General features: G+C 64.3%; 64 protein-coding genes and 1 other RNA gene (2 of these 65 running past the window's edge). 8 read left to right on the top strand and 57 right to left on the bottom strand.

The window, feature by feature from the left end; genetic code table 11:
* Nucleotides 1-195: the 3' end of a hypothetical protein gene (locus tag ACV4UZ_RS07750; RefSeq protein WP_491600325.1), read on the top strand. Its footprint begins 480 nt before the window's first position; 195 of the gene's 675 nt are visible here — the last part of the coding sequence; the start codon falls outside the window, past its left edge; the stop codon is at nucleotides 193-195.
* Nucleotides 196-334: 139 nt separating this feature from the next.
* Nucleotides 335-673, top strand: coding sequence for a DUF6626 family protein (locus tag ACV4UZ_RS07745; protein WP_491600324.1), 339 nt, complete (start codon nucleotides 335-337; stop codon nucleotides 671-673).
* Here the strand turns inward: ACV4UZ_RS07745 and ACV4UZ_RS07740 are convergent.
* Entirely contained in the window at nucleotides 652-1197 is a 546-nt protein-coding gene (locus ACV4UZ_RS07740) for a recombinase family protein (protein WP_043744884.1), read from the bottom strand. The two genes, ACV4UZ_RS07745 and ACV4UZ_RS07740, sit on opposite strands and share 22 nt — an antisense overlap.
* A gap of 313 nt (nucleotides 1198-1510) precedes the next feature.
* Between ACV4UZ_RS07740 and ACV4UZ_RS07735 the strand changes: the two genes are divergently transcribed.
* A complete protein-coding gene (locus ACV4UZ_RS07735; protein ID WP_491600323.1) occupies nucleotides 1511-2101 on the top strand; it encodes a hypothetical protein in 591 nt (196 codons plus the stop codon).
* 163 nt (nucleotides 2102-2264) lie between these two features.
* The gene (locus tag ACV4UZ_RS07730) at nucleotides 2265-2771 is read left to right on the top strand and encodes a hypothetical protein (RefSeq protein ID WP_491600322.1); all 507 of its coding nucleotides are present in this window, start codon (nucleotides 2265-2267) and stop codon (nucleotides 2769-2771) included.
* 145 nt (nucleotides 2772-2916) lie between these two features.
* Here the strand turns inward: ACV4UZ_RS07730 and ACV4UZ_RS07725 are convergent, their stop codons facing one another.
* From ACV4UZ_RS07725 to ACV4UZ_RS07680, 10 genes are all read right to left on the bottom strand, one after another.
* Complete coding sequence (locus ACV4UZ_RS07725; protein WP_491600321.1) at nucleotides 2917-3219, bottom strand: hypothetical protein; 303 nt, start codon at nucleotides 3217-3219, stop codon at nucleotides 2917-2919.
* Nucleotides 3220-3245: 26 nt separating this feature from the next.
* Complete coding sequence (locus ACV4UZ_RS07720) at nucleotides 3246-5351, bottom strand: site-2 protease family protein (RefSeq protein WP_491600320.1); 2106 nt, start codon at nucleotides 5349-5351, stop codon at nucleotides 3246-3248.
* A 2-nt stretch (nucleotides 5352-5353) separates the two neighbouring features.
* Nucleotides 5354-6664, bottom strand: coding sequence for an efflux RND transporter periplasmic adaptor subunit (locus ACV4UZ_RS07715; RefSeq protein ID WP_491600319.1), 1311 nt, complete (start codon nucleotides 6662-6664; stop codon nucleotides 5354-5356).
* 13 nt (nucleotides 6665-6677) lie between these two features.
* Complete coding sequence (locus ACV4UZ_RS07710; RefSeq protein WP_491600318.1) at nucleotides 6678-7466, bottom strand: efflux RND transporter periplasmic adaptor subunit; 789 nt, start codon at nucleotides 7464-7466, stop codon at nucleotides 6678-6680.
* Nucleotides 7467-7468: 2 nt separating this feature from the next.
* Nucleotides 7469-7624 (bottom strand): hypothetical protein, encoded by a 156-nt coding sequence (locus ACV4UZ_RS07705; RefSeq protein ID WP_491600317.1) that lies wholly within the window; start codon nucleotides 7622-7624, stop codon nucleotides 7469-7471.
* The gene (locus tag ACV4UZ_RS07700; RefSeq protein ID WP_491600316.1) at nucleotides 7621-7890 is read right to left on the bottom strand and encodes a hypothetical protein; all 270 of its coding nucleotides are present in this window, start codon (nucleotides 7888-7890) and stop codon (nucleotides 7621-7623) included. The genes ACV4UZ_RS07705 and ACV4UZ_RS07700 overlap by 4 nt, the downstream gene beginning before the upstream one ends.
* 19 nt (nucleotides 7891-7909) lie before the next feature.
* Complete coding sequence (locus tag ACV4UZ_RS07695; RefSeq protein WP_491600315.1) at nucleotides 7910-9703, bottom strand: TolC family protein; 1794 nt, start codon at nucleotides 9701-9703, stop codon at nucleotides 7910-7912.
* Nucleotides 9704-9722: 19 nt separating this feature from the next.
* Nucleotides 9723-13877, bottom strand: a complete 4155-nt coding sequence (locus tag ACV4UZ_RS07690; protein WP_491600314.1) for a DUF4347 domain-containing protein — start codon at nucleotides 13875-13877, stop codon at nucleotides 9723-9725.
* Nucleotides 13878-13881: 4 nt separating this feature from the next.
* Nucleotides 13882-14514: a helix-turn-helix transcriptional regulator gene (locus ACV4UZ_RS07685; protein ID WP_491600313.1), complete on the bottom strand. Its 633-nt coding sequence runs from the start codon at nucleotides 14512-14514 to the stop codon at nucleotides 13882-13884.
* Between the two features lie 184 nt (nucleotides 14515-14698).
* The gene (locus ACV4UZ_RS07680) at nucleotides 14699-15664 is read right to left on the bottom strand and encodes a helix-turn-helix transcriptional regulator (RefSeq protein WP_491600312.1); all 966 of its coding nucleotides are present in this window, start codon (nucleotides 15662-15664) and stop codon (nucleotides 14699-14701) included.
* A gap of 298 nt (nucleotides 15665-15962) precedes the next feature.
* Here ACV4UZ_RS07680 and ACV4UZ_RS07675 point away from each other — a divergent pair, with 298 nt between their 5' ends.
* Nucleotides 15963-16970 (top strand): helix-turn-helix transcriptional regulator, encoded by a 1008-nt coding sequence (locus ACV4UZ_RS07675; protein WP_491600311.1) that lies wholly within the window; start codon nucleotides 15963-15965, stop codon nucleotides 16968-16970.
* Between the two features lie 141 nt (nucleotides 16971-17111).
* Nucleotides 17112-17726, top strand: a complete 615-nt coding sequence (locus ACV4UZ_RS07670) for a hypothetical protein (RefSeq protein WP_491600310.1) — start codon at nucleotides 17112-17114, stop codon at nucleotides 17724-17726.
* Nucleotides 17727-18206: 480 nt separating this feature from the next.
* On the opposite strand, the gene ACV4UZ_RS07665 is transcribed toward ACV4UZ_RS07670, so the two are convergent.
* Nucleotides 18207-19499, bottom strand: a complete 1293-nt coding sequence (locus tag ACV4UZ_RS07665; RefSeq protein ID WP_491600309.1) for a site-specific integrase — start codon at nucleotides 19497-19499, stop codon at nucleotides 18207-18209.
* Between the two features lie 467 nt (nucleotides 19500-19966).
* Here ACV4UZ_RS07665 and ACV4UZ_RS07660 point away from each other — a divergent pair, with 467 nt between their 5' ends.
* Nucleotides 19967-20398, top strand: coding sequence for a hypothetical protein (locus ACV4UZ_RS07660; RefSeq protein WP_491600308.1), 432 nt, complete (start codon nucleotides 19967-19969; stop codon nucleotides 20396-20398).
* Here the strand turns inward: ACV4UZ_RS07660 and ACV4UZ_RS07655 are convergent.
* The 35 genes from ACV4UZ_RS07655 to ACV4UZ_RS07485 all read right to left on the bottom strand — a co-directional run bounded on the left by ACV4UZ_RS07655 (nucleotide 20395) and on the right by ACV4UZ_RS07485 (nucleotide 47321).
* The gene (locus ACV4UZ_RS07655; protein ID WP_491600307.1) at nucleotides 20395-21084 is read right to left on the bottom strand and encodes a Mom family adenine methylcarbamoylation protein; all 690 of its coding nucleotides are present in this window, start codon (nucleotides 21082-21084) and stop codon (nucleotides 20395-20397) included. The genes ACV4UZ_RS07660 and ACV4UZ_RS07655 overlap by 4 nt on opposite strands.
* A complete protein-coding gene (locus tag ACV4UZ_RS07650; protein ID WP_491600306.1) occupies nucleotides 21059-21283 on the bottom strand; it encodes a Com family DNA-binding transcriptional regulator in 225 nt (74 codons plus the stop codon). Before ACV4UZ_RS07650 ends, ACV4UZ_RS07655 begins: the two co-directional genes overlap by 26 nt.
* Before the next feature lie 152 nt (nucleotides 21284-21435).
* Nucleotides 21436-22104, bottom strand: coding sequence for a DUF4376 domain-containing protein (locus ACV4UZ_RS07645; protein WP_491600305.1), 669 nt, complete (start codon nucleotides 22102-22104; stop codon nucleotides 21436-21438).
* A gap of 1 nt (nucleotide 22105) precedes the next feature.
* Nucleotides 22106-23308: a hypothetical protein gene (locus ACV4UZ_RS07640; protein WP_491600304.1), complete on the bottom strand. Its 1203-nt coding sequence runs from the start codon at nucleotides 23306-23308 to the stop codon at nucleotides 22106-22108.
* Nucleotide 23309: 1 nt separating this feature from the next.
* Nucleotides 23310-24017 (bottom strand): hypothetical protein, encoded by a 708-nt coding sequence (locus tag ACV4UZ_RS07635; protein ID WP_491600303.1) that lies wholly within the window; start codon nucleotides 24015-24017, stop codon nucleotides 23310-23312.
* 9 nt (nucleotides 24018-24026) lie between these two features.
* Complete coding sequence (locus tag ACV4UZ_RS07630) at nucleotides 24027-24608, bottom strand: YmfQ family protein (protein ID WP_491600302.1); 582 nt, start codon at nucleotides 24606-24608, stop codon at nucleotides 24027-24029.
* 5 nt (nucleotides 24609-24613) lie between these two features.
* Complete coding sequence (locus ACV4UZ_RS07625; RefSeq protein ID WP_491600301.1) at nucleotides 24614-25669, bottom strand: baseplate J/gp47 family protein; 1056 nt, start codon at nucleotides 25667-25669, stop codon at nucleotides 24614-24616.
* On the bottom strand, nucleotides 25669-26160 hold the full coding sequence (locus tag ACV4UZ_RS07620; RefSeq protein WP_491600300.1) for a phage GP46 family protein: 492 nt from the start codon (nucleotides 26158-26160) through the stop codon (nucleotides 25669-25671). The genes ACV4UZ_RS07625 and ACV4UZ_RS07620 overlap by 1 nt, the downstream gene beginning before the upstream one ends.
* Nucleotides 26161-26763 (bottom strand): phage baseplate assembly protein domain-containing protein, encoded by a 603-nt coding sequence (locus tag ACV4UZ_RS07615; protein ID WP_491600299.1) that lies wholly within the window; start codon nucleotides 26761-26763, stop codon nucleotides 26161-26163.
* On the bottom strand, nucleotides 26760-27800 hold the full coding sequence (locus ACV4UZ_RS07610) for a phage baseplate assembly protein (RefSeq protein ID WP_491600298.1): 1041 nt from the start codon (nucleotides 27798-27800) through the stop codon (nucleotides 26760-26762). Before ACV4UZ_RS07610 ends, ACV4UZ_RS07615 begins: the two co-directional genes overlap by 4 nt.
* The gene (locus tag ACV4UZ_RS07605) at nucleotides 27793-29019 is read right to left on the bottom strand and encodes a DNA circularization protein (protein WP_491600297.1); all 1227 of its coding nucleotides are present in this window, start codon (nucleotides 29017-29019) and stop codon (nucleotides 27793-27795) included. The genes ACV4UZ_RS07610 and ACV4UZ_RS07605 overlap by 8 nt, the downstream gene beginning before the upstream one ends.
* Entirely contained in the window at nucleotides 29019-31007 is a 1989-nt protein-coding gene (locus ACV4UZ_RS07600; protein ID WP_491600296.1) for a phage tail tape measure protein, read from the bottom strand. The genes ACV4UZ_RS07605 and ACV4UZ_RS07600 overlap by 1 nt, the downstream gene beginning before the upstream one ends.
* Nucleotides 31008-31126: 119 nt before the next feature.
* Nucleotides 31127-31408 carry a phage tail assembly protein gene (locus tag ACV4UZ_RS07595; protein WP_491600295.1) on the bottom strand — a complete coding sequence of 94 codons (282 nt, stop codon included), beginning with the start codon at nucleotides 31406-31408 and terminating at the stop codon, nucleotides 31127-31129.
* 12 nt (nucleotides 31409-31420) lie between these two features.
* Nucleotides 31421-31780 carry a phage tail tube protein gene (locus ACV4UZ_RS07590; protein WP_491600294.1) on the bottom strand — a complete coding sequence of 120 codons (360 nt, stop codon included), beginning with the start codon at nucleotides 31778-31780 and terminating at the stop codon, nucleotides 31421-31423.
* 11 nt (nucleotides 31781-31791) lie between these two features.
* Nucleotides 31792-33267, bottom strand: a complete 1476-nt coding sequence (locus ACV4UZ_RS07585) for a phage tail sheath subtilisin-like domain-containing protein (RefSeq protein WP_491600293.1) — start codon at nucleotides 33265-33267, stop codon at nucleotides 31792-31794.
* A 6-nt stretch (nucleotides 33268-33273) separates the two neighbouring features.
* Nucleotides 33274-33537, bottom strand: a complete 264-nt coding sequence (locus ACV4UZ_RS07580) for a DUF2635 domain-containing protein (protein WP_491600292.1) — start codon at nucleotides 33535-33537, stop codon at nucleotides 33274-33276.
* Nucleotides 33538-33541: 4 nt separating this feature from the next.
* A complete protein-coding gene (locus tag ACV4UZ_RS07575; protein ID WP_491600291.1) occupies nucleotides 33542-34174 on the bottom strand; it encodes a phage protein Gp37 in 633 nt (210 codons plus the stop codon).
* Complete coding sequence (locus tag ACV4UZ_RS07570) at nucleotides 34171-34698, bottom strand: phage virion morphogenesis protein (RefSeq protein ID WP_491600290.1); 528 nt, start codon at nucleotides 34696-34698, stop codon at nucleotides 34171-34173. Before ACV4UZ_RS07570 ends, ACV4UZ_RS07575 begins: the two co-directional genes overlap by 4 nt.
* Nucleotides 34695-35114: a gp436 family protein gene (locus ACV4UZ_RS07565; protein ID WP_491600289.1), complete on the bottom strand. Its 420-nt coding sequence runs from the start codon at nucleotides 35112-35114 to the stop codon at nucleotides 34695-34697. The genes ACV4UZ_RS07570 and ACV4UZ_RS07565 overlap by 4 nt, the downstream gene beginning before the upstream one ends.
* Before the next feature lie 55 nt (nucleotides 35115-35169).
* Nucleotides 35170-35655: a hypothetical protein gene (locus tag ACV4UZ_RS07560; protein WP_491600288.1), complete on the bottom strand. Its 486-nt coding sequence runs from the start codon at nucleotides 35653-35655 to the stop codon at nucleotides 35170-35172.
* Nucleotides 35656-35666: 11 nt separating this feature from the next.
* On the bottom strand, nucleotides 35667-36614 hold the full coding sequence (locus ACV4UZ_RS07555; RefSeq protein ID WP_491600287.1) for a phage capsid protein: 948 nt from the start codon (nucleotides 36612-36614) through the stop codon (nucleotides 35667-35669).
* A gap of 12 nt (nucleotides 36615-36626) precedes the next feature.
* A complete protein-coding gene (locus ACV4UZ_RS07550; protein WP_491600286.1) occupies nucleotides 36627-37001 on the bottom strand; it encodes a capsid cement protein in 375 nt (124 codons plus the stop codon).
* The gene (locus ACV4UZ_RS07545; protein WP_491600285.1) at nucleotides 36998-38107 is read right to left on the bottom strand and encodes a hypothetical protein; all 1110 of its coding nucleotides are present in this window, start codon (nucleotides 38105-38107) and stop codon (nucleotides 36998-37000) included. Before ACV4UZ_RS07545 ends, ACV4UZ_RS07550 begins: the two co-directional genes overlap by 4 nt.
* A gap of 508 nt (nucleotides 38108-38615) precedes the next feature.
* The gene (locus tag ACV4UZ_RS07540) at nucleotides 38616-39761 is read right to left on the bottom strand and encodes a PBECR2 nuclease fold domain-containing protein (protein ID WP_491600284.1); all 1146 of its coding nucleotides are present in this window, start codon (nucleotides 39759-39761) and stop codon (nucleotides 38616-38618) included.
* A 55-nt stretch (nucleotides 39762-39816) separates the two neighbouring features.
* Entirely contained in the window at nucleotides 39817-41310 is a 1494-nt protein-coding gene (locus ACV4UZ_RS07535; protein WP_491600283.1) for a DUF935 domain-containing protein, read from the bottom strand.
* Nucleotides 41310-42896 carry a hypothetical protein gene (locus ACV4UZ_RS07530; protein ID WP_491600282.1) on the bottom strand — a complete coding sequence of 529 codons (1587 nt, stop codon included), beginning with the start codon at nucleotides 42894-42896 and terminating at the stop codon, nucleotides 41310-41312. Before ACV4UZ_RS07530 ends, ACV4UZ_RS07535 begins: the two co-directional genes overlap by 1 nt.
* Nucleotides 42896-43528, bottom strand: coding sequence for a hypothetical protein (locus ACV4UZ_RS07525; RefSeq protein WP_491600281.1), 633 nt, complete (start codon nucleotides 43526-43528; stop codon nucleotides 42896-42898). Before ACV4UZ_RS07525 ends, ACV4UZ_RS07530 begins: the two co-directional genes overlap by 1 nt.
* A complete protein-coding gene (locus ACV4UZ_RS07520; protein ID WP_491600280.1) occupies nucleotides 43525-44085 on the bottom strand; it encodes a phage protein Gp27 family protein in 561 nt (186 codons plus the stop codon). Before ACV4UZ_RS07520 ends, ACV4UZ_RS07525 begins: the two co-directional genes overlap by 4 nt.
* Nucleotides 44086-44088: 3 nt before the next feature.
* On the bottom strand, nucleotides 44089-44385 hold the full coding sequence (locus tag ACV4UZ_RS07515; protein ID WP_491600279.1) for a VpaChn25_0724 family phage protein: 297 nt from the start codon (nucleotides 44383-44385) through the stop codon (nucleotides 44089-44091).
* Complete coding sequence (locus tag ACV4UZ_RS07510; RefSeq protein ID WP_491600278.1) at nucleotides 44382-44783, bottom strand: hypothetical protein; 402 nt, start codon at nucleotides 44781-44783, stop codon at nucleotides 44382-44384. The genes ACV4UZ_RS07515 and ACV4UZ_RS07510 overlap by 4 nt, the downstream gene beginning before the upstream one ends.
* Before the next feature lie 2 nt (nucleotides 44784-44785).
* A complete protein-coding gene (locus ACV4UZ_RS07505) occupies nucleotides 44786-44998 on the bottom strand; it encodes a TraR/DksA C4-type zinc finger protein (protein ID WP_491600277.1) in 213 nt (70 codons plus the stop codon).
* Nucleotides 44991-45572 (bottom strand): 3TM-type holin, encoded by a 582-nt coding sequence (locus ACV4UZ_RS07500; RefSeq protein WP_491600276.1) that lies wholly within the window; start codon nucleotides 45570-45572, stop codon nucleotides 44991-44993. Before ACV4UZ_RS07500 ends, ACV4UZ_RS07505 begins: the two co-directional genes overlap by 8 nt.
* 10 nt (nucleotides 45573-45582) lie before the next feature.
* Nucleotides 45583-46158, bottom strand: coding sequence for a glycoside hydrolase family 108 protein (locus tag ACV4UZ_RS07495; RefSeq protein ID WP_491600275.1), 576 nt, complete (start codon nucleotides 46156-46158; stop codon nucleotides 45583-45585).
* Between the two features lie 142 nt (nucleotides 46159-46300).
* The gene (locus ACV4UZ_RS07490; RefSeq protein WP_491600274.1) at nucleotides 46301-46696 is read right to left on the bottom strand and encodes a hypothetical protein; all 396 of its coding nucleotides are present in this window, start codon (nucleotides 46694-46696) and stop codon (nucleotides 46301-46303) included.
* Nucleotides 46683-47321 carry a regulatory protein GemA gene (locus ACV4UZ_RS07485; protein WP_491600273.1) on the bottom strand — a complete coding sequence of 213 codons (639 nt, stop codon included), beginning with the start codon at nucleotides 47319-47321 and terminating at the stop codon, nucleotides 46683-46685. Before ACV4UZ_RS07485 ends, ACV4UZ_RS07490 begins: the two co-directional genes overlap by 14 nt.
* Before the next feature lie 78 nt (nucleotides 47322-47399).
* On the opposite strand from ACV4UZ_RS07485, the gene ACV4UZ_RS07480 reads away from it, so the two are divergent.
* Nucleotides 47400-48113, top strand: a complete 714-nt coding sequence (locus ACV4UZ_RS07480; protein ID WP_491600272.1) for a hypothetical protein — start codon at nucleotides 47400-47402, stop codon at nucleotides 48111-48113.
* On the opposite strand, the gene ACV4UZ_RS07475 is transcribed toward ACV4UZ_RS07480, so the two are convergent.
* The 10 genes from ACV4UZ_RS07475 to ACV4UZ_RS07430 form a co-directional block, all read right to left on the bottom strand.
* Nucleotides 48082-48369, bottom strand: a complete 288-nt coding sequence (locus tag ACV4UZ_RS07475; protein WP_491600271.1) for a hypothetical protein — start codon at nucleotides 48367-48369, stop codon at nucleotides 48082-48084. The two genes, ACV4UZ_RS07480 and ACV4UZ_RS07475, sit on opposite strands and share 32 nt — an antisense overlap.
* Nucleotides 48370-48379: 10 nt before the next feature.
* Nucleotides 48380-48462, bottom strand: an RNA gene (locus tag ACV4UZ_RS07470) — hammerhead ribozyme type II.
* A 1-nt stretch (nucleotide 48463) separates the two neighbouring features.
* The gene (locus ACV4UZ_RS07465; RefSeq protein WP_491600270.1) at nucleotides 48464-48721 is read right to left on the bottom strand and encodes a hypothetical protein; all 258 of its coding nucleotides are present in this window, start codon (nucleotides 48719-48721) and stop codon (nucleotides 48464-48466) included.
* Nucleotides 48722-48734: 13 nt separating this feature from the next.
* The gene (locus ACV4UZ_RS07460; RefSeq protein ID WP_491600269.1) at nucleotides 48735-49598 is read right to left on the bottom strand and encodes a DUF3164 family protein; all 864 of its coding nucleotides are present in this window, start codon (nucleotides 49596-49598) and stop codon (nucleotides 48735-48737) included.
* A gap of 102 nt (nucleotides 49599-49700) precedes the next feature.
* Nucleotides 49701-50006: a hypothetical protein gene (locus ACV4UZ_RS07455; protein WP_491600268.1), complete on the bottom strand. Its 306-nt coding sequence runs from the start codon at nucleotides 50004-50006 to the stop codon at nucleotides 49701-49703.
* On the bottom strand, nucleotides 49996-50352 hold the full coding sequence (locus ACV4UZ_RS07450) for a hypothetical protein (RefSeq protein ID WP_491600267.1): 357 nt from the start codon (nucleotides 50350-50352) through the stop codon (nucleotides 49996-49998). The genes ACV4UZ_RS07455 and ACV4UZ_RS07450 overlap by 11 nt, the downstream gene beginning before the upstream one ends.
* Entirely contained in the window at nucleotides 50349-50660 is a 312-nt protein-coding gene (locus ACV4UZ_RS07445) for a hypothetical protein (protein WP_491600266.1), read from the bottom strand. Before ACV4UZ_RS07445 ends, ACV4UZ_RS07450 begins: the two co-directional genes overlap by 4 nt.
* Nucleotides 50653-51054, bottom strand: a complete 402-nt coding sequence (locus ACV4UZ_RS07440; protein WP_491600265.1) for a helix-turn-helix domain-containing protein — start codon at nucleotides 51052-51054, stop codon at nucleotides 50653-50655. The genes ACV4UZ_RS07445 and ACV4UZ_RS07440 overlap by 8 nt, the downstream gene beginning before the upstream one ends.
* Entirely contained in the window at nucleotides 51051-51644 is a 594-nt protein-coding gene (locus ACV4UZ_RS07435) for a hypothetical protein (RefSeq protein WP_491600264.1), read from the bottom strand. The genes ACV4UZ_RS07440 and ACV4UZ_RS07435 overlap by 4 nt, the downstream gene beginning before the upstream one ends.
* A gap of 2 nt (nucleotides 51645-51646) precedes the next feature.
* On the bottom strand, nucleotides 51647-52053 hold the 3' portion of the coding sequence (locus ACV4UZ_RS07430) for an AAA family ATPase (protein WP_491600263.1). It continues 355 nt past the right edge of the window; only the last 407 of its 762 coding nucleotides appear in the window; its start codon lies beyond the right edge, outside the window; it ends in the stop codon at nucleotides 51647-51649.

Below are 52053 nucleotides of genomic sequence, written 5' to 3'. Positions count from 1 at the left end.
ACTGACGAGGCAGTCCGCAATATATATGGCTACATTAGAAAACAAATATGCCGATATTCAGAAGGTGGCGTAGGAGATCTTCCTGTCCGCTTTGGGAATGAATGGGAACCTGTTTGGTTAAAAAAGATTGGTAGACTATATAAATGTATGTCACTTGAGTTTAGATCATCTGACAGATGGTTATATAATATATAACTACAATCCGATGAATGCATGATGTCGCCTAATATAAATACACAAACATGTCGTATATGTTGAATTGCTAATAGATAAATATTCTGCATCTTGATGCCTGCATAAATATGACTGCAATAACATACGCAGGAGGCATCTAATGCTAAGTCTTAAAGATATTTACGATGAACTTCACTCTCTCGGGGTGGTTGGGTCGGGTCGCAGCTTTGGTGATTTTGCAAATCGCAGCCAAAGTTATTTGAGTTCATCCCTGTCCCGTTGCCGCCGCCCATCTGCCGAGGTTCTTCTGGCCCTGATACAGAACATCAACGATTGCCTCGACGCCACTATCGAGGCTGCGGCACTGTGCAAAAGCGATGAAGATCTAGGCGAATACGAGCATGGAATCAATGGGTTAAAGGTTTTAGAAGCCCGAGTATGGGGAGAAATATGGCGCCGGGCCGGTAGCCGAAATGGCTATTCGGCCAGCAACCGGTAAACGCTGGCCCGCCCGACCCCCAGCTTGCGGGCGATGGCAGCCGCCCCAAGCCCCTCGTCCTTCAGGGCACGGATTTCCTCGGGCTTTATCGTCGGGCGGCGGCCCTTGTATTTGCCTTCGGCCTTGGCCTTGGCGATACCCTCCCGCTGGCGCTCCAACATGATTTCTCGTTCCCACGCACCGATCCCGCCAAGCAAGGTAAGCATAAGCCGTCCCGTCGGCGTGCTTGTGTCCATCGCCATGTTGAGAACCCGCAGGGCCACCTTCTTCTGTTCCAGATATTCGGTGATCTGGAGGAGATGAGGGACGGATCGGGCCAGCCGATCCAATTTGCTCACCATCAGGACATCGCCCTCTCGGACAAACTCCAAAGCGGCAGCAAGCTGGTCGCGAGCAGCAACATCCACGGACGAAACTTGCTCCGTGAAGATTTTTTCGCAACCGGCAGCTTCCAGGTCTCGGTACTGGGCATCAAGGCCGGCCCGCTGATCAAGAGTGGATGTTCTCGCATATCCGATCAGCATAGCGGCCTCATGTCTTGTTTGTATTTAAGAAGCATATGAGAATATGTCTCAAATGTCAAATTGGCACATATACGAGACACTTATTTGGGCGGATTTCGGTGCCTTGCTGAACCTTGGTCATGCGAGACGCGGGGTTCATGTCCCTGGCACAGGCGCAGCAGCGCCTTTGCCGTCTGAGCTCCGGGGGCTTGGTCGAATTGATCAGGCTGCCGCAGAGGCATCGGTGGCGGGCAACCCGCTATAAGCCTGAAAAAACCAAAGCATTCACTCAATGGGCGTCGGTATGCCCATTGCGAACAGGAGAAATGTAATCATGACAACCCATAAATCATTCGCAACTATAACTGCCAACCTAATCCCGACCATATACTCCCAAGCCCACATGGTAGCGACATGTGAGATTGATGATATGTTCGAGACATGTGTTTGTGAATTGAATGACATCAAGGACACTTTTAAAAAACACCACATACACGCCATAATGTGTATCTTCAAAAGCAATGAAATATACCTGGGGGAGACACCAACTCCAGATGGTTTCAATCGTTACTATGAGCTTCCTGTTATATACCACTGCGTTGTATTCAAAAAAAGAAGCGATGCAGTTAAGTTTAGAATGATTTGCGATGATGAGACGTGGGCCTTGAATAAAATATATGTTATTAAACGCGGCGACACATACCTTTCGGTAAAGAATAGGATGAGCACTATCGTCGATGATGGAGAAGACAGCGATATAGACGATGACTTCCCAGCTCCCGTTCCGGTTTGTGTTGAATGGGTGCGGGATATAAACAAAGCATATCGTTCATACACTACAAATAGTATTCTTCCGAGACTTGTTGGTGCAGAATATGTAGCATTTAACTGCACCAATGGCGATCTCCACACCCCAGTGGGCTGATGCCGAAACGCCTCCCCGCTTTTGCAATTCGGGGACTTCCACGACCTGCTAAACGCTATCCAGGCAGCTCTCACGCTGATCTGAAACCCCAGAACGCAAGCTAAATCACCCATTATCACGCGCCGGGCGAATCATCCCCGGCGCGAACAGGAGAGATTTGATCATGAAAATCCAAAAAAGCATCGCTAATATTTCATCAACATTAATACCAACATTATACTCACAGGGATATGTGTTGGCTACTGAGCTTTATGAAGATGAGTGTGAATATGAAAACATTATAGAGGCATTAACAAAACAAAATATACATGCAACAGTTTGTCATTTGACGAGCCATGAGATTGGTTCATGGCAAATGGGGTTTGCTCGGTATTTATATGATTATTATTGCATTGTGTTCAAAAGCAAGAGTGATGCCGTTCGCTTTAAAATGGCTTATAGTGGAAACTGCTATCCGCTTGATATGGTTTATGTGATCAGGCGAGGAAGATGCTATCTAAAGGTCTTAGATGCAGATTTTAATACAGGTCGCGTCACCGTCGGATGGACACGTGATGTCAACAGGGCGCATAGATCATATTCAAATAATAGCGATATTATAGATATATTCGATGCCGAGTATGTAGCGTTCCCATGCACTAATGGTGATCTTTACTATCGTCAAGGATAAGGGGTGCCCATCTACGCTTAATCAGGCTGTAAGGGGGCGAATTGACTCATACTGGCCCGGCGTGCCGGGCCGGTGTGGTCCTATCTGTCAGGTGATATCCTTCTCAGCACACACAAGCTTTGATCGGCTCAGGGGGAGTGATGCGTCATTGACCTCCGGCGGCAATTTTCAATCGGGTGATCGCCATTTCAAGTTCGGTAGCGATCTTGCGACGCTGATCGGAAGCCTTGGCCTCCCTCAACCGCCGCAAAGAGCCCTCAGCCTCGTTCAATTCCTGCACGGCCACTGTGGCAGACTGGGTTGCTAAACGCAGCTTGACCGACGAGATCTCCGCAGCCTTGCCATCTTCATAAGCCTTGTCGATGGGGCCGCTCTGGGCCAGGGCTATTGATGCAGGGGTCAGCATGGCCGCCACCATCATCACCATCAGGGTTTGCTTGATCTTCATGTCGATCTCCTTCACTGGGTTGATGATTATGCGCCCCACTCTCGGACCAGCACCACCAGGGCCGAGCGGGCGGCGCGGCCAATCAGGCTTTGGCCCTGGCCGCTGATCTGGACATGGCCGATCAGCTTGAGGTTGGGGGCCGTGCCATCCAGACGGATGGTAACGCGGAAGAAGCTTCCCTGGGGCACCAGAATCTGGCCCGATACCCGCACGGGGATGTCGCCGCCATGGAGCGAGGCCAGGGCCGAATCGGTCAGAACCTTGATCGGATTGCGGTCGATGGCCAGCACCGTGCCGGTCATACCGACATGGTCGAGGCCGTGAGGAATGAAACGGGCCTCGTCGCCCGGCTTGATCCGGTCAAGATCATCCTCGGCCACATAGGCGGTGGCGATGGTGGCGCCATCAGCACGGATCAGGCCCAATTGCTGCTTGGGGGACAGCCAAGCGCCGGGCTTCAGATCCGGCAGTGGATCAAGGAAGATCCCGGCATGGGGCGAGGTAATGGTCAGACGTTCGGCCTCGGCATCCAGGGCCGCCTTCTCAGACCCAAGCCGCGACAACTCCTCGGTCAGGGCCGACAGCCGTTCGCGGCCGAAGGGGTCGAGCTTAACTGCCTCCAACTCAGCGGATTTTCCCGCCAGCTTGGCGGCGGTGATGGCACGCCTTGAATCTATATCGGGGGCGGTGAAGGCCAGCAACTTTGTTCCCGCCGCTACATGCTGGCCGCGCTCGACCAGCACCGCTTCCAACCGGGCCGGAGCGGGCAGGAATAGCGGCGCCATAATCTCGGCGGCGACCGAGGCCGGAGCCTCAATCCGGGTCCGCCATGGGATCACCGCGACCACCAAGGCAAGGCCGATTCCCAGCAACGGTCGCTTCCAGCGGGTGTTCTTGAAAATGCCGTCGCGACGCTTGGCCCATTCCTTGACCTCGTTCCAGATGGGCAGGAACACGAACCAGCCGATCTCGACGGCAAACAGCAGCACGCCAACCGCCTTGATGAAGAAGTGATAGACCAAAGCGGCGATGCCGAGGAACAGCATCAGGCGGTAGATCCAAACGGCAAAAGCAAAGGCGACCATGGCCCTCTGGCGGCCTGGGTTCATGGCTTCCGGCGCTGGCTCGCCCAGATCGAACAGCACTTCGCGAAGCCACCACTTGGCCATGGCGAAGGAACGCGGATGCAGGTTGGGCAGTTCCAGGGCGTCCATGGCCAGGAAGTAGCCGTCGAAACGCATGAAGGGGCTTAAGTTTATGGCCAGCGACGACACCCAGGTGAAGGCAGCCAGCACAAACACCGCTTGGCGCATGCCACCATCGGGCAGGAAAGCCCAGAGCAGCGTGGCCCAAGCCGCCACGGAGAGTTCGGCCATGATCCCCGCCGCCCCGACCAGGAGCCTTTGCCGCCGCGACGCCAGGGTCCAGGTCTCGTTGACGTCGGTATAGAGCACCGGCCACATCACCAGGAATGCCACCCCCATGGTCGGCACCCGGCACCCGAACCGCTTGGCGGTCAGGCCATGGGCCAGTTCGTGGATCACCTTCACCAGTGACAAGGCGATGCCGTAGCTGACCATGCCGCTGACCGAGAGGGTATCGACCAGGGTGGCGGTGAAGACCTCCCATTGCCGCACCAGCAGCATCAACCCGAGCAGCAAGGCCCCCAAGGTGGTCCAACGAAACCACTGGCTGCCCAGCCAGGACACCAGCGGCAGCATGGCCCCCAGGAAGCGATCGGGCCGCACCAGGGGAATGCGGAAGAACAGGTAATGGTGCAGCAGCCAGTTGAAGACGGAATGTTTCTCCGCCGCCGCCTGCTCGGCCAGCCGCGTTGTATCGGCATGGCTGTTGGCCTGGGTCAGCTGATTGCCGTGGAGGAACTTGGCGACATCCACCACCTCCTCGTCACTCATGTCGATGGTGGTTTCGGAACGCACCGCCTTGGCGACGTCACCGGCGGTGCCACCCCAGCGGCTCAAAGCCTCGAAGGCGGCCCAGCCGATGCGGAAATAGCGGTTCCGGACCGGATCGCGGATGGTCCAGGTGGGCGAGCCGTCGAGGGAAGCCGGACCCGGATGCAGCGATAGCTCATCGCGCAAACCCGGCAATGGCAGGGCGGCGGAATCCATGGTTACAGACCCACGAAGTTACGCACGACCGCCAGCGGGCGCCGCGCCAGCCAGTAGATCAACGCCACCCGATGGCCGTCGAGCCGGGCGGTGCCCTTCAATCCCAACCGGGGACCGCTCTCGCCCTTGGCCAATTCCGCCCGCACCCGATGACCCAGTGTTCCGTCGGGCTGGGGAATGGCTTCATAGGTGACGTAAAGCAGCTTGGCCGACACCGGCGACAGCGGATCGGCATTGAGAAACAGGCTGACCGGGTCACCCTTCTCCAACGCGATGACATCGGCAGGGGCCAACCAAGCCTCCACCTCGACGTCATTGGGCGATGCCACCGCCAGCACCTTCTCACCCACATTGACCGGGCGGCCTTGCCATTCGGCGGGATCGTCCAGCACCGCCACTCCGGCACGCGGTGCCTTGACCTGGGAGCGGGCCATCAAATCTTCCAATTGCGCCGCCTCGGCGCTCCGCTCCTCGATGCGGGCGCGGATGATGGCAAGCTGCCCCTTGGCCTTGGAATCGAAGAATGCCTGCTGGGTGGCCTGATCCAGTTCAGCCTGGGCGGTGGACAGCGCCTTTTTGGCCACCTCCAGCTTGCCGGTCAGGGTGGTGCGATCCAGTTCGAAGAGAATGTCTCCCTCGGCCACTTGCTGGTTTGGCCGGACATGCACCTTCTCGATGACGCCGTCCATGGGCGAGCGGATCACCGCCGGATTGTGGGCCACCACCTCTGCCGGGGCCAGCACCGACAGCCGCACCGGGAACAGCAAGGCCAGCACGATTCCCGCCGCCAGCTTCAGCCGGTAGCGAGGAATGGATGTGATCTTTCGCTTCCATTCCGTCACCGGCGAGGGCCGATGTAGCACGGCCCAAGCATGGCCGTAGAAATCCGAAGCACGGGTTAGCAGGGCAATGTCCTGCTCGCCCCAATCCTCGTCACGGGCCAGCAGCAGGGTTCCGAGTCGCTGGCCGTCGCGGTCCTTCAACGGCAGCAGCAGGGCATGGCGAGGCAGCCACTCCGACCATTCTGCCCCATCGGCGCCATCGAGATCGGCGGGGACGACTTGGCGCACGTCATCGGATGCCAGACGCTTGAACACCCGCTCCAGCCACAAGGTGAACGGTGCCCCGGCCTCAATCCCGGCAACGCCGGATACCGCCTTCAGTCCCTCGCCCTCGATGAACAGCGCCGCTTGGCGGTAGAAAGCCAAGGCCCGGCTGTCATTGACCATGACAAAGCCCAGTTCGGTGGAATTGGCCGCCTTCCTCGCGTGTTCCTCCAAGCCCAGCAGATTGATAAGCGGGTTGTCGCTCATGGCCCGATATCAATCATGGTTGGGGCATCTGCACCCGGCCGGTCATACCGGCGATCAGTTCGGGATAATCGCCCTTAACCTCGGCCACCACCTTGACCGAATGGCTGACCGCATCGACCTTGGCCCCTACGCGGGCGATCTTGGCGGGATAGACCTTCTTGACCTCGTCCACCGCCACCTGGACCACCAGACCGGGCTTGAGGTTTCTTACCCAGCCCGACGGCACGATGAACTCGGCCTCCAGGGTCGAATCGTCGAGGATGTCGAGAATGGGCTGACCCGCCTGAACATATTGATGGGCTCTCGCCTTCTGCTCGACCACCCGGCCGGAGAACGGCGCACTGATGCCGCATTTGCTGGTGACGGCGCGGGCCGAGTTGAGCTTGGCCTGGGCTACGGCGGCGTCCGAGGCTGACTTCTCGGCTTCCAACGTTCCGGCCGAGTTCAGCTCCAGCAGACGCTTATGCACCGATTTGGACTTCTCCGCCGCCCCCAGCACCGCCTGGGCCTCGTCCAACTGCGCCCTTTGAATGACGCAGTCGAAACCCACCAGGGTCTGGCCCTCCTTGAATCGGTCGCCTTCCTTGACCGTGATGCGGTCGATTTTGCCCGGCAATTCGGCAGATAGGGTCGTGAACTGCACCGCCACCAGTTGGACCGGAATCACCGGCTCCTGAGCTTGTGCTCCGAAGGACAGCAGGCACAGGGCCGGGACCGCCCATCCCCAGCGGGCCAGAAGCCCGCCCTTTCCCGAGATTGGGCGGATCGGAAAAAGCAGCGTGGCGATGACTTTGTGCATCATGCTCACCGCGCCAGACGTGCAATGGACGCATGGCGGCTGGCCTCTACCGGGGCTGTATGCTCAGAATCAGCCACGGCAGCGCCATCAAACATCCAGCGTGGCTCCAGAGCCATCAAGCCCAGATTCACTTTCCTTCGGCTGCGCTGGATGGCGTTCATGATTGCTCGGTCCTGGCATTTCCAACGGATTCCGGCAGATTGAAATCCGGCAACTTCCTGGTCAAAATCGCGATGTCCTTCAAGGAAAGCTGACCATCCGACCTCGCGGGGGAATCTGGGTCAAAACGGCGAAGCGTCATCCGACGGATGGCGTTCCTGGCGGCACGGGCGAGCGCTTCACCGATCATCGTCGTTTCCCCGATCAGGAATGAAGGAAGGGGCGGAAGCGAGCCTGCAGCCAATTTGTTGGATGAAGTCCATTCCATCCCTCCCTTCTCGGACCGCCTACCTGTTGATGGGGCGCCCCAACCAATCGATAGGGCGATCCGATGGATTGGCCTGAGCGACCTGGGAAGCAGCGGGATCGACGGTCATGGAAACCGGCACCGTCACGGTCGGAGGCGCTTGGACAGTCGGAGCTGTGGCCTCCTTGGTCGGGGCGGAGAGTTCCTGGACCTTGTCGGCAATGGTGCGGCCCAACCAGCCCAGAGCATCGGCAACCACGTCGCGCTGTTCGGGTTCGGCCGAAACATCGGGCTTCACAGCCTCGATCACGGCGGGCGCAGCCTGCGGCACCGCATCGGCCTTCACCACCGGCGGCATGGCCAGGACGATGGCGCCCGACAGACCTTCCAGCGAGTGCGACGCCACCCGCTCCGGCACCGGGTCGGCGCCGATGGTGGCTTGCAGCTTGCCATAGGCCGACTGCATCTGGGCATAGGTCTGGAAGCGGCGAAGCTCGGCGGCGATGGCCGAGGTCTCGGTGCTGATGCGCTCGATCTCGTTCTGGGTGCCACCGCGCTGCTGGTTGCCCGAGGCTTCGGCCAGACGGGTCTCAATGCCCCACAGCTTGTCGGCCCGCTCGAACTGCTTGGTGGCGCTGGCGAACTGATGCGAGATCACATGGACCTGGGCCAGTACCGCCATGCGCAACGCGATGCGCTTGGCATCGGCCACCTTTTCGGCACTGTCGGCATGGGCCAGCCGGTCAGGAGCCGACAGCAGATTGATCAGGTTCCAGGTGACCTTGGTGCCCACATCATTCCAGCGGTTATCCACCAGAAACGAGTTGGAATCGTATTGACGCGAGAAGGACAGGGTGACGCCGGGCAGCAGCTTGAGGATTTCCTTGTGGGTATCGTCAATGGCGATGCGGCTCTGATAATCCTGCTCGCGCAGATCGGGGTTGTTGATCAGCGCTGCCTCTTCCATCTGCTCGATGGGCATGTCCCAGGCGGGGATGGTCATGCCGTTCTTTTCAGGCACGTCCAACTTGAAGTCGCTGCCTGGCGCCACGTTGATCAGGGCGGCAAGCTCGGCCTTGGCCGTGGTCAATTCCTGGTCGATGGCCTCCAACTGGCGGATGCTTTCCAGCAGGGTCTTTTGGATGCGCAACGTCTCGGTGGGGTTCTTCAGCTTTTCGGCCTCGACCCGCTCGGAATCCTTCAACGCCTTCTCGGCAGTGGCGATGATTTCGGTTACCTTGCCCTTCAGGGTCTGGGCGGCGGCGGCCCGCCAGAAGGTGAAACGCACCTCCTGGACCAAATTGTTGACGGTCTTGCGCCGCTTTTCCTGAGCGATGAGCGCCCGGTCGGCATTCTGGTGGGCGGTGAAGTAGCTGACGCCGAAATCCAGGATGTTCCAGGTCAGGCCCAGATCGTTGGTGATGGAGAACCGATCCGCCGAATAGCTGGGATTCGAGGTGCTGGTGGTCTGGGTATACAGATCTCGCGATTTGGTGGCGTTGGGGGCCGAGCGCTCGGTATAACCGGCATTGGCGGTCAGCTTGGGCAGCAGGTCGAAGCGGTCGAGACTGGTCTGGCCCAGCGCCAGAGCCTCGTCCATCATCTTGGACCGCTTATCCAGATTGTACTTCAGAACACGGGCCACCGCGTCGGACAGGGTCAGCGGCTTGGCCATCACCTCCTGGCCGTCGAACATGGCGGCGCGGTCGGCCTTGGCCTTGGCCGAGAATTCATCCTGGGTGAACGGCGTCGGCGTCACGGCGCAAGCCGACAGCAGGGCGACGGTGGAAACGGCGGCCAGCAGGCGGGTCATGCGAGCGGAAGCAATGGTCATGGTGATCTATCCCCTGGGGTCAGGAAAAGCGGATGGCGGCGTTGCGGGCAGCCAGCTTGAGTTGTTGGGTGAAGGCGATCTTGCCCACCGGTTTGTCGCGGAGGTGATGGCCCAGCTTGATAACGTTGCCGTCCCGGACGGCGCCGGTTTTCTCCGGCAGGCCGTTGATGCGGATGGTGATGGTGGCTTCCTGGCCCTTGTCGTCGCGGGCGATGATGCGGACCACCATGGTCCCCTTGAAGTCGGCGGGCGGCTGCCCCGCCAAGGTGCCAGAGCGGGAGTCGAAATTGAGCCATGACGGCAAGGGCTGCCCCGTTACGCGAGCCGCGCTCAGCGTGACTACGGCATCGGAACGGCTGTGGACAAAGGCATCCGCCGGAATTGTGACCTTCATGGGGCCATCGGCCAGTGGAGGCACCTGAACCTCGGGACGAAGGGCGAGCAACCCCTCGACCGGAGGCCCGCCTTGAGTCGCGGTAACCACCGGTACGCGGAATCCGCCATCCGCCGTCGGAGGCGTAAGCTGGGTCGTCATCACCACAGGAATGACCGGAGGCGCCACCACGACCGGAGTAACGGGAGCCACGGCCTTGGGGGCCTCGCTGACTTGCGTCTTGGGCGCGTCGCCAGCCGGCCCTGCGGCGGGAGCCTTGGGCGCTTCGGCGACCGGGGCTGCGACTGGGGCCTGTGACGGTGCGGAAATTGGAGTGAATACCGGCGGTGGCGTGGTATCGCGGACGATGGTCTTCGGCAGTTCAGCGACAGGCTGGGGCTGGGCCGGCGGAACCACCACTACCGGCGGCGCGGGTTGCGTAGTGGGCGGCGGTGGCGGCGGTGGTGGCGCGACGACAGCGGCAACGAAATGGTTCACATTGACCGTGACGTTGTGGTCCGCGTTCGTATTGCCGTCGGTTTCGCGAATCGCCAAGGTATAGGATGGCGTGGTCGCGAAATTGAACTTGGTGGCGTCGGCGACGGTGATGGCGCCGGTTGCCGCGTTGATGCCGAACAGTCCCGAGGCGTTGCCACCTTGAATCGACCACGTGACCCCGCTGGTGTCGCCGGTCCCGGTCAGTGTCGCCACCGTGACGCCATTGGCGCTGTTGTCACTCAGGGTGACAGGTGCCGGAGCGGTCCAGGCTGGAGCCACATCGGTAACAGTGATGGCGACGGCCTTGGACGAGGTGCCGTTGTTATCCGTGGCGTTGATGGTGATGTTGTAAACATTGGAATTAGCGGCACTGGCCGGATTTTCAAAATTCGGCGGCACCTTGAAGGTCACTGCGCCGGTCGTGCTGCTGATGTTGAACTTACCGGCATCAGCTCCCGCCAAGGCATAGCTCACCGTGCCACCACTGGCGGTCGCCGCCGCCGTATAGACAGTGCCGGCACCGTTCTCGGCAAAATTGGTGGTGGCGCCCGAGCTGAAGGTCGGGCCGACATGGTTCACATTGACGGTGATATTGTGGTCCGCGTTGGTGGTGCCGTCGGTTTCGCGCACGCTGAGGCTATAGGAAGGCGTCGTTCCGAAATCGAACTTGGTGGCGTCGGCGACGGTGATGGCGCCGGTGGCCGCGTTGATTGCGAACAGACCTGAGGCGTTGCCGCTCTGGATCGACCAGGTCACCCCACTGGTGTCGCCGGTCCCGGTCAATGTCGCCACTGCGGCGCCGTTGGCGCTGTTATCGTTCAGAGTGATGGGAGCCGGAGCCGTCCAGGCGGGAGCCACGTCGGTGACGCTGATGGTCACCCCCTGCGACGCCGTGCCATTGTCATCGGTTGCGCTGATGGTGACGGAATAGGAATTGGAGCTGGCGCCGCTGCCCGGAGCCTCGAAATTGGGGGTGGCCTTGAAGGTCAGCACGCCGGTCGAGGTGTTCAGATCGAATTTGCCGGCGTCGGTTCCGCTCAGGGCATAGGTGACGGTGCCGGTTCCGGTGGCCGCCGCCGTATAGGCGGTCCCCGTGCCGTTCTCGGCGAAATTGGCGGTCGCGGACGAGGTGAAGCTGGGGCCGGGGGGCGGCGTGCCGCCGAAGGGGGTGCCATCCGAGGCGTATCCCTCGACAAACCCGGCATTCCAGGCGTTGAACGTCATGGAGGTTCCGGAGTTGCTGAACGATCCCAGGGTTCCCACCCCCATGTCGCCGACCAATCCGATCTTGCCGCCGGTCAAGAGAATGTCGCGCGCGTTGATTTGGGCGCTGCTCGTCCCGGTTTTGCCCCACACATAGGCGCCGGACGAGTCCAGCTTTACCTGGAACAGGCTATAAGAGCTCAGGCCCGAGACGGTGCCCCCGCCAGCAGGATTCAAGTCAATGGAACTTCCATTGGTCACGCCGCCGACATAGACGTTGTTCGATGCGTCGGCGATGACGGCGATACCGTTGCCGCCGTCGGTCCCCGCACCACCGATGCTGTCGGCCCAGATATAGGCCCCATTGACGCCGCTATATTTGGCGACATAGGTATCCGTCGATCCGCCGGAAGAGCTAAGGTTGTGCGTGGCCACGCTAGGGTCGAAATCCTTCGTCCCGCTGTAAACGCCGGCGACGATCACGTTACCAGCCGCGTCATGGCTAAGAATGCTGTGTCGAGAACTTGGCGAGAACGGAAGCGCGAAGGCCCACTGATTGATGCCGCTGGAATTGAGCTTTTGCACGAACATCGTGTCTCCGCCCAGAGACGACGTCAGGTCGGACGCCGTGCCTTGCGGGTTCATGTTCACGGTCGAGCCGCCGGAGATCAGGCCGGAAACGAAGATGCTGGTTCCGTCCGAGTCCACCGCGTAGCCCCGCTCGGTTCCCTGGGCCTGCGATGCCGGGTAATTGTAGGCGTCGTAGGCATTCACCCATTGGGTCGCGCCAATGGCATCAAGGCACAAAACATAGGCGGCGTTGCCGCCGCCCCGGTCCGTGACCGTTGTTCCACCGAAATTCACGCTGGTATTGAAGGTTCCGATCAGGACGATGTTGGTTCCGCCCACCACGGCCACATCCATGGCGTTGTCACTGCCCGTGCCGCCAAAGGTCTTGGTCCAACCATAGGTTCCATCGGATGCGAATTTCGTTACGAATATGTCGTAACTGCCATTGCTGGTGATGTTGTCATTGGTCGATCCGGGATCGAACTTGGCCGTTTTCTGGAAGCTGCCGGTGACAATGACATTGTCGCTGCTATCGACCGCGACACCAAGGCAGGACGTGAATGGATTGTTTGTCCCCAGCGGAGAGACGCTGTCGCCCACGATCTTCGACCACAGGAAGGATCCCGACGACGAATATTTGGCGATGAAACCGGCCTGGTTGCCCGCGCGCTGCGCCGCCGAGGTTATTGTGGCGGGACTGGATGAATCTAGGGCGACGCCGGTGTCAAAAGAACCGGCAACATATATGTTGCCGCTGGAATCAACCGCCGAGGCATTGGTGTTGATATAGGCATTGGTGTTCGAGGGGTGGTCGATCTTGATCTGGAACGCCGATGGGCCGACAAGGTCGTGGCCGTAATTGGCAAGACTGGAGGCGTCCAGCGGCGAGGCCGTCACCTCTCCGATGGTCTTCTCCAACGTCCAATCGCCCGAGGCGCCGGTGGTGTTGTCGGACGCGGCCACGTCCGCTCCGGTCGCGGCGGCCAGTCCGGCGATGAATTGCTGGCCGTCGTCTCCCTTGGCCAGATTGCAGTTGTAAAGCAGGATGTCGCCCCCCGCCGCCAGGGCGTGGCCGATCTGGGCCAGTTCCGCCTGCACGGTCGCGTCGTTCAGCGCTGTCCAGGTGATGTAGTCGCTGCCCAGGTTCAGGACGGCTTCACCGCCATGGGACAGCACCGAGACGCTGTCATAGCCGGAATGGGTCTCCGCCCACTTGGCCATCTGGGCCAGGCCGCTCTGGCCGCCGTCGATTTCCTGGACCTCGATTCCGGGCTTCACCGCCGCTTCCAAGGTCTGGTAATCGGCCACCGAGGTATCGACGAACACCACCTCCTTCTTGCCGCCATCCTGGGCGGGATCGGCGGCGCGGACCTGCACCGGCGCTGGGGCGTCGGGGATCAGCGCCTTGGCCGCCGCGTCGGGGGCGGCATGGGCGGCATCGGCCATGGCGGCGCCATCGAACATCCAGCGCGGCTCAAGGGCCATCAGGCCGAGATTCAGACGTTTGCGTCGGGAAGGAACAGAAGTCATGGCATCAATCCTGATTGCGACTCGCCTGGAAGCGGGTCGGGGGCATGCCGAAACGGCGGGTGAAGGCGGCGGAAAAGGTGGGGACGTGCGAATAGCCCAGTGAAAAGGCGATATCCTTGATGGAGGCGCCGCCATCCATCACCAGGTCGCGGGCGCGAACCAGACGCCAGTCCACCAGCCATTCAAAGGCGGTCATCCCGAACACGGCTCGGAACTGGGCGTTGAGCTTGCGGGGCGGCACGCCGACCATGCGGGATATTTCGGCCATGGACGGGGGAGAAACCGGATCGGTCAACAGAATGTCGCGGACGGCGAAGGCGTGCCGCTGGTCATCGCTCTCGTCCGAAGTCGAAACCTCGTCCACCAGCAGTTCGATGACCTTGCTTTGGACATACAGATTGAAGGCCGATCCACGATAAGGCGTGCGAGAAAGGTCCTCGGCGACACGGCGCACCAGGGCGGAATTGGCGATTTCCACCCGCTCGCACCCACCGGACAGCAGCCTCTCCAGGCTGGAACCGTGACCGTTGCCATGCCCCAGCATGATGCGCAGCCGGGCGGGAGAAACACATGCCACCAAGGCGTAATCACCGCCCGTCTCCGCCAAGCGTCCATCGGAGACCGACAACTGGACCATGGCTTTCAGACGCTCTCTCCGCGCATGGGAGAGCGTCAGGATCACCTCCAATCCTTGGCCGACCTGGATATGTTGAATATCGCTTGGCATGCGCTCTCCGCGTCGAATGTCTCGACAGCGGGATTAGAGCGCAGAGGGTGGCCCGAATTGAACCGAGGCGGTGTACGAAATCCTGCCTAAAGTGTTAGGAGGGCGTGCCGGGAGCGTAATATACGCTCGCCCGCTCATCACGGAATCCGGCTGGCGGCACTCCGAAACGCTGGGCAAACGCCGCAGCAAAGGCGCTACGGTGAGAATATCCCAGCCGATAGGCGATTTCCTTGATGGATAATTCGCCGACAGCCAGGAATTGGGCGGCCTGCGCCATTTTCTGGTCCAACAGCCATTGCTGTACCGTCATGCCAAATTCGCGTCGGAACGCCTCGTTCAGGCGGCGGGGCGAAGTTCCCACCTGGCGGGCGACATCCATCAGATCCGGCGGAGAGGCGAGATCGGTCAGCAGCAGATCACGCGCCGCCAAAAGGCGGTGACGCTCCCGGCCCAGCACGCGGTCATCGCCGGAATCGCCCTCATCCATGAGATCGACCACCGCCGACAGCATTTCCAGAACCTTGCCCTGCAGGAAGAAATTCAAGGCATTCCCGCGAAAAGGGGCGGCGCGAACATCGTGCGCGATGCGTCCCATATGGGCCGTTCGAGCCGGGGTGAGGGCCAGCGTCTCGGGGCGATCATCAAGCATCCTGGCCAAGGGACGTGGGCAACGCGTTTCGCCGAAGAAATCACGCAGCCGTTCCGGGGTCAGCGCCAAAGCGACGTGCTCGAAGCTGCCCCCTCCCGGCAGGGCTCGATAGAATGACGCGGGATGGCGGCAGATGCCGACGCTGAACCGCTCCTCATCCGTCACAATGGGGGCGCTGATTCCAGGCCGGATACATTCGTCGCCCCCCGCGAGAAACACCCGAATCCAGAGCTGGGTGTCATGGGGCATCACGACTTTCTTGTAGTTGACGTTCGGCACCCCTTTGGCGAACACATGAAAGAAATCCGCCCCGTCCCCCAAGGAATGATGGGCGAAGGTCTCCGGGTGACGACGGATCACGGTTTCGCGCCCCACCTCCGGGGCGTCAACCCAATGTTCGATTATCGACATGCCCATTCTGCCTAATCACAACCAGGATGTTTGGCTTTGGCTTTCGCCATCAACGCCTCATTCGCCCTCGTGCCCGAATTTCAGGCCCATTGATCGGATATCTCCGCATCACGAGGGCAGACACGGCGAGGGAATGACTCTACCTGAAACTGGGTCGCACTTGCGAGCCGAGGAAGATACGTGAAATGGAAAGGTTAAGACGCGCCAATGCACGCTGGCTGATGAATGGCCAATCGCATGTAGACTCCACCGGCCACTCCCGATGATATTGAGCGGACGCTAATCCCGGAGACGGCCGATGCGCTCCGCCTATGAGTTCCTCAAATTCAGCTGGCTTCTGGAAGACGAGGAGGCAAATTTTCAGCCTTGGGATGGCGACGTCGATCGCCACCCCTACCCCATGCCACCCGAGGTCGGCGAGGCCAGTTTCTCCAAGATCGAGCTCGCTCTGGGAATGACGCTGTTCCGCACCACCCGGCGCTTTACCCCGGCGTCGCTGGGACAATTGATCCATATCGGGCATGTGGAGGGGGCTTTCCCCGGCGAGTCCCTGATGGTTCAGACGGTCGTCGGCGGCCAGGTCATCCATCACGAAAAATACCCCGCCGCAGAACTTATCTTTCGCCCCGGCATCGACCTCTTCCGCTTGGCCGACCGATTGAGCGTCGATCCCGTCGTCGATGGGTCGGCGGATGTCGTCATGACGGCATTGACCATCAGCCGGACGGTCCTAGGGCATCTGGTCGGCCACGACATCGCCGAACGCACGCTCGACGCATTGGAGTTGACGCCAGCCCCCAGGATCAAGGTGCGGTCGATGCCGCCCCATGTGTCGGCTCATTTGCACAATGCAATCCCCCATGACCTCAATGGGGCCACCCGTCGGTTGCTATGCCAGGCACGGGCGCTGGAATATCTGACCGCATTGATCGAACACCTGGGAACCAATGTCGCGGCGTTTCCACCGGCATCGCTGTCGAGGAAGCAGGCGCAGACGCTCCACCAGCAACTCACCTCCATGCATGGGAAACTGCCGACGCTGGAAGAGCTTGCCGTGCAATTCAATGTCTCGGCCCGATCCCTGAACAACGCGTTCAAGGCCGAATACGGGCAGCCCATTCATGCCTTCATCACCGAGCATCGCCTCGCCGAAGCCCATAAGGCCATAGAAAGCAGCGAAATCCCCCTCAAGACCTTGGCCCAGCGCCTGGGCTACATCCACACCAACCATTTCCTGGCGGCATTCCGCAGGAAGTTCGGCTATCCGCCGGGAAGCTTAAGGAAGAGGCAAACGCGGGAACCGTAACGCCGCCTTCCAAGACAGCCTGGGTGAAAATAGCGCAGGCTGACGCCACGGCACCGCCTTGGTGATACAGCAAATTATTCGCAGGGCCGGTTGAACCCTGGACGCTGCAGGCGCACCTCCTATGGGGATGAGGTGCGCCTTATGTCGATTCGCTCCATCTCCGCCTATCTGATTGCCGCGATCCTGGCAGGCTGGTCATCCTTGCCAGCGGCGTTGGCTGCGGAGATGAGCGTGACGGCGGATGGCCGGACCTTGGTGATCAGCGGCTTCATCCAGGAATGGGACCATTGCGTCGCCGCCCGCCTCCTGGCCGCCAACCCGACCATTCGACAGGCTCGCATCAATTCCCCCGGCGGGCATGCCTGGGCCGGAGCCTATATCGGCCGGCTGTTCGGTTGGGCCGGGCTGGAGGCGGTGGTGCCCAAGGGTGCGGTGGCGGATTCGGCGGCGGGCGTGGCGGTGCTCGGTGCGCCGCGCAGGGTGATTGCTGGCGAGGTCGGTCTACATGGCCCGTGGCTCTCGCGTCCGGATCAGTCCCCTTTGGCGCGAGTTACCTTGGCCGAAACCTCGGCGGAGATGTCCTCGGTGTTGGAATTGGGCGGCATGCCGCCCGAACAGATATTTCACGCTATGAAAACCGGTCGCGATCGCCTGTACCGGATCGATGGGGCGACGGCGGCCTCATTCCATCATCGTGGCCAAACGGACCCGGCCATGATCCAGCGGACTGCCGCAACCTGCCGTGCTATTTCATGAAGGTGGACTGAAGGATTTCATGCTCGATTTATATCCATGACGGTCGCGCTGGCGCTGCTGGCGAAACCCGGAGCCCTCTACGCACGCCGCAATCCGTTCGTAACGCTTACCCAAACGGTAGGCAGGTTCATATCGGCTGATTTATGTGATGTGACGTCACAGATATGTCTAACTTAAATGCTCGTTAAAGTATTATCGACAACGGACTTTCAGCGTGCCATCCTGACCATGTTATCGCTATTTGACATCGTGAATCTCATGGAACTGGCCGTGGTTTGGGCTGCGGCCAGTTTCAAATCGTTTTCCTCAAAATTGAGGGGCTCATGGACAGGGGGGTGGCGACAATACTATTTAGGGTTGTCATCTCTGTGGCTGTTCATGACAGCAAAAATGCTGATGCCCGGCCCTTAATCCGACGCCCCTAAAGAACGGCGCTGGACCCGATGTTGATGTGAAAGCGCCATCCTCATTTGGCGGGTTCTATAGGCTTTGTCGGGAGCTGATATTCAGCAGCCTGATAACTGCATCAAGCGTGCTGGCGTTGCCGCCATTGCTCAACTCGCTATAGGCATGGAGTGTGGTGTTGTGATTGTAATGGCGCTCGATCATCTGCACAGAGGTCATGGTGTTTTTTGCCACTGACTCCACCCGCACACCTTGCCGAAGTTGCTTGGTGATGTAGTAGTGACGCAGACTGTAGAGGGTTCGTTTCTTGCCATCCACGTCGTGGGAAACCTTTGCCTTGCTGCACAGGGTTTCAAACGACTTTTTGAATGATGCAAACGCAAACAGAGGCTCCTGATCGTTGCCCGGATCGCGTCGGCAACTGCGCATAGTCCGCAACCGACCAATCCCCTCGTTAGTGGGGACGATAGCCCAAGCCCGGTTGCTCGTGCCCTTCTTAGCCTTTCCAGCCAGCACCAGACCGTGTCCTGTTATCGGGTTGGGGGTGACATGCCCCCATTTAAGTTTCCTGGCAGTTGAGGGCCGCATACCGGTTTGGGCCATAATGACCACGTAGCAGTATAACTGGAACCGCTGCCACGCTTCGGGATCATTGATCCACGTTCTGTTCCCATACAGGGGGTCATTCGGGCCAAGCCGAAAGCGGTTCCGGTAGCGTTTTCGGGCAAGATGGCGGGCTTCATCAAATTGTGCCCACGCCGTCACCTTGAGCTTCTGATAGTCTGCGTCTTCTAATGTGGCTCGTGGCTCCATATCTTTGATGGAGAAGTTGTTGATCTTGGGAATATCACGTTCCTTGATCGCCTTTTTCGTCACAGCGAAATCAAATATGGCACGCAATGTGGTATTTTCGTTGTTTAGCGTTGATGGCGAAGGATCTCCCTTCTTTTTGCGCCATTTATAATATGATTCCAATGCGCCTCGTTCGATGCAGTCCATTGCCATCTTGCCGAAATACGGCTTGAAATACAGGCGAATTGGGGTTTCAAACGCAGAATATTTCAGGGGGTTCTTCCCCTTCAGCCCGTCGTCGTCAAGATGGATCAGAAAGGCATCTGCGACCGCGCCGAACAGGCTGCCATCCACCGGCATCGCTTGTTGCTGTCGGTTGGTCATGGCAGCAAGTGCGTCGGTGGCGATCTTCGCCGCCTGGGTGGGGTCTTTGGTCCTGGTCGATTTTATAGCATAACCGGAGCCATCGGGCTTTTTCACACGAAATTGCCAGACCGGGTCTTTCAGGCCAGCCCGTAAATAGATGACTATGCCTTGGCTAACCTCTCGTAGTTCCTGATAAAACTCTTTAGCCATGGCAATGCCCGCAGGTTTTGTGAACTCACTTTGTGAATATGTGGTGGCCTTGTGAAAAATACAAGCATTTCTGCGGATTTTAGAGGATCATAACCCCCTTGCGATTTATCTAACCCATTGATTTAATTTGGTAGTGCTAGGTTTGTAATCAGGGGGTCGCGGGTTCGAACCCTGCAACCGGCACCAAATTTTGCCATATAATACAATGCACTATACAAATACCAGCCAGGGCGGCCCTGCTGGTATTTGGCGTTAGCAGGGTAAAAGTAGGGCAAATGGGGCCGGGGTAGCTTTGGGGCACTTTGGCGAGGCTGCACGGGATTCCCAGTGTAGCGGCGCGCGCGATTTTGGACAAATCGGTGGGCGCTTTTAGACGATCCGGGACGGCAAAGGCGACCGAATTGAGGTTCTCTTAATAAGCCTTTAATACCCTTACCCCAGAGGCCATTGCCAACGGAGTGATGCCGATGGGCGCGGATAGGAAAGAGCAACTGCGGGCGCTGCTGCGAGAAGCGGCCCCGGCCAATGACAATGCTTTCGATTGGCAGGGCTGGTGGGGCGCCCGGCAGGCAGAAGAGAGGCGTCTCAGCCGCAATCTTACCCGCCGATTGTGGCGGGACGCCCTGATTGCCGTTGTCGTGATTGGGCCGTTGGCGGTGTGGGGCGGAACGCATTTTGGCCGCAAGGCCAAGACTGAAATCGAGATGAGCCATCTGCGGGACGTGACGGCGTTTTGCTCCAACCAATCCCAGGTGATGGCCGAAGCCCAACCAGGCGACGGGCGTCGCCTGGTTGGTGTCCTTGGCATTGGCGAACTGGCCGATTGCAAGTGGATGACTGTCGAGGAGGCCGAATATATGAAGACCCTGCCCGGCTTCCGCGAAGTTCGACGCAACTAAGGGCATGACGGCTTTGGATAAGGCTGGGGCCGCATTCGCAGGTCCCGTTTGAAGGCCGGTTTGACGAACAGCAGATAGCGGTATTGCCGCAGGGTGCGCTTTGTGGCGCGGTCCAGGTTGGCGCGGAGGTGATCACCGCGCTGGCCTCCCTTCTTATGGGCGGTCAGCAGCATCTCATGATAGGCCTCGCCATCCAGTTCATAGAAGCGGGTCAGATGGCTACCCAGGAACAGGAAGTTTGCCGCCTGGTAGACAACCCCCAACCGCCCGCAGCGTTCATCGGCGAAGGATTGTATCCACTTCACGCGGGGGCAGGCCCGCTTCAGGTACTTCACCGCGTAGCTGATGGCCCGGCTCTCGCTGTTGCGGGGCGCCTTGTCATCAAGCCACATGCGGTTCAGTTCCAGGTACTCGTCCACCTCGGTGTTGGCGACGATCTTGGACACCTGGCGGGGATTGAGGGCATAACCAAGCTGCATCACCCCCACCAGTTCTCCAGCCATGAAAATGCCAAGGTGGACGTAGGAATTGTTGACGATGCGCCGGGAGTAGTGGTTGGTCCGGATGATCTCTACCGCCTGGGGGCGGGGGATGGTGGCCACGTAGAAATCTCGCGTGCCGAAACCGGCCACCGCCAGGCTGCCATAGACATAGCCCGGATCATGGTTGGCCGGGGGATGGATCATTCCCGGAAGTGGGGGATGGTGGGGCTTTCGCGCCATAGGCATCAACCTTTTCATGTGACGCTCCATGGCGCTCTGGCGGGGGGCTCGGGGTGGCCCTCAAATGGTTCAGCGTGCCGCAACGCGGACACTTGATTTCAAGGGCCTGGTATTCTCCCCGGCCAAGCAAGCGGCGACATTCGCCGCACCGGATGGACTCCATGAACTCTGACCTTTAAAACTGCCCCACCCGGCGCACGGGTGCGGGGATGGCCGGAATACCGGCCGGGTCTGGTCATGCGGGAGCCTTCCTCCTGCGGTTTGGGGCGCGCCAACGCCCCATCCCCCCGCCGGCCGAGGCCGGCGGGCGTAACTTCACCACACCACCGCTGCCACTTCGGCCAGCGTTTCGGCATCGGCTACGGCCTTGAGCAACCCGCCCAGGCCATCCTCGCCCGACAGCTTGTCGCTGTTGGCCTGCACCCAGGCGGCAGCGGCCAGCCCAACGGAGATGGTCTGAGCGGCGGTGTGGGGGCGTTTAGCCCAGGCGCCGGCCGCGTCCTTGCACCAGATGGTATAGGTGCCGTCGGGGGCCACCTGGGCCTGGGAAACCCTGCCCTGCAAGTTGGCCCGGTCGTTGGACGACATGGGGTAGGTGTGAGGCGCCCCGAGGGCGGCGTGGACGAACCCCGCCATGATCGCCGCCGCGCAGGCGGCGTCCAGCTGCATCGCCTGGTGGGCCTTGGCATCGGTCAACAGGGCAGCCATCTCCTCGGCCGTCAGGGGACGGGTCTGGCGGACATAGGTCCAGATATCGTCCGCCTTGACCGCCTCCCAGCCCGCCACCGTGCGGGTGGCGTCGTCGTACTCCTCGGCGACACGGCGGGCGCGGGCAATACCGGCGGCGTCAAGGTCATCATCGGACCAGCCGTCCAGGGCGGCGCGGCTGTAATTGGCGCCCCGATGTTCAAAGGTCTCGCCGCCCTCGATGACGGCGGTGACGGCGCCATCGGCGCCCAGGGTCAGATAGACGGTGTCGTACATGTTACAGCCCCGCTCCGTTGTAGATGATTTTGCCCTTGAGGCCGCTTGAGCCGCCCGCCACCACCAGCATGCGGTTGGGCGATATTCGAACAATGCCCCAAGAGCCCGACCCAAATGTGTTGCCGCCCAGCGGGATGGCTTTGAGGCCGCCCGCCGAGACCCGCAGGGTGAGGTCCATGCCGTCCGCCTGATTGTAATAGGCGAAGGTCACGGCCAGCGGCGCGCCCCCCGACAACAGGGCGATGGTCCCCCTGCCCAGCGCCACCGCCGACAGCCTTGACGACAGGACCGCCCCGCTCGACAATGTGACGACGGCGCCCATGGTGATGGCGGTGGTGGTGACGCGGATCAATCGCCCATAGGTGACGGTCCCCACCGACCAGATGGCGAGATAGCGGCTCGATGCCCCGCCCCACATGTCCAGCGGATTGGACAGCGTGCAGGTATACGGGTCCGCCGTCGCGGTGATATCGGCGGTGGCAACCACCGATACGGTGGTGGCGGCATGAGACAGCAACGCCAGTTGCGCCAAGCCGGTGCTGAGCGTGGTGTGATAGGCCGCCGCGCTGGCGTCTGACCTCCAGGGGACGGCGATACCGCCATTGGTGCCGGAGCCGGAGGTAAAGGGGGCCAATGTAATGGGTGATCCCATGCTGCCCAGCGTGGTGCCGCTGCGGCTATTGACCGCCACCTGGACGCCCGCATTGTTATTGCAGCACGTCATCAGGCCGCGCCCGGTATCCAAGGGATAGGCGAAATTCCAGCTGCTGTTGGCGACAAAGCTGCTGCCGCTGACCTGGGCGGCCAAGATGCCGGTGCCGTCGTGTGTAATACCGATCGGACGAGGATTGCTTGGCGTGCCGGATTGGGTCATGCCCCATATCCATGACGTGTCGGCGATGGTGATGCCATGGGCGCTGGCGCCGCTGCGAGTGACCACCCAATTGCCCAGGGTGGCAAGCGTCGTGCCGCTGATCGTCAGCTTGCGGGCGTTGGCGGTGACGGCCGAACCGTCAAAGCAATGCACCGCGCCGATGGTGGCGGCGTCGGTATCGGTCGCACCGCTCCAGACGTTGGGATAGCTCGACAAACCGCCGAGCGAATAGTTGCTGGCATGCAGCGTCACCCAGGCGCCATCCTGGGCACCGGTGTACGTCTCCCAGGACGGGCGGGACGCGGCCCCAAACAGGATGGGTAGGACCATCTTACGCCCCTCCGGTGATCATCGGCGCGGCGCGCAGCTTGGTGCCGTCGTACCAGGCGATGATGAGGACCGTGCCGGTCAGGCCGGTGGGCGCCCCGGCGGTGCCCCAGTCCCAGATGGCATTCCAGCCGGGCGTATAGCCGTTGGTGGTGATCTGGAGCCCGTACATGGTGTTGGCCACCAGATTGGTGGGCGCCCCGATGGTCCGCCCGGCGGCGGTGGTCAGCTTGGCCCACTGGCCATGGGTCTGGATATTCCACGCCACAGTGGCCTCGTCGGTGAGTGGGGTGCCCACGTGGGGAGATTGGCTCGCCGCCCACACCAGCGCCTGGGACAGGTTGAGCTTGAGGCCGGCGGCGGAGAGGACCAGCGTGGCGCCGTCCAGCTTGACACGGGCATTGTCGGAGCCGTCATTCTCCAGGCCATGGCCGATGCCCAGATAGGCCAGGGCGCGCAACGTGCTGGCTAGGACATATCCGACCAAGTCGGGCGCGGAGGCGGTGATCATGGCAGCGATGGCATCGCGCATCTGGGTTGGGTTGGTTTCGATGGGGGTCAGCCCGCCCGCCACAATGACGGCCAGAATTTCATCCGTCACGGCGTTGGACCAAGAGGCCGGGTCCATGGACGGCGGGTAGGAGCCGTCCGCCGCCCCATCGGTGAACTTGCCGTTGTGCAGCCTTACGGCGGGATCGCTGGGATAATCCATGGTCCTCTCCTAGACGTACCAGATACGGGTGTGGGCGGGCTTGAGGCGGGCCAGCGCGCATTTCAGGGCCTCGGCGCCCCAGCTTGCGAAGGGTTCGCCGTGGCGGCCCTGGCCATGTTGGCGGCGCTGCACCAGTTCGGGGGGCAGATGCACTTCCCAGATGAACTGCATCTCGGGTCCGCCGTAAGGCGTGCCGTGGCAGCGGCGGCCATGGAAGCGGGCGCGGCGTTCGACGATGGTGATGTCAAATCCCAAGGTGCGGGCCAGTTCCTCGAAATAGGCGATGGACTGGCCGCCGTTGGCGGTGAGCTTGGCAACCACCTGGGCGCGGCGTTCGGCGATGGTGGCGGCCGGGCCGGAACAGGGATCGGGCAGGCCGCACACCCGTTCCCAATCGGGCAACAGCTCAAGCGCGGTGCTTGGATCGGCCTCGTCCAACAGGTCCATGGCGCGGTTGTGGGCGCGGGCCAGGCCATCGGCTATCGCCTGCAACACCATGGTCAGGGTGGCGCTGGCATCGCGGGGCCAGGCGGCGCCGCTGGGCAGCAGCGCCTGAAGGTGGGCGAGGTATTGATCGGGGGTGGTGCGCATGCCGGTCAGCCCCACACCGGATCGCCCAGGGTGGCGATCTCGTGGCCCAATGTCGTGAAGTTCCCCACCAGGGTCAGGGTGTGATCCACCTCGCCATTGGCCAGGGATATGGCTTCGCGCACATGGCTGGCCAGGATGGTGACGCCCGGCTCGGCCTCGCGGCGCAGCAGGTCTTGCAGTTCGGCCACCACCGCCGCCTTCACCGCGTCGGTGGCGGGATCAAGCCCGCCGATGGTCGGGTCCATGGGCTTGGGCGTGGGGGCGAAGACCACCACTTCGGCGGTGACGGGGCGCCGCGTGTCAATATAGGCCTGCACCTCGGCCACCTTTTCGGCGCTGGGGATCAGCCCGCCCACCTGATCGTCACAGACGAACATCAGGCCGATGGTGCCGATGCCGAACCATTCGGGCCGTACCCAGGCCCGCGTCACGCCTGGCACTTCCAGCGCCCAGGCCACGTAATCATGGGAGGCACCGCCATGGGGCGGCTGTCGCACGCGGGCCAGCAGGCGGCCAAGCAGCGCGGCGGTTGTTTCCTCGTCCGCACCGCCGGTCATGCCGCCCGCGCCGATCACAAGATCGGAGGCGATGCCGGGCAGCGGGGAAACCATCCGCAGCTTGATGCCGGCCTGGGCGTTGCCGCCCGCACCGGCCTCGGCGGCCTTGGCCGGCGCGGCGGCGGTGCCGGCCACCACAAGGGTATCGGCGGTGGTGACGTAGACCACGCCGTCGGCGCGCTGCACTTGGGTGCCGGATGGAACCGTCGCGCCGTCATTGCCGGTGATTGCCAAGGTGCCCAGGGCGAAGGCCGGGGCATTGGGCCGGATACCGAAGATGGCGGCCCAGCGGATTACCGTCTCGCGGTCGCCGGTGTCGAAGGGGATTTGCCGGGAAATCCAGTCCTGAAAGCCGTAGAGGCCGTGCAGGCCACCGCCCAGGACGCGGGACAGGACGTTGAGGTTGCTGGCGGGCAGGCGGGCATCGGCGCCGGGCAGGCGGCTGTCGAAATCGGCTTCCTCGGCGGCGATCAGCGCGGCCAGGGTGGGGCGGGTGAAGGCCATCAGGCTACGTCCTTCCAGGCGGTAACCAGGTTATCGTTGGCGGACCACAGCCAGCCAAAGCGTTCGGGAGCCTCGGCGGCCTTGACCACGGTAATGGCGATCTCCAGCACGCCGGTGTCCTGCCAGGCGCACGTCACTTCGACGGCTTGTGCCACGTCCAGGCGGGTCAGCCACTCCAGGGCCTCGCGGCAATAGGCCTCGGCGCGCCGCGCGGTTTCGGGCGTGGCCTTTTCGCGGGACAACAGCCACAGGCGCGAGCCTGATAGCCATGGGGTATCGGTAGGGGCGTTGGCGGGCGGGATCACGTCGCCCCACCAGCCGCGCCGGTCGGTGGTGCCGTCCGGGATCACGTCGCCCGCCTCGGCCCGGCGGTCGGTGAACAGGGACAGGGTGATGGCGGTATTCAGCCCATGATCCTCGGCCAACAGGCCGCCGGAAACCACCCAATCGCTGGTCAGGGTCTGGCCGTTAAAGGCGGTTTGAAGGTCCATTTACGGTCCCTCCGGAGGATTGATAGGCAACGGGTCCGGTGTGACCGTCGCACCGTTCTGCCAAGTCTTGTGTTCCCAGGAGGTGCCGCCGGTCCATGTCCAGCGTTCGCCGAATCCCGCCACATCCCAGGACCAGGAACGGGTGGCGTGCATCTCCAAGTCCTCGGCCTCTAGGCGCAGCCTCTTACCCGCCTTGACCGTGGCGTTGAGCGGGGTTTCGGCGACGATGCCGGTACGGGTCAGATGGACCTTCTGGCCCTGATCGTCATAGATGGCCACCTCGCCGGGCTTCAGCTCGATGCGGTAGCGGCGGTCGCACATGGCGATGACGAAACCGTTGGAGCGGTCGCCGCCGAAGAAGCCGGCGAAGGGCTGCATGCCAGGCAGAGGATGGGACGTGAAGCCGTAATCCTGGGGCCGCTCCATGCCGTCGCGGATTTCGCCGGGCAGGAAGGTGGCCTGGATGGTCTGGCAGGGGCCGGTATCGCTCACCCGGTGGAGCGCGCCCTTGCCCAAGGTCAGGTTCACCCGGTTGCGCAACGGCGTCAGTAGGAAGTCCTGTTCCCTTTGCACGGCGGCGACGATCTCGCGCAGGGTCATCATCCGTCGCTCCCCAGTTGGGCCACGCGGTCGAAGGCGCCCGGCGGGTACATATTGAGGGTGGTGGTGGTGCCCTGTTCCCGTTTGGCAAAGGAGACGTTGCTGATCAGGAAGTTGCCCGCCGTTGCCAGCCAGTCATCATTGAAGGTCACGGTCTGGCCCGGCCGCCACAGCCCGCCGCCATCATGGTTCCAGCCTGCCACGGTGGCGGTGACCACGCGGCTTTTGCCTTGGGCCACGCGCTGCTCATGGGCGGCGCGCTCGGTCAGGTTGATGATGTTGCCCTGGGTTTCGGGCACGATGATCCTGGGCCGCCAGCGGCCCAGGGCGGCATCCTTGGCCTGGCCCTGTTCCTGGCTGCCGGACGTGGCGTCGGAACTGTCCGGGGTTTCGCGGGTGCCGCGCACGAAGATGTCGCTGAAGCGCCCGGTGAAGTCGTCGGCGGCATTGGCGGAAAGCACGTTGCGTCCGCGTGTCAGGCTGGCCACCGGGCGGCCCATGGTGCCTCGGCCGATGACCAGGTTGCCCATTCCGTCCGACCAGGCCAGCACACCCCGCAGGCGGCACATGCGCTCGATGCAGGATTGCACGGTATCGCCGGTATTCACCGCGACCCGCTTGAACGCCTCGCCGGTGTCGGTGAGCGTCATCACGCCGATGCCGAAGGGGCGGCACAGATCGGCGGCGATCACTTCCAGCTTCTGGTTCAGGTATTCCTTCACCTCGGCCGAGCAATCCACCAGATCGCCGGTCTTGTCGCGGCCACTGATCTGCACCTCGTGGGTGGCGGCGGCGTAGGCCTTGTTGCAGTGATCAATCCATCCGGTGAGCACCGTCACGCCGTCGATATCCAGGCGGCAGGCCTGGCCGGCGCGGATGGGATGGCGCACCAGAACAGCGTCAACCAGGTATTCCTCGGTCAGGGTCAGGCTGAAGTTGCCGGCCATGTGGTCAAGGTTCAGGGCCACGGCGGCGCTTGACCATCCCTCGTGGCACTGTCCGTCCACCCACAGGCTGACATGGTTGTCGGGTTCAGCCATCGGCGGGCACCCTCAGGATCAGGCCGCCGGGAATGAAGCCGGGATGGCGGATGACGGGGTTGCGCTCCAGGATCACGCTCTCCTTGCCCGCGTTGCCCCACAGGCGATGGGCCAGCACCAGGGCCGGCATGTCGGCGCCGGGCATCACGTCGGAAAGGCGGGACAGATCGGCGCCACGCGCGGTGATGTCGCGCACACAAGCGGCGCGCAACGTGGCCAGGGTTTGGTAGGTGGCGTCGGGCGCGGTCAACATGCGCTCGTCCAGCCCGGCGGCCAGTTCGGCCCGCACCGCCACGGCGTCGTCATAGACGGTGAAGGGAATGTCGGCGCTGGCCCTGGCGGCCTCCACCACGGCCAAGCCGCGTACCAGGGACACCATGGCGTTCTGGTTGGCGGCGGCCTGGGCTCGCATGGTGGTGGTGGGCGTGATGGTGGCGAAGCCAGCGCCAAAGGTGGTCAGACCCTGGGCTGCCTGGTAGCGCGGCCATCCCCCGGCGAGGCCGCCCAAGGCGCGGGAAAACAGGGTGCGGATGGAACCGACCAGACCCTGGGGCGCCCCGATCAGGGCTGCCAGGTTCGCGCGGGTGGAGGCCAGGCGGGCCAGGGTGGAGGAAATGCCGCCCATGCCCTGCCCCGCCACATTGGCCGGATTGGCACGGGTCAAGGTCAGGTTGATGTCGTCCAGGGCGGCCCCGGCCAGATCGAGGGCGCCGGTGGACACCTGGTCGTTGCCGCGTGCCGAAAACCCCTCGGCGAAATCCACCACCAGGCGGTCCCCGGCGGCATTGGCGGCCAGACCCACCCCATAGCCGGTGTCGGCGGTGACGGTGTGCAGGCCGGGCTTGTTGTACCGGGTGAAGGCGATGGTGAAGGCGCATTTGCCGCCTTCGTCTTCCGTCTCGCGCCACGAGAAATCACGCACCTGGACGATCCAGGTGGAGCCCCAGGGATCGACGTATTCCCCCGGCCCCTTGGCACGAAGCGCGGCCAACAGCCGTTCGCGGGCGGGCATGTAATCACCGCCCAGGCGCGATGCCAGCAGGAAGGCATCGACGGAATAGCGCTCCAGCTTGCCGCCCAAATCCTCGGCCCACCCTTCGTCGCGGTCGGGGTATTCATGGTCGGGGCCGCGCCGCCCGCCCCGGCCCTCGCGCACCCGCACTTCGAAGGGTACACCCCGGAAGCTGGCCGGGCGCTTGTTGTCACGCCAATTGGCCATCACACGCCCCCCTGCATGCTTTGCCCGGTGCGGGCAATTACCTGGACGCCGGGCGCGGCAGAGCGCGTTTCTGCCCGCATGCCGGCGGGCAGGATCAATTCCACCACCGTGTGGGACGGCACCGTGTGGGACGGCCCGGAAGAAGAGGACGCGGCGGCGGACGAGGCGGCCGAAGCCCCGCCCCCGCCTTGGGCCATGGCGGCGGCGCCCTTGGCCTCGGCGGCGGCCATCGCCGCGCCGGGCTTCGTCTGGTTGTCGTTGGCGGCTGTCTGGTTGTCGTTGGCGGCGCGGGGAACGGAGGCGATGGCGGCGCCCGGCACCGGGGCGGCGTCCGGGGCAATCCAGCCCATCATCTTGGCGAAATCGGTCAAGGGACCGCGCACCCGTTCCCAGATGGCCATGATGTTGGATACGCCCGCCTCCCAGGCTTCCGTCACCTTGGCCCATACCCCCGCGATGGCCTCGCCCACGGGCGCCACGGCGGCCTGCAGCTCGCCCCATTTGGCGGCCACGCCGTCCCACATGGCCAAGGCCACGCCGCGCACCGCTTGCCAGTTGTCGATGATCTTGATGGCCGCCCAGCCGATGGGGCCGGTGAAGGCCAGGATGGTGCGCCAATGCTCGGCCACGCCGTTCCAGATGGTGGAGAAGAAGGTCTTCACCTCGCTCCAGTTTTGGATGATCAGGGCGGCACCGGTGGCGATGCCGGCAATGACCAGGCCCACCGGGCTGGCGATGATGGAAGTGTTGAACAGGCCCCAGGCCAGGGTGGCCAGGCGGAAGACCGGCGGCAACACCAGGGCGGCGCTGCCCAAAGTGACGATGGTGCGGGTGGCCACCGGCGAGGCGGCGGCGAAGTCGCCCAGGGCGCGCACCACGGGGGCGAAGGTGGCGGCGGCCTGGCCCATGCCGGGCAGCAGGCTGGCGCCGATGGACTCGGACAGCTTGTTGACCTCTATGCCGAAGCCCTTGGCCTGCTCCTTGGCGGTCTGCATCATGCGCGAGAAGTCGGTGACCACCGTGCCGCTGGCGCCCGCGATCTCGGCCTTCAGCCTCTTGTATTCCTCCATGTTGGCCAGCATGGGCTTCAGGAAGTCCATCACCTGCATGTCGCCGAACAGTTCGCCGATCTTGAAGGGATCGCCCTTGGTCATGGCCTGAACCTTCTGGATCAGCACTTCCATGGGGTTCTCGCCGTTGGCCATGGCGTCTTTGAGTGCCTTCTTCAGGTTCACGCCATGCTCGGCGAACTTCTTCACGGTTTCCGGCGCGGTGGCCTTGGCCAGGAAGTTCTTCATGTTGTTGGCCGCCTCGCCGGGGTCCGCCGCGCCCTTCTTGGCGATCTGGAGCGCCGCGCCCAGGGTGGTGACGGCCTCGGTGCCCTGAAGGCCTAGGGTCTTGGCGGATGCGCCCAGGGCGGGGAAGTAGCGGGCCATGTCCTTCAATTCGAAGGCGCCCTGCTTGCCGGCGAAGGCCAGTTGATCCAGGGCCTTGGCCATGCCCTCGGGGGCCACGCCCAAGGTGTCGTTCAGGATGAAGGCGGTCTTGGCCAGATCGTCCATATCGGCCTGGGCGGCGGTGGCGGTACGGCCCAGGGTTTCCAGCATGGCGGTGGCCTTGTCCTGGGCCATGCCCGCCGAAACCAGGGCGGTGAAGCCCTTCAGCAGATCCTGAAGGGATTGGTTGGTGCGATCCGGCACGGCCAGGCCGCGAAGCTGGGTCTTCAGCGCCGCCACCTGTTCGTTGCTCATGTCGGCGGTGATGCCCGCCTTCATCAACTCGTGTTCCAGATCGGCGGCGATGCCCTTGACCTCGTCCAGCTTGGACAGCGTTGCCCAGGCCTGGCCCACATCGGCCAGGGCCTGGCCGAGATGGCCCACCGCGCCCTTCACCTCGCCCACTCCGGCGACGGCGCGGCCGATGGTGGCGTTGAAGCCCCCGGCCAACGCGGCGCCGATGATGATGTTGGTGGCAAGGTTCCCGGACACGGCGGTTTACCCCTGTTTCTCGAATTCGACCACTGCCGGCCAGAAAGCGGTGAACTCCCTGGCCGGCATGGCGGTGATGTCGCCCAGCCGCTGGCCGAAGGCCACGGCGAAGCGGCGGATCAGGCCCCGGAGACTTCCGCTTGGGGGTAGGGAAAATTTTCCAGCACCGCCTGCACCCTCTTGTAATCGGGCAGGCGGATCAGCTTCACCGCCTCTTCCGGCCAGCCGGAAATCTGGGCCACCAGGGCGATTTCCACCTCAGGCCCGCCCATGCCGGGGCGGAAGGCAGCGAGCTGATCGCCGATGGTGGGTTCGCGGATGGTGATGTTGGTGAAGGTGGCGTCGCCATGGGTGACGGCACGGGCCAGGATGATGGTGGTGGTCAACAGGGCTTCGGACATGGCGGGACTTCCTTAAACCGGCTCGGCCTTGGGGCCGTTGAAGATCAGCTTCACGGGGCCGCCATCCTTGGCGGTGAGCTTGTTGGTGTTGGCGCGGAAGGCCCCCCGGATCATGTAGGTCTGGCCGGTATCGCAGCGGAAGGTGATGGTGGCGTTGACGATGCTCTCCAACTCGGTCAGCGGCGTGGTGGCCGAAACCGGCACCTCGCATTCCAACTCGGACGCCTTCATCACTTCGGTGTAGCCCACGGTGCCGTCGGCCAGCAGCACCGGCTTGCGTTCGACGCCGCCCACTTCCAGGGAAGCGCCGGGCATGGAAGCCACCTTCTTGCCGTCGTAGGCGATGTCGGCGCGGCCAAGGTATTGCGTCATTGAAACCCCCTTTAAACGATGAACTGGATAAGCGCCGCGCCCTTGCGGTACTGGTTGACCAGATCGGGCTGGAGCAGGTGATCGGCGCGGGTGGGATCATCGGCATTGCGCTCGACGACCAGGGCGGCCTTGAAGGCGTCCACGTTCTCCACCCAGCCCCGTTCCTCCCATTCACGGGCCAGCGCGATGTTCTCGGCCTTCAGGATGGAGGGGGTGACGATGGCCTGGCCGGCGCCGAAATTGGTTCCATCGTCGGCCAGCTTGTGGCGGGGGAACTTCTGGGCCTGTCGCGCCCGCCATGTGCGGCGCAGCACCGAAAGGGTGGCCGGGGTGGTGGCATCCAGATAGCTGGGATCGGGCAGGCCCCAGCCGTTCACCTGGTAGGTGGTGGCCTCGCGCTCGATCAGGCAGCGCCCGGCCTGGTCCACCACGAAGGTGGCGATGCCGTCCCACAGCATCAGGTTGCGTTCCAGCTTGTCGAAACGATCCTTCTCGGCCGGGGCCATCATGCCCTTCAGGTGCAGGGTTTGGAGCGGGCGGGCGGGGTCGATGTCGATGGCCGAAGCCGCCGTTGCCGCGTAGATGGCCGCCACCTCGTAGGCCGGGGTGGGCGAGCCGTAGCACGGCATGATGGACAGGCAGAAAGCATTCAGGCTGTTGCCCAAAGTGGTCAGGGCCGCGTGGTTGCCCGCATGGGCGCTCCACACCTGGCCTTCGATCTGGCGCCCCGCGCTCCAGCGGCTGGTGAACTCTTCCACCACGGCGGCCAGATTGGCGCCGTCGGTATAGGGATTGGCCACATGGTGGTATTGCACGTCGCCCAAGGCCGTCATGCCCGCCACCAGATCGGGATTGCCCGCGCCGCCGGTGAACGGGGTGATGGCGAAGGCCAGGCCATCGGCGGGAATGTCGCCCTGATAGTAACCCAGGCGGATGTCCAGGCCGTTCCAGGCCTCGCCCTTGTGGCGCGCGGTCAGGTTGACCTTGGCGGGATTGACGCCGTCCACGCCCGCCGTGAACACCAGATCGGGATTGGCGTTGATGGCGGCGGCCAGAGTGGTGGCCACGTCATCGGCGGTGGCGGCGATGGAAACGGCGAATTGGATACGCTTGCCGCCGATCCACACAGTACGGGTGCTGGCGGCGGTGGCCGGGCCGGTGACGGTGATGGCGGCGGTGGCCTTGGTGCCGGCCGGGTTGTCGTCCAGCGGCACCAGCCACAAATCCAAGCGGTCGCTGGCCTTTCGGAAAGCGCGCGTCATGGCGGCGGCCATGGAGCCCCGGCCGCCCAACTGGACGCCGTGATCGCCGGACAGCACGCGCACCGGGACATTGGCCTCGGCGGTGCCGGTGGCCAGCTTCTGGGCGAACATCACCACGCGGGTCAGGTCCAGGGCCAGGCCCTTCACGGCGTGGCTGTTGTCAAACTCCACCTCGAAGCCCGGCAGGCGGGACGACAGGCTGACTTCGGAAAAACTGATGGCCATGGGGGCTTACTCCTTGTCCTTGCGGGCTTTGGCGTCCGGCTTTTCGGCGGGGGCGGCTTCAGCGGCGGCCTTCTTCTCGGCCTCCTCGCGCGCCGCCTTGCCCTTGGCGATGGCTTCGGCGGTGGTTTCCTTGACCTCGCCGCGATCCAGGCGACGCAGCCAATGCAGGTTGCGCGGCTTGGCCTCGCCCTCGGGGGGAAGCGGGCGGCCGGAAACCGGATCGCGGATGATGTCGCCGTCGCGGGCGGGCTTCAGGTACAGATCGGCCATGGGGTCAGTTCTCCAGAACGACGGTGTCAGCCTGGGCGGCGGGGGCCGCCCAATCGGAATGGGACGTGGTGAAATCGGTGATGCCCGCGCCGATGGCCATGGCCTCGGCCAGGGTGGTTCCGGCGGGCGCCGTGCCGCCAATAGCGGCGGTGGCTTGATCGGGGGTGTCGGTGCTGGTGTAGGTGGTGGTGAATTCCACCGCCATCACCGAAAGGCCGGGCATGGCGTTGTCCACCGCCGGGAAGGTGATGATGCGCGAGGGCACCAGATAGCCGATGGTCAGGCCCAGCTTCTGCCCGGCCAGCAGGGCGCGGGCATCCTGGATCATCTGGTAGGTTCCCACCGCCTCCCCGGCGCCGTGGCGGTTGGCGGATTGGTTGCGCTTGTTCTTGGCGGCCGCCACCACGCGGAAGGTGGCCTTGTGGCGATGGATGCCGTAGCCGGCGTCGCCGTCGCGCCCCTCTTCCATGAACCGTACCCAGAAGCCGGGAACCTGGTTGGCGGTCTTCTTCAGTTCCTCTTCCGTCTCGAACTCGGTGGCCAGGCCGGCGATGGTCTTGACGGAATAGCCCAGCAGGCCGCGCGCCTTGGCGCTGGCGAGGCGGGCAATGATGGCGTTCTCGATGGCGGCGATCACGGCAGGGCCTCGCGGATGTAATCGTTGACGATCTCCATCACCTCGCCCTTGTCGGCCTCGGACAGGCCCAGGAAGGGCCGCGCCGGAATAGTCACCTTGCGGCCCCGCCCGGCCTTGCCGCCCATCTGGTGGATGCGGGCGTAAATCACGTTGGTGCCGATCTCCACCTGGGTGCGGCCGGCCACATAGGTGAGCGATTGATACAGCCGCGTGCTGTCGCGCAGGATGGCCATGGAGCTGGCACGCCGGGCGGCCCCCTTGCGCAGATTGCCTGCCTTGGTATGGGCCTTGGCCCGGCCGCCCAGGCGGTTCAGCACGGTTTCGGCGGACAGCAGGCGCCAGGGGGCGCCGCTGGGGGATTGCTCGTCCTCGAAACGCTTCTGGGTGCTGGCCAGCAGGGCGGCGCCGATATCCCTCATCACCGGGCGCAGATCGCCCAGGCGAAGCTGAAGACGGAGCAGGGCGCGGCCGATCTCCTCGGCCGGGTCCTGTTTCACCGTGAAGTTGACACCCGCCGTCATCATTCGTTCCCCGGATAGGCGTCCATGACGCGGGTGGGGGGATCGAAGGTGGCCAGATCGTCCTGGCCGTCGGCGCTTGGCGCTTCGACGCCCGCGCATTCCAGGGTCAGGGCGCCCCTGGCCACATCCTTGAGGCCGGAAAGGGCGTCCTTGTAATTGTTCATCACCAGCTCGGGGGCGCCGTCGCGGTGCAGGAAGTACCGGGCGATATCGCAGGTCCAGCGCGTCACCAGATCGGGCACGGGATCAAGGGGCACCACGTAGCTGCCCGCCGCGTAGCCGTTCACCATCTGCTCGGCATCGGCCAAGGCGACGGCCAGGCTCTGGCCGATCTCGCCGGTGTCGGCGTCGTCGGTCAACTGCACCATCTCGTCCAGCCCGAAGCGGGCGGTCATGTCGTCGGCGGTGGCGTAGGCCATGGTTCGCGGGTTCCTTGCCCCGGACGGGGTTCCGTCCGGGGTCTGGGGTCAGGGGTTACTTGCCGCGCTTCTTGGGCGGCGGGGCGGGTTCGGGGGGCGGTTCGGTCTGGCCGCCGGGTTCCTGGGAACGGTCGGGCGGCGGGGCGTCGTCCGCCGCCGCCCGCAAGGCGGCCGGCTCGCCGCGTGCCATGCGGTGATCCGCCGCCAGCCACACCACCTGGGAGAGGAGGTCCAGGAAGGGCGGCATGCCGTCCACCTCGGCCAGAACCTCGCCGATCTGCTCCAGCAGATCGGAATGGGCCTTGGCCTGGTCGTAGATTTCCGGCTCGGGAACCGGGGCGATTGACCCCGTATCCATGTTCACGAGATAGGCCGGATTGGCGGCCTTGTCGTCCGGTTCCGCCGTTCCGTCCATGGGCGTGATCCGGCCCAGGTCCAGCAGCGGCTTGGCCTGGCCGGTATCGGCGATCTCCACCGTGCCGCCGTCTTCGATGCGACGGCCGTTGAAGCGGAGCGCCCCGTCTTTCACGCGGTACTGCATGGCGTCCCCCGTCAGTTGCCGGTGGCGGTCTGGATGAGGAAGCCGGCGTCCTTGGAGGCGACCAGCTCGGCTACGGTGTCCACCACGCGGACGCGCTGGCCACCACGGGCGCCGATGCTGCCGTCGGCCGTGGTGCCCGCAAGCTTCTGGCCGTACTGCAAGGTCATGCCCCAGGTGACGCCTTCCTTGTTGTTGGCGGCGGGGTCGATGAAGTGGCCGGCGATGAAGTCGCCCCACACCCGCTGGGGGGCCATGCCCTGGCCCTTGCGGTTGGCATTGATGAAGCTTTCGCCCACCAGGATTTCCTGCACCTCGAACAGCTCGGCCACCTGTTGACGGGCGGCCATGCCCTCGCCGTTGCCGTTGGGGAAGATGGACTTCAGAAGCTTGGGGTGGCGGCGCACGACGCCCCACACCACCTTGCCGAACACCAGGCGGTTGGGCCGCAGCAGCGGGGTGTCCAGCAATTCGGTGATCACGCCCACCGGGTCGGAATTGACGTAGTCGCTGAAGCGGTCGGTGCCGGCCAGGGCCAGGAGGTTGGTGGCGGCGTAGCTGTTCGGGTCGGCGGTGATCCGCGCCACGCGCTGCTCGCGGGCAAGATGCACCAGGTTGGTGGTATGCTCGGTGGCGAAGCCCAGAACGTCGGTGCCGGACGCCTTGCCCTGGTCAATATCGGCCTGGGGCACCGGGTAATCCAGGCCGTGATCCTCGCACTGGCCGGCCTTGGACACGGATTGGGTGGACACCTCGGCCGGGCGGCCGGTGCGGCCCACGGCGGTGTCGGGAACGGTATAGCCGGCCGCCAGATCGTATTCCTTGTAGGTGAACTCCATGGTGGCCAGCACCGGGTTGACGCGGGGCAGCACCTTTTCCCCGATCAGGGCGTAGGCCGGGTTGCGGTAGGCGATGGAAATGGCCGTCAGGGTGGGATTGACGACGAAGGGGGACGTGCTCATGGGATGCTCCCTTTAGCCCTGCATCACGCCGGGCGCGAAGATGTAGTCGATGACCACACCGGCGGTGCCGGCGCTGTCGGCGAAGCCGATGATGCGGACGTTGACGCCCGCCGCCGGGACGGCCTTCACCGCCTTGCCGTTGGCATCGGCGGTGAGCGGATCACCGGCGGCGACGGCGCCGCCCAGCATCACCTCGGGGATGCCGCCCATGTCCACGTCCACGCGGGAACCCGAAGCGGTGTCCAACTGGTTGGTGGTGCCCATCAGGGCATCGGTGGCGGCGGTGGCCAGGGCCACCTCGCCGTCATTGGCTCCGGGCTTGACGATGCGGAAGGGCGGAAGGGCGGTGGTCGCCCGGCGGCTCTTGGAGATGGTGCGGTTGCTCACTTGGTGGCGTCCTTCTGCACATGCGCCACCGCGTCGGTGGTGCTGATGGTGATGCCCTTTGCGCGCTGCGCCTCCTGGAAGTCCAAGGCGAGGCGGGCCAGTTCGGTGGGGTCGGGCGCGGTATCGACGGTACCGGGGCCGGGGGCGCGTTCGCGGAACTCGACGGTGGCGGGGATGGCCTTCAGCACCGCCTTGAAGATGTCGGCGGCGGGCTTGGTGCCCTCGGCGAAGTTCACCACCAGATGGTCGGCGGCGATGGCTTCCATGAAGTTCAGCAGGTCGTCCCTCGGCACGGGCAGCGGGCGGCCCTCAGCCACCAGGCCGTCCAGATAGGCGGCGTTCTGGTCACGGCGGAACACCGCCTGACGCTCGGCGAAGTCGGCCTGGTCCTTGGCCAGCTTGTCGGCCTGGGCCTTCAACTCGGCCTGGGTGTTGGTTTCCTTGTCGGCCACGGCGGGCTCCTTCGGGGTGGTTTCGGAATAGTTGGGGGTGCCGGGCACGTCGGCGTTGGCCTCGGCCTCGGCCAGGCCGGCCACGGTGTCGATGTTCCAGGCGGGCAGTATGCGGTCGGCCTTTTCGGCGCCTTCCCGTTCCACCAGGTGGTCGCGCAGTTTGCGGAACAGATCGGCCAGGGCGCGAAAGCCGCTGGCCCGCTGCCACTGGCTCACCTCGGCGAATTCCACCGTCACCACGCCGCCCTCGTCCTCGGCGAAGGCCACGTCCCGCAATCCCTTGATGGCGGGGGGCTGGGCGCCCAGAAAGGCGACGTGGCGCAGGTAGTAGGTGCCGGGCACCGGGTTGGCGGGGTTGTCGGGGGTGTACCAGGAGGCCGAACGCTTCTTGTAGGCGCCGGTGTTCACCAGCTCGGCGAAGTCGGCGTTCACCTGGCCGCAATCGGCCATCACGATGCCGCCGTCCAGGGACATGGACCTGACCCAGCCATAGGCGGGGGCCGTGTCGGACGGGTGGCCGATGACCAGCGGGGCCTCATGGGTGGCCGGATCATAGGCGGCGCAGGCGGCGGCCAGGGCGGCCTCGCTGAAATCCAGCGTCACGCCCTGCATGGCGGTGTGCCTGCCGGTCCTGAAAATCTCGATCCGGCGCAAGATGTCCTCCCCTCGGTCCAAACGACGTGAGGGGAGTGTGGCGGAAGGGCGTGGGGCTGAAACGACCGGAACAGTTCCGGGGGTGGTCCGGCCTTAGGCGCCAGCGTCGCCGTTAAAACGGTTTTTAAGGTCTTGGCGCGGGCGAAGGCGGAACGCCCGCCCGGTGGCCGCCGCCCGCCCCGCCAGGGCGGCCTAGGGGCGCGCGGGCGGGGGTTTGCCGTTGGGGCGAATGATACACTTCTATTGGAGGGCGGGAAGCCTTATGATGATGGGTGCAGGCGCCGGCCGTTCCAGGCCGCATTCCGATGGACGGCGCCGGGCGACGTGGCCGCGTGCGGGCGCCATAGTCTCACCTCCCGCCATCAAGAGGTCAGTCAGGCTCAGGAAAGATCCTGTCATGGATCCAGTTACCGACCTGGTAGGCTCCGACCAGATGGCAGACCGCCATAAGCGGGTGGCCGATAAAGCTGTGCCAGAAGTGTGATGTGATCACCAGACGGTTCCTTCTTTATTCCGACTTCCGATAGAGCCGTACGCCTTGGCGCAGGGCGTTCATGCCCGAGACCCCGCCCCGGAAGAAGGTGACGCCCGACCATTGGCCGCCATCGGCATCGGCGACGATGCCCAGGGTGGTGTCCTTGCCCAGGGCCAGCAGCTTGACGTAGCGGCGCCTGAGCGCCACACGGCCGGATTGGCTGGAACGGGCGAAGCCTACCCAGATTTCGGCGGGGTCCTTGACCAGCTCGGGGATGAAGGGAAAGAAGGCCTCGCGCCCATCCCGGCGGCCGGGCTTTTCCAGCATGTGGTCCACGATGGCCTGGGTGATGTTGACGCGCCCGCCGATGGGATCGGTGAAGATGGTGCCGTCGCCGCCGATGGCCTGGCGCAGCGCGGCGCGCAGCCCGGCTTCGTCGGCGGCCCGCTTGCCCAGGGCGGCGGCGGGGCGGGCGGCGGGCACCAGATCGGCGGGCGGGGCGGCGCCGGGGGCGTCCAGGGCCTCCCATGGGCCGTGGCGTTCCATGGCCAGGCTTTGGGCGCCGCGCCCCCATGCCGCCTCGCCCACGTTGTAGCCGAAACCGGGGTCCATCCCTTTCGGCGTCTTCACCATCACCGGCCCGGAGGGCGTGTTGACGGCCCGCTCCTCCCATTGGGTGACGGGCGGCGGGTCGGAGACCTGGTAGCCGTGGCGCTGCAGATCGCGGGCGGACAGCGTTTGCCAGGTGCATTTGCAGCCCCAGCCGTTCGGCCCCCAATGGGTGGATACCCACGGGTCGTCCAGGGGCAGGATGATGCCATGCCAGGCGGCGTGTTCCTTGCGCTCGTGGGCCGATGACACATGCACATACCGGCCATAGGGGCGCCGGGCCTTGGTGTCCATGGCCTGCGCCCAATGGCCGGCGGAATAGGCCATGCGCAGATTGGTGTTGTAGATGGTGGCGGTGCGCCAGCCCCGGCTGCCCTTGTAGCTCCAGCCATGCTTGACCACCGCCTGGTCGAAATCCTTGCGGAACTCGGCCAGGGTGGTGCCCTGCTCGATGGCCTTGGCCACCGCGTTGCGCAAATCCGCAATCAGCTCGTCCTTCATGGCCCCGGCCACCACGAAGGCACGGGCGTGCTGGCCCTGCCAAAGGTCGGTCCACGCGCGGGTTGGCATGTTCACCTTCTGCTTAAAGAAGGCGATGGCCTCGGCGAACGGGGTTGCGGTTGGTTCAACCGGCATCGTCGGTACCGGCATCTTCGGCAAGGCCGGTCAGGTTGGCCACCATCATGCCGTCGCCTATGGTCCGGGCCAGGTTGTCCACGGGCAGGGCCGCGCCGATCTCCAGCAGGCGCCGCTCCACCGTTTCCAGGTCGGTGGCGTCGTCCAGCATGCGGCCCAATTCGTCGATCAGGGCGGACAGCTCATCGCCCGCCACCGCGTCCAACTGGCCGGTCAGGGCATCGGCGGCATCGGTGGGCGGTGAACCTTCGGCAAAGGAGGGCGTGGCGGGCGATGGTGTGGGCGCCGGGGGGGCGGAATCGGCCGGGACGGCGTCCTTCTTCACCCAGCCTGGGCCGTAGGTGTCCTGGATGTATTCGTGCGTCGGCTCGAAGCCCATGGCGAACAGCTTCTCGTCCCGTTCGGCCTGGGATTTCTCGTCCGGGGCGTCGGAATGGTCGCGCCAGACGCGGGGGATGGCGGCGCCGGGATAGTTCCATTGGGTCAGCCAGGCCACCGGCCCGGCGATCAGGCTTTCACACAACAGGTCGTTGTCGGTCTTCACCACCTCCTTCAGGCGGTTCTCGTGAACCTGGGCCTGGGATTTGCTGGAGCCGTTGTCGGTGGTCATGGTCTGGCCGTTGATGATCTTGGCGATGGCCTCGTTCATCAGCCCGATGAAGTTCAGGTAATCGCCGCCGCTGCTGCGGGTGGCTTCGATCAGCTTGATTTCCACGCCTTCGGGCACCACCACGCCCCTGTCGGTGGAAATGGCCTGGAGCGCGGCCAGCAGGTTGCGCCGGGCCTTGTCGTCGGAGCCGCGCGGCGCCTTGCCCAGCGCCGTGGGCATGGCGTACTTCTCCTGGTAGATGCTCCAGAACTTCACGCCGTTGCGCTTCAGCCAGACGGGCCAATAGAGCCAATGGCCCAGGCCCAGGCCGTAGGGGTCGTCGTCGTCATCGCTGCCTGCCGAAAACACCCAGAACTTGCGATCCGGCATCACTTCGCCCATGGGATTGCCCGGCCCGATCAGGCGCAAGCGGCCGTCGCGGTCGAAGCGGAAGCGGCGCTGGCGGCGGACCTTGATGGCGTCCAGCAACACCTTGCCGTCCTCGGCCCGGTACAGGCATTCGCCAACGGCATAGCCGTAGAAGATGCCGCTCAGCATCTTCTCGCACACCCGGTCGAAGTTGATGGCCTCCAACTGATCGCGGATGAAGTCGGCGGCGGCCTGGTCCTGGGGGCCGGGGCCGCCGGGTTCGACGAACCATTCACGGGCCAGGGCGGCGGTGCGGCGCTGCTGCCAGCAGGATTTCACCTGGTCGTCGCCCATCACCTTTTCGTAGACGGCCAGATCGCCGCCGCCACGGGAGCGCAATACCTCGTCCCTGGGCAGGCGCAATTCGCCCACATAGAAGCCGGTGATGTCCTCGGCGCCGGTGGCGGCCACCTCCTCCATGGGCGGCGACGGGGCCTTGGCGGCGGCATCCTGTTTTCTGGCCATCAGTTGTAACCCTCCCAATTGCGTCCGCCGGTGCCGCCGTACTCGCCGCCCATGCCCAAAGCCTCTCGCTGCCCGATGCCGGTGGCGAAAGCGTCCATGTCGGGGGTGTCCATGCGGGTGGCGAAATCGGCCAGCACATGGGCAATTGCGCTGTCGCCGTGGCGCTTGGCATCCTGCTTCTTGTCCTCGCCCTTGCCGCCGCCCTTGCCCTCGCGCGGGATCACCGGCACGCCGCGCACCAGACGGATGGAGCGGTGATCGGTGCCAATCTCGGCATCCTTGGGCAGCAAGGTGGTGGCGTCTTCAAAGGCGGCTTTAAATTTGGGCATGGCGTCGCGGTACCAGGCCTCGGTCAGATGCACCTGGCTGATGCGGTCGAAGCCGAATTCCTGGGCCATCACCTCGGCCAGATAGGCGCCGTTGCCGGTGGCGTCCAGGGCGCCCGCCTGGAAGCGGGGCAGGCGGCGGACGATGTAGAAGCCGATCTGCTTTTGCTGTTCGAAGGGGATGTTGCGCAGTTCCAGCACGAAGGGCGGACGGCGCATCAGGTTGGGCAGAAGCTGCACCGGCCACTTCACCGAAAGGTCGCCCTTACGGGCGAAGTCCCAGCCGAAGAAGGATTGCAGTTCGGGGTCCATGGCTTCCAGCAGGGGCTTCAACTCGCGCTCGCAGAAATCCGCCGTCTCGGCAATGCGCAGATGCTCGGCAAGCTGGGCGAAGGAATCGGGGACGCCCCAACGCACCACCGGGATGTCATCGGCCATGCGGCTTTCAATCAGCCAGGCGGGCAGGTAGACGCCGGTGCCTTGCTTGGGGTTGACGTCCAGCTCCTCCTCGGCGTCGTCGCCGTAGAAGGCGCGGATCTCGGCCACCCACTCGTCCCTGGACGGCACCTTCTGGCCACGCGCTTCCAGCTTGAGCTTCACGCGGTCGTACAGCCCATCGGTCACCGCGTCGTCAAAGGTGATACGCAGCAGGGCGTAGGGCTTGCGGCCCTTGCGGCACTCTTCGACCATCTCGGCGAACGGGTTGGCGGCGCCGTCATGGGTGGAAATCACCAGCACCTTGCCGCCCCAGACCAGGAAGGCCAGGGCCGCCTTCATCAGCTCGGCCAGGTCGTCATGGAAGGCGGCCTCGTCCATGATGACGAAGCCCTGGCGGCCACGTAGCGAGCGCGGGCGGCTGGCCAGGGCGACGATCTCGAAGCCGCTGTCGAAGCTGATGCGGAAGGCCTGGATGGGGTCCTGTTTCCCCTCGGTGAAGAGGAATTCGCCCACCTCGTTCACGGCCTTGTTGAAGGCCTTGGCCCATTGGCCACAGGTGGCGATGAACTCGCGGGCCATGTCCAGGTTGTAGCCGATGTACAGCACGTCCATGCCGCCCGCCACCATCTCGGCACCCGCCATCAGCACCGCCTGGGCGCCGATGCCCCAGGTGACGCCGATGCGGCGCGACTTCTCGCAGATGGTCACGGCATTGGCGGCCACCGTTTCCAGTAGCCGCTTCTGGTAGCCCAGCAGGATTTCGGGCGTGGCGTCGATGGGCGGAAGGCCATCGTGGCCGCCGGGGAAGGGTTTGGCGTCCATCAACTTGCCTTCGCGAAGGCCGGGACGGCAGAACGCGCCATCGCCATCAGAACGTCCCGGAACTCGTTCGGAGTGGCGTTTCTGATTTTGGTCTTATCCTTGCCGCCGATCATGGCCATCATGCCCTTGCGGCGCGCGCCCTCGTATCCATACAGCTCAACCGCGCGGGGATGCAGGCGTTGCTCGCCCTTCCCCCAACGCAGGACGGGCAGTTTGATGCCGCAGGCGTAGAGCCATGTCGGCTTGTTCGCGAGGTGGCCGTAATGGCCTTGCTCCACATGGCAGGTCCAGCCGCCAAAGGCATCGGCACGCACCCAACCTCCCACCTTGGGCGGGTGCTTCAGGCCGAAGAAACGCCATGCTTGGGAGTCAGCCGGGTGTTCCAAGACCCCCCCCCAATTACGAACCGCCGTCAGTGCGGCGGCGAAGCAACCGTTGTCGGCCCCCAGCTTGAATTGATGAGGCTTGCGGGGAGACCCATGCCAGAACCGGCCCCACCGTTGGCAGGGCGGGTGCGCGACAACGGGCCACGGGCCGTCATATGAGCGGGCGTCCCGGCCTTCGTCCCACGGGTCCACGCCAGGGAGGCCGAAATAGGCGCCATCGGTTTCGACGTACAGGGCGGCGATCATTTGCCGATGCCCAGGATTTCGCGGGTGATGAGGGCCACGGTGTCCTTGGTCAGGCCCTGGTCCTTGGCCACCTTGGCGGCGGCGGCGGCGGCTTGCCTGGCCACCTCGGCGCGCACCTTCAGCTCGCGGTCGGTGTCGGCCTTGGCGGCGCTGGCGAGCGACTGGATGGAGCGGGCCACGAACATGGCCTCTTCCGGGTCCAGTGTGGCCACGGTGCCTTCCTCGGTGAACATCAGCTTGGTCAGCAGGCCGTGGGCCAGGGCGACGTTGAGGCGCGCGGTGCGGCCCTCGTCCATCACCAGGCCACGTTCCACCATGGCCTCGGCAATGCTTTGCTGGCGGCGCATCTCTTCCGTGATGGCGTCCAACTGCTTCAGGTGGCGGCCCAGGCCGGTGCGCGACGGCATGGCGGCGGCGGGCAAGTCCAACTCGCGCAGCTTGGCCATGATGGCGTCCAGGGTGCGACCGTCGCGGCGAAGGCGCCCGATCAGCTCGCGCAGATCGGCGGGAAGCTGGTCAACCTTGGAGGGGGTGCGCCGGGAGCCGGTGGCGGCCATGGTTCAGCCCTTGCTGGGGCGGGCCACGCCGTCCACCCATTCGTCACCCTTGGCGGTGCGCTCGCCCTTGGGGGTCACGTCCACGTCCAACACGTCCCGGCCCAGGTCTTCCAGGCTGACCAGGCCACGCAGCTCCATCCACCGCAGGTCGTCGCGGACCATGGCGCGGTCGATATAGCCGTGATACTCGCGCAAGCCCGCTTCCAGCGCGCTGGAATTGAGCGAACCACGGTATTCCACCAGCAGGCGCAGGATGACCAGGCGGCGGTCGGCGGTGATGACTTCGTTGACCTTGCTCACGTCGCGCTCCCCATCTTCAGATGCCCCTCAACCATTAGCCGGGTGAAGTGCTCGATCTTTTCCAGGTTCTCGGCCAGGCCCTTGATCTGCTCTTCCAGCCGGGCAATGGAGATTTCGGCGCCTTGGACCTTCTTGGCCGCCTCGGCGATCTCCTCGGCGGCGTCCTTGGCCTCCTTGGCGGCGTTGGTGGTGGCCTTGATGGCGGCCTCCATCTCCACGAAGCGGGTTTCACCCCTGGCCAGACGGCCGGTGATGTCGGCCACCTGGCTGGCCAGCTCGTCCACCTTGGCCTTGCTGGCGAAGGTCTTGGACAGCCAGGCCAGCACGGCGGGGGACGCCACGGCGAAGGCGGCGGAGACCAGGGACAGCCAATCCTTGAGGGCCATGTCGGGAAGCACCGTCACCTCCCCAAATGCCGCTCAAGGCCCGCCTGACACTCCACGCAGGTCATGGCGCGGGGGGCGGCCAGGCGGCGGGCCTCGGGGATCGGCTCGCCGCAGATCACGCAATCCTCGGCGCCGGTGCCCTTGGGCTGGGCCTTGGCGATGGCGGCTTCAACGGCGGCGTCCCGCAGGCGCTGATCGGCGGCCTGGGCCTGGTCGATGTCATCCATTGGACTTGCCCTCGCCCGCGCGGAGGCGCTTTTCCTTGCCCCGGTGCCAGGACGCCACGCCCAAAATGGCGCCGGGAATGCCGAACAGCAGGGCCATGGCTGACACCAGATCGGGCACCATGCGCAGCGCCTCGGCGTTGTGACTGGCCACCGCTTGGAAGGCCAGCCAGCAGACCAGGGCGGCGACGAAGATGAAGGCCACGGCGGAGGCGAAGCCCCAGAAGGGACGCCAGCCGGATACCCACCATTTCTCGCTTTGGGCCTCGGTGCGCATGGTGGCGTTGATCTCGGCCAGCCGCGCGGTGTCGGCGGCCAGGTCGTTGGCGGCGGCGGTGACGGCGAGCTGCTGGAGCTGCACCTTGGTGGTCGCTTCGATCTCGGCCAGCTTGACGGCGGCCTGGGGATCGGCCTTCACCGCCTGATGAACCGCGTCGGGGGTGTTGTCGCAACCCAGGGCGCTGGCCACAATCTGGCCGACGGCGGAACCGGCCGGGCCGGCCAGGAGGCTGCCGATCAGCGGCGCCCCGGTGCCCACCAGGTCGGTGACGATGCTGCCAACGTCTTTCCAGTCCATGACTTCCCCCTTAAGCGTTGGCGCGGTTGAGCCAGCCGCGTTCGAAGACGGCGAGCTGCGGCTTGGCGGCGATGAGGTCGCGGTAGAAGGCGGCGGCCTCGGCCTTCAGGGCGTCCAGCAATTTGTCGGGATCGGCCTGGTTGGCGAATTGGACGGTCTGGACGCCCAGCACCCCGTCCACGGCGACGGGGCACCAGCAATGGGCGATGGCGCGCTGAAGGCATTTGTGGGCCTGCCTCGGCCCCATGTTGACGGACAGGTCAAAGACCTTGGTGGCCACGCTGTCGCGGACAAGCCGGCCGTAACCGTAGCGGTCCCACCAGTGGCGGCGGTAGATGTCGGCGGCGTCCTCGGCGCTCATGGCCCGGATATCGGCCTCGTCCACAACGCCGTCGTGGTTGAAGTCGCCGTCCAGAATTCCGTCACCATCGCCATCCTTGGCCAGCTCGGCCAGGGCGTAGCTCAGGCTGACGCCGAAATTGGTGGCGCCGCCGGGATCGGCGGAGTTGTGGACGTAACCGCCCTCATGGGCCAGCACGATGGCGACGGCCTTGAGAAAGCGCGGGTCAAGGGCGGTGGTGGTCATGAAATCCTCGCATTGCCCCCGGAATGGTTCCGGTCTTGTCTTGCGAGGATAAAGAGGGACGCCTATTGGTGGAGCGCCGGAAGTGTTCCGGGGGAATAACGCGAGGCCCCGTGGCGAATACTTATCCCGCTCCCGCCCGGCGTCAAATCTTCTTGGCGGCCATGGCGAACAGGTCTTCCTGGCCGGTATCGGGGCGGGCGTCGTTGATAACCTTCTGGACATAGCGGGCGGTGCAGCCCAGGCGCAGGGCCACTTGCTTGCGGCTGCCGCTGGCTTCCAGGATTTGGGCCTTCTTCAGGTTGCGGTGGACGCCGCGTGGGATCACCAAGGTCTGGCCGCCGTATTCCTGGGCCAGTTCCTTCAACGCGGGCAGGCCGATGACGCGGGCCAGGGCGTGATCGGGGCCGGGATGCTTGGGGATGTAGGTTTCCACCCCGCCCACGGCCTCGCCCAAAGCCACGGCCAGTTTGGGGCCGATCAGCCGCGCGATGTCGGCCAGGCCGCGCGGCCAGGTGCGGATATCCTCATCCGTGGACATGCCCGCCCCCGGCTTGCGTATCGCGGATGCGTTCTCCAAGGTTCGCCATCACTTTTGTCAGCTTGGCGACAGCTTTGCCGCCATTGCATGCATCCGCAACCGCTTTCGTGGCGGCGGATGTGACAGATTGAAACTCTTGGGTGTCGCCCAGGGCGTACCTCAGACGTTCGATCTGGGCGGCGATGAAGGCGGCCTGGGGCGTAGGATGGGCGGCGAAGTCCACGCCGTGGCGGGTGGCCATGTCCTTCAGCGCCTCGATCACCCGGTAGGCGTCGCGGGGCGAAAGCCATTGCAGGGCGTCCACCTTGGCCACGCTCTTGACGAAGGCGGACAGGGCCTCCTCGGACGGGTTGCGCACCGTGCCCAGATGATGCAGCGACAGCCACAGGGCGCGGATTTTGCGGGACGTGGGGCTGTCATCCCTGGCCCGCCCGGCGGTGGGGGCGCTATTGCCGTTCAGATGGTCCAACATCGCCCGGATTTGACCGTCCGATAGCTCCTTGGCGCTGGCCTTGCCGGTGCGGGCCGTCAGCATGGCGCGGTAGGCGTCGTCGTCCAGACCGGCCTTGGCGGCGGCGGCATGCAGGGCGGCATAGAGATTGCGGCGGGCGGGGGTGGTGGTCATCGGCGGGGCTCCGAAAATCGGAGAGAATGGGCAGCGGCGGCATCTTGCGCGCTCTGATTGGTTGCGGCAGGATGAGGTATGGATATCGAACAGCTCCTTCCCGACATTCCCAAATGGCTGCAATGGGTCGGCCTATTTTTCACCTTCATCGGCGGCGTAGCAGTACTGGCGCCGCTCGGACGTTGGGCGCTGCTGCAAGTATCGCGGCTCAATGCTGATCTAGCCGGATGGTTGGCACGCCGCGTTGCGTTTTCCCTTGCGGAAGAAACCTTCAAAATGGGCGATCCGGCCCGAATGGCGGCCTGGGTCGGCGGATATGTGCTGTTCGGCATAATTGTGTTGATATTTTTTGTACTTTTTGGCGCATCCAGCACGATGCTGTTGCTAATAAAAATCTCCACCAGTCCACTGCCCATGCCAAAGCCAGTTGATTTGGAATGGGATGGATACATGTTTGTGATTTCCATGACCTTCGTTCTTATGATTCCCGTCTTCACAATCGAAGGTGCAATATTTCGATTTTTGCGTTTGGCTTGGCCGCACCGGCTCAGGCGCCGCCGCACCAAACAGATTGTCACTTTGCTGCTCAGGGCCGGGCATTCCGATGAAGAGACGGCGGCGATGACGCGGCAACTGGTGGCCAACATCTGCTTCGGCCAAATCAAGCGGGAAGAACCCTTCACTGCGGCAGAGGGCGCAGAGGTATTTTCTGATCCGTTTATCGTCGCCGCGTTCGAGCGCGGCGGGGTAGAAGCGGTCATTAAAACCTCCGCAGGGTTGCCGCCTGGTTGATGGTGGCGACGATGGCTTGCCAGTCGGCGCCGCTGGCCAAGGCCCATTCGGCAACCAGGCGGACGGCCTGGACGGGATCAACGTCCCGGTCCACGCCCGACGCCATGGCGGAAACGGCAAGGGCCGAGGTCTCGCGCTTCAGCTCGCGCATGGCGTCCCGCATCTGTTGGGCCGAAGGGCCGCGCCCCAGGCGCTGGCCCAGCACGTTGGCGGCGCAGTCCAGCCGCAACATGGTTTCAATCAGCCTTCCCATCATGGGCATCTCCGTTGGCCTGGCATCATCAGGGCGGGGCGGCCAGCCCCTCGCCGACGCCCGGCACCGCTGAGGGCGGCACCGGGCGTTTCGCCGGTTACACGGTCAGCCCTTCCTTCTCGAAGCCCGGCTTGATCCATTCGCGGAAGCGGATCAGCGCCTCCACGGCGTCGATCTGGTTGACGGCCTCGGGCACGCCGGGAACCAGCAAGGTCTTGCCGTCGTAGGCGTGGCGGGCCACGGCATCCACCTTGCGGCGAAGCGCCTTGGCCGGTCCCTTGGCGATGGGCAGGGCGCCCTTCGGCAGGGCACGGCCGAATTCGATGGTGCCGTCAGCGAAGCAATAGGCGCGCATTTCCTTGCCCTCCCTATTCAGCCGCCTTGGGTGCCTTGGCGGCCTGGGCGACGATGCCCGCCGGGCCGCCGCGAAGGGTGGTCAGGGCGCAGTCGATCAGGCCGTGGGCCAAGTCGATGTCGCTGGCGTCCAGGTAAATCTGGGCGCGGGTGAGGAAGTCGATGGCCTGGGCCTGGGCCTGGTCCGCCTCCTCCACCTGGCGGCGCAAGCTGCTCCGCGCGAAGGCTTCCGGCGTGGGGTGGGCGCTGGCGATGTCCAGGGGGATCAGCTCCATCTTGCCGGTGGGGCCGGCCTGGTAGAACCGCACATAGCTGGTGGTGCCCACCACCCGTTCGGCGTCGTCGATGGCGCGGCAGATGTCGGGCCAACGGGCGTCGGGCACTTCCAGGCGGCGGATGGCGCGCAACAGATCGGGGTCAACCTTGCCCTCCTTGTCCACGCGGAAGGCCAGGTTCACCAGCGGGGTCAGCACCGGCCCGGCACCGGACGCGTTCTCGGTGATCAGCTCGTCCAGCAAAGCCTTGGCGGCCTGAAGCTCGGGGCCGTAGACCACGCGGTCGTTCAGCGCGATCTTCACTTGGCGCTTGCCGTCGGCGCTGGTGTAGGTGCGGTTGCCCTTGAACTCGGGGTCGCGGGTGACGCCGTATTCCTGGGCCAACAGGGCGTCGTACTCGGCCAGATCGGCGCGGGAATGGCCGTTGAAGCGGGCGATTTCGGCGGAAAGGTCCAGGGAATAATCGGTCAGGCGGTAGACCAGTTCATGCTGAAGCAAGTCTTGGGCCTTCATGTTGGCGGTGGGCACCAGGGTGCCCTTGGGGCCGGGCAGGTACCGCACGCCGTTGATCTCGACGGCGGCGGGAATGGGGGTGTTGCGCATGAGGTGCTCCTTCAAAGGGTGATGGCGCGGGACCGCACCAGGCGGTCGGCGTGGGGGATGGGGTGACGGGGGCGGAACAGGGCGGCCAGAAGGCTCAGCAGGCTACGCATGGGCGGCCTCCGGTTCCGGCTGGATGGCCACCGGGCGCGGGCCGGCGGGGGTGAAGTACTTGCAGGCCGGGGTGGCGCCGGGGAGGGAGTCCACGCCCTTGGGCTTTCCACCGTTGGTACGCGGCCGGGCACCGATGAAATCGGCGGCCTTCTGGCACCAGGTGGACGGAAGACCGGCGGGAACCAGGTTGCCCTGGCCGTCCTTCACGGTGCGCTGGTAAATGGCCCGGTGGCCGCATCCGGCGCAGGTGGCGCCCTGAGCCCCCCCCCCTGGGAAGTGGGCGAATTTAGCCCCCATGGTGGGCCTCCATGGGCTGGGGGATCACCCCGGCGGACAGGCTGATCACCGCATTGGCCAGGATGCCCAATTGGGCGGAAATGGGCATGCGGGGATCATGGCCGGCGGCGATGTGCTGGGCCAGGCCCAATGCCTCGTTCAGGGTGGCGGGGGGCAGAACGATGACGGTGCCGCCGCCGGTCAGGTCCACGGTGACGGGCACCAGGGTGCCCTCGGCCGTGCGCACGGTCAGGGCCTGGCGGGTTTCGCTCACGTCGCGAAGGGCCACCACCTCGCCGGCAACCTTCACGTCGCCGTCGGTGGCCACTTCATCGCCGATGCGGAAGCGGTTGAAGGGGGACTTCATGGTTTCTTGCCTCCATCAATGGCACGCAGGGCGGGTTTGCCGTCCTGGACGGGCTGGGGGTCGGTCAGGGTTTCGGTCAGGGTTTCGGGGGGCACCACCAACAAGGTGAAGCCGGACAGGCTGGCGATTTCCGCCGTGTCGGCGGCGGCGCGGGTGAAGAAATCGGCCATGGTCACGGCGTCGGCGGCGGCCAGGAAAACGGGTTCGCCGCGCGCGGCCAGCACGTCCCAGGCCTTGGCGTTACGGGCCAGGGCGGCGTGAAGGATCGACAGTTTCTCGGCGGCGGCGCGGGTGTGGCGCTTATCCATGCCTGCCTCCCCGCCGGTGGGCGCAGGTCTGGCAGGCGGCGGCCAGGCGCACCGCCCTGGGGCTGGCGGTGGCGAAGCCCGCCTGCTGGTGGGACAGGCAGTCGTCGGCGGGGGTCAGGCCCAGCACCGGGCAATCCACCTTCTCGGCCAGAAGCTTGGCGCGGGCGGCGCGCTCCACCGCCTCCATGTCGCCGGGATAGCGGTTGTTGATCACCTGGGATACGGCGGCGTTGGAATAGCCGATGCGGGTTCCGGCCTCGGCCTGGGAGGTGGCGTCGGCGGCCCTGGCCAGGGCCATCACCCAGGCGGGGGGATGTTCGCCCCAGGCCCTGGTGGCGTTGGCCACATGCATGCCCGCCCGCTTGGCGGCGCCCGCCTTGGGTCCGGGGTTCATGACGCACCGCCGTCGATGTAGGGATAGGTCTTGGCGGTGTTGGGGTCATAGACCACGCGCTCCTTGTGGCGGGCCTGGGGGGCGGCGGGGCCAAGGTCGATCACCAGGGCGAAGCGTTTGAAGCCGTTGCTGGTAATGGAGGTTCCGGCGGCGCGGGGCAGTTCGCGCAGGATGCCTGCCTTGGCCAGCGCCCAGAGGTAGCGCTGGGCGTTGCTGTAGCCGCTGCCCGGCGGCTTGGCCGGATCGGCGGCCAATTCCAGCAGCTCGCCGATGGAGGCCTTGCCGCGCATGCGCAGCGCCGCCCACAGGCGGTCCTGAAGGGTGGTCCTGCGGCGGCGATTGCGGGTGCCCTCGCGCTTGCCCTTGGGGCCGCATTTCACCGCCTTGCCCGCGTCGCGGAAGGCCTCGCCCTCGGGGGTGATGGTGAAGCAGCCCCGTTCGGCGCGGCTGGCCAGACCCCGGCCGATCAGCACGGCGGTGGCCTTGACCACGATGCGGTTCTCCAGGCCGGTGGCGGCGGCCAGATCGTCCACGGTCAGGCATTGGTCGGGCCGCAAGGCGGCCAGGATGGTGTTGGGTTCGCCCGCCATGGTCAGTCCCTCACCAGGATGGGCTTGCTGGTGGCGCGGTCGTTCAGCAGCGGCTGGCCAACCATGGCGGCCACCGTCATGCCGCCGTCACCCGGCGGGTTGCGCTTGCCGAAGCGTTCGATGGCGGCGATGCCTTCCTTGATTTCGCGGAACTTTCCGCCGGACACGAGGTGCAGGTATTCCACCAAATCCGGCGCCACCGGCACCTCGCACAGGGTGGAAACCAGGGCCTGGGCATCGACCAGCGGGGCCAGGTCGAATTGCACGTATTGGCCCACGCGGCTGGCGATCTGGGGGAAGCGGGTCAGGTTGTGGCGGACCTTGCCCATGCCCACCAGGACGAAGGGGATTTCCAGCATGTCGGACAGGTCGCGGATGGTTTCCATCATCCGCTTGTTGCGGCTGATGT

This window comes from Paramagnetospirillum sp. (genome assembly GCF_058402745.1).
This window is presented reverse-complemented; position numbering and strand designations above follow the sequence as displayed.

What these genes read in the sequence shown, in the direction of transcription:
- ACV4UZ_RS07745 (WP_491600324.1), top strand. Translation starts at nt 335, where the DNA reads ATGCTAAGTCTTAAAGATATTTACGATGAACTTCACTCTCTCGGGGTG.
- ACV4UZ_RS07740 (WP_043744884.1), bottom strand. Translation starts at nt 1,197, where the DNA reads ATGCTGATCGGATATGCGAGAACATCCACTCTTGATCAGCGGGCCGGC.
- ACV4UZ_RS07735 (WP_491600323.1), top strand. Translation starts at nt 1,511, where the DNA reads ATGACAACCCATAAATCATTCGCAACTATAACTGCCAACCTAATCCCG.
- ACV4UZ_RS07730 (WP_491600322.1), top strand. Translation starts at nt 2,265, where the DNA reads ATGAAAATCCAAAAAAGCATCGCTAATATTTCATCAACATTAATACCA.
- ACV4UZ_RS07725 (WP_491600321.1), bottom strand. Translation starts at nt 3,219, where the DNA reads ATGAAGATCAAGCAAACCCTGATGGTGATGATGGTGGCGGCCATGCTG.
- ACV4UZ_RS07720 (WP_491600320.1), bottom strand. Translation starts at nt 5,351, where the DNA reads ATGGATTCCGCCGCCCTGCCATTGCCGGGTTTGCGCGATGAGCTATCG.
- ACV4UZ_RS07715 (WP_491600319.1), bottom strand. Translation starts at nt 6,664, where the DNA reads ATGAGCGACAACCCGCTTATCAATCTGCTGGGCTTGGAGGAACACGCG.
- ACV4UZ_RS07710 (WP_491600318.1), bottom strand. Translation starts at nt 7,466, where the DNA reads ATGATGCACAAAGTCATCGCCACGCTGCTTTTTCCGATCCGCCCAATC.
- ACV4UZ_RS07705 (WP_491600317.1), bottom strand. Translation starts at nt 7,624, where the DNA reads ATGAACGCCATCCAGCGCAGCCGAAGGAAAGTGAATCTGGGCTTGATG.
- ACV4UZ_RS07700 (WP_491600316.1), bottom strand. Translation starts at nt 7,890, where the DNA reads ATGGAATGGACTTCATCCAACAAATTGGCTGCAGGCTCGCTTCCGCCC.
- ACV4UZ_RS07695 (WP_491600315.1), bottom strand. Translation starts at nt 9,703, where the DNA reads ATGACCATTGCTTCCGCTCGCATGACCCGCCTGCTGGCCGCCGTTTCC.
- ACV4UZ_RS07690 (WP_491600314.1), bottom strand. Translation starts at nt 13,877, where the DNA reads ATGACTTCTGTTCCTTCCCGACGCAAACGTCTGAATCTCGGCCTGATG.
- ACV4UZ_RS07685 (WP_491600313.1), bottom strand. Translation starts at nt 14,514, where the DNA reads ATGGTCCAGTTGTCGGTCTCCGATGGACGCTTGGCGGAGACGGGCGGT.
- ACV4UZ_RS07680 (WP_491600312.1), bottom strand. Translation starts at nt 15,664, where the DNA reads ATGTCGATAATCGAACATTGGGTTGACGCCCCGGAGGTGGGGCGCGAA.
- ACV4UZ_RS07675 (WP_491600311.1), top strand. Translation starts at nt 15,963, where the DNA reads ATGCGCTCCGCCTATGAGTTCCTCAAATTCAGCTGGCTTCTGGAAGAC.
- ACV4UZ_RS07670 (WP_491600310.1), top strand. Translation starts at nt 17,112, where the DNA reads ATGTCGATTCGCTCCATCTCCGCCTATCTGATTGCCGCGATCCTGGCA.
- ACV4UZ_RS07665 (WP_491600309.1), bottom strand. Translation starts at nt 19,499, where the DNA reads ATGGCTAAAGAGTTTTATCAGGAACTACGAGAGGTTAGCCAAGGCATA.
- ACV4UZ_RS07660 (WP_491600308.1), top strand. Translation starts at nt 19,967, where the DNA reads ATGGGCGCGGATAGGAAAGAGCAACTGCGGGCGCTGCTGCGAGAAGCG.
- ACV4UZ_RS07655 (WP_491600307.1), bottom strand. Translation starts at nt 21,084, where the DNA reads ATGATCCATCCCCCGGCCAACCATGATCCGGGCTATGTCTATGGCAGC.
- ACV4UZ_RS07650 (WP_491600306.1), bottom strand. Translation starts at nt 21,283, where the DNA reads ATGGAGTCCATCCGGTGCGGCGAATGTCGCCGCTTGCTTGGCCGGGGA.
- ACV4UZ_RS07645 (WP_491600305.1), bottom strand. Translation starts at nt 22,104, where the DNA reads ATGTACGACACCGTCTATCTGACCCTGGGCGCCGATGGCGCCGTCACC.
- ACV4UZ_RS07640 (WP_491600304.1), bottom strand. Translation starts at nt 23,308, where the DNA reads ATGGTCCTACCCATCCTGTTTGGGGCCGCGTCCCGCCCGTCCTGGGAG.
- ACV4UZ_RS07635 (WP_491600303.1), bottom strand. Translation starts at nt 24,017, where the DNA reads ATGGATTATCCCAGCGATCCCGCCGTAAGGCTGCACAACGGCAAGTTC.
- ACV4UZ_RS07630 (WP_491600302.1), bottom strand. Translation starts at nt 24,608, where the DNA reads ATGCGCACCACCCCCGATCAATACCTCGCCCACCTTCAGGCGCTGCTG.
- ACV4UZ_RS07625 (WP_491600301.1), bottom strand. Translation starts at nt 25,669, where the DNA reads ATGGCCTTCACCCGCCCCACCCTGGCCGCGCTGATCGCCGCCGAGGAA.
- ACV4UZ_RS07620 (WP_491600300.1), bottom strand. Translation starts at nt 26,160, where the DNA reads ATGGACCTTCAAACCGCCTTTAACGGCCAGACCCTGACCAGCGATTGG.
- ACV4UZ_RS07615 (WP_491600299.1), bottom strand. Translation starts at nt 26,763, where the DNA reads ATGATGACCCTGCGCGAGATCGTCGCCGCCGTGCAAAGGGAACAGGAC.
- ACV4UZ_RS07610 (WP_491600298.1), bottom strand. Translation starts at nt 27,800, where the DNA reads ATGGCTGAACCCGACAACCATGTCAGCCTGTGGGTGGACGGACAGTGC.
- ACV4UZ_RS07605 (WP_491600297.1), bottom strand. Translation starts at nt 29,019, where the DNA reads ATGGCCAATTGGCGTGACAACAAGCGCCCGGCCAGCTTCCGGGGTGTA.
- ACV4UZ_RS07595 (WP_491600295.1), bottom strand. Translation starts at nt 31,408, where the DNA reads ATGTCCGAAGCCCTGTTGACCACCACCATCATCCTGGCCCGTGCCGTC.
- ACV4UZ_RS07590 (WP_491600294.1), bottom strand. Translation starts at nt 31,780, where the DNA reads ATGACGCAATACCTTGGCCGCGCCGACATCGCCTACGACGGCAAGAAG.
- ACV4UZ_RS07585 (WP_491600293.1), bottom strand. Translation starts at nt 33,267, where the DNA reads ATGGCCATCAGTTTTTCCGAAGTCAGCCTGTCGTCCCGCCTGCCGGGC.
- ACV4UZ_RS07580 (WP_491600292.1), bottom strand. Translation starts at nt 33,537, where the DNA reads ATGGCCGATCTGTACCTGAAGCCCGCCCGCGACGGCGACATCATCCGC.
- ACV4UZ_RS07570 (WP_491600290.1), bottom strand. Translation starts at nt 34,698, where the DNA reads ATGATGACGGCGGGTGTCAACTTCACGGTGAAACAGGACCCGGCCGAG.
- ACV4UZ_RS07565 (WP_491600289.1), bottom strand. Translation starts at nt 35,114, where the DNA reads ATGGCCTACGCCACCGCCGACGACATGACCGCCCGCTTCGGGCTGGAC.
- ACV4UZ_RS07560 (WP_491600288.1), bottom strand. Translation starts at nt 35,655, where the DNA reads ATGCAGTACCGCGTGAAAGACGGGGCGCTCCGCTTCAACGGCCGTCGC.
- ACV4UZ_RS07555 (WP_491600287.1), bottom strand. Translation starts at nt 36,614, where the DNA reads ATGAGCACGTCCCCCTTCGTCGTCAATCCCACCCTGACGGCCATTTCC.
- ACV4UZ_RS07540 (WP_491600284.1), bottom strand. Translation starts at nt 39,761, where the DNA reads ATGCCAACCCGCGCGTGGACCGACCTTTGGCAGGGCCAGCACGCCCGT.
- ACV4UZ_RS07535 (WP_491600283.1), bottom strand. Translation starts at nt 41,310, where the DNA reads ATGGCCAGAAAACAGGATGCCGCCGCCAAGGCCCCGTCGCCGCCCATG.
- ACV4UZ_RS07530 (WP_491600282.1), bottom strand. Translation starts at nt 42,896, where the DNA reads ATGGACGCCAAACCCTTCCCCGGCGGCCACGATGGCCTTCCGCCCATC.
- ACV4UZ_RS07525 (WP_491600281.1), bottom strand. Translation starts at nt 43,528, where the DNA reads ATGATCGCCGCCCTGTACGTCGAAACCGATGGCGCCTATTTCGGCCTC.
- ACV4UZ_RS07520 (WP_491600280.1), bottom strand. Translation starts at nt 44,085, where the DNA reads ATGGCCGCCACCGGCTCCCGGCGCACCCCCTCCAAGGTTGACCAGCTT.
- ACV4UZ_RS07505 (WP_491600277.1), bottom strand. Translation starts at nt 44,998, where the DNA reads ATGGATGACATCGACCAGGCCCAGGCCGCCGATCAGCGCCTGCGGGAC.
- ACV4UZ_RS07500 (WP_491600276.1), bottom strand. Translation starts at nt 45,572, where the DNA reads ATGGACTGGAAAGACGTTGGCAGCATCGTCACCGACCTGGTGGGCACC.
- ACV4UZ_RS07495 (WP_491600275.1), bottom strand. Translation starts at nt 46,158, where the DNA reads ATGACCACCACCGCCCTTGACCCGCGCTTTCTCAAGGCCGTCGCCATC.
- ACV4UZ_RS07490 (WP_491600274.1), bottom strand. Translation starts at nt 46,696, where the DNA reads ATGTCCACGGATGAGGATATCCGCACCTGGCCGCGCGGCCTGGCCGAC.
- ACV4UZ_RS07485 (WP_491600273.1), bottom strand. Translation starts at nt 47,321, where the DNA reads ATGACCACCACCCCCGCCCGCCGCAATCTCTATGCCGCCCTGCATGCC.
- ACV4UZ_RS07480 (WP_491600272.1), top strand. Translation starts at nt 47,400, where the DNA reads ATGGATATCGAACAGCTCCTTCCCGACATTCCCAAATGGCTGCAATGG.
- ACV4UZ_RS07475 (WP_491600271.1), bottom strand. Translation starts at nt 48,369, where the DNA reads ATGATGGGAAGGCTGATTGAAACCATGTTGCGGCTGGACTGCGCCGCC.
- ACV4UZ_RS07465 (WP_491600270.1), bottom strand. Translation starts at nt 48,721, where the DNA reads ATGCGCGCCTATTGCTTCGCTGACGGCACCATCGAATTCGGCCGTGCC.
- ACV4UZ_RS07460 (WP_491600269.1), bottom strand. Translation starts at nt 49,598, where the DNA reads ATGCGCAACACCCCCATTCCCGCCGCCGTCGAGATCAACGGCGTGCGG.
- ACV4UZ_RS07455 (WP_491600268.1), bottom strand. Translation starts at nt 50,006, where the DNA reads ATGGGGGCTAAATTCGCCCACTTCCCAGGGGGGGGGGCTCAGGGCGCC.
- ACV4UZ_RS07450 (WP_491600267.1), bottom strand. Translation starts at nt 50,352, where the DNA reads ATGAAGTCCCCCTTCAACCGCTTCCGCATCGGCGATGAAGTGGCCACC.
- ACV4UZ_RS07445 (WP_491600266.1), bottom strand. Translation starts at nt 50,660, where the DNA reads ATGGATAAGCGCCACACCCGCGCCGCCGCCGAGAAACTGTCGATCCTT.
- ACV4UZ_RS07440 (WP_491600265.1), bottom strand. Translation starts at nt 51,054, where the DNA reads ATGAACCCCGGACCCAAGGCGGGCGCCGCCAAGCGGGCGGGCATGCAT.
- ACV4UZ_RS07435 (WP_491600264.1), bottom strand. Translation starts at nt 51,644, where the DNA reads ATGGCGGGCGAACCCAACACCATCCTGGCCGCCTTGCGGCCCGACCAA.